Annotated in this window: 51 protein-coding genes (1 of these 51 cut by a window edge); 32 read left to right on the top strand and 19 right to left on the bottom strand. The window is 71.1% G+C overall.

Going from position 1 to position 56,482, the window contains the following annotated elements:
• The 6 genes from ACFQ7C_RS18750 to ACFQ7C_RS18725 form a co-directional block, all read left to right on the top strand.
• Positions 1–1,778 carry the 3' portion of a hypothetical protein gene (locus ACFQ7C_RS18750; protein WP_378904892.1) on the top strand. It extends 520 nt beyond the left edge of the window, so only the last 1,778 of its 2,298 coding nucleotides appear in the window; its start codon lies off the left edge, out of view; it ends in the stop codon at positions 1,776–1,778.
• 142 nt (positions 1,779–1,920) lie between these two features.
• A complete protein-coding gene (locus ACFQ7C_RS18745) occupies positions 1,921–2,649 on the top strand; it encodes a hypothetical protein (RefSeq protein ID WP_378904889.1) in 729 nt (242 codons plus the stop codon).
• A 99-nt stretch (positions 2,650–2,748) separates the two neighbouring features.
• Positions 2,749–3,045 carry a hypothetical protein gene (locus tag ACFQ7C_RS18740; protein WP_378904886.1) on the top strand — a complete coding sequence of 99 codons (297 nt, stop codon included), beginning with the start codon at positions 2,749–2,751 and terminating at the stop codon, positions 3,043–3,045.
• A 37-nt stretch (positions 3,046–3,082) separates the two neighbouring features.
• Positions 3,083–3,661, top strand: coding sequence for an orotate phosphoribosyltransferase (gene pyrE / locus ACFQ7C_RS18735; RefSeq protein WP_378904884.1), 579 nt, complete (start codon positions 3,083–3,085; stop codon positions 3,659–3,661).
• 75 nt (positions 3,662–3,736) lie between these two features.
• Positions 3,737–4,327 carry a carboxymuconolactone decarboxylase family protein gene (locus ACFQ7C_RS18730; protein ID WP_378904881.1) on the top strand — a complete coding sequence of 197 codons (591 nt, stop codon included), beginning with the start codon at positions 3,737–3,739 and terminating at the stop codon, positions 4,325–4,327.
• 10 nt (positions 4,328–4,337) lie between these two features.
• A complete protein-coding gene (locus tag ACFQ7C_RS18725) occupies positions 4,338–5,225 on the top strand; it encodes an RNA polymerase sigma-70 factor (RefSeq protein ID WP_378904878.1) in 888 nt (295 codons plus the stop codon).
• A gap of 116 nt (positions 5,226–5,341) precedes the next feature.
• On the opposite strand, the gene ACFQ7C_RS18720 is transcribed toward ACFQ7C_RS18725, so the two are convergent.
• Positions 5,342–5,914: a YdeI family protein gene (locus ACFQ7C_RS18720; RefSeq protein WP_378904875.1), complete on the bottom strand. Its 573-nt coding sequence runs from the start codon at positions 5,912–5,914 to the stop codon at positions 5,342–5,344.
• Positions 5,915–5,923: 9 nt separating this feature from the next.
• Positions 5,924–7,363 (bottom strand): PLP-dependent aminotransferase family protein, encoded by a 1,440-nt coding sequence (locus tag ACFQ7C_RS18715; protein ID WP_378904872.1) that lies wholly within the window; start codon positions 7,361–7,363, stop codon positions 5,924–5,926.
• 69 nt (positions 7,364–7,432) lie between these two features.
• Here ACFQ7C_RS18715 and ACFQ7C_RS18710 point away from each other — a divergent pair, with 69 nt between their 5' ends.
• Positions 7,433–8,446, top strand: a complete 1,014-nt coding sequence (locus ACFQ7C_RS18710) for an aldo/keto reductase (protein WP_378904869.1) — start codon at positions 7,433–7,435, stop codon at positions 8,444–8,446.
• 635 nt (positions 8,447–9,081) lie between these two features.
• On the opposite strand, the gene ACFQ7C_RS18705 is transcribed toward ACFQ7C_RS18710, so the two are convergent.
• The gene (locus ACFQ7C_RS18705; protein WP_378904866.1) at positions 9,082–9,891 is read right to left on the bottom strand and encodes an HAD-IIA family hydrolase; all 810 of its coding nucleotides are present in this window, start codon (positions 9,889–9,891) and stop codon (positions 9,082–9,084) included.
• A gap of 40 nt (positions 9,892–9,931) precedes the next feature.
• Here ACFQ7C_RS18705 and ACFQ7C_RS18700 point away from each other — a divergent pair, with 40 nt between their 5' ends.
• Together ACFQ7C_RS18700 and ACFQ7C_RS18695 are read left to right on the top strand one after the other, a co-directional pair.
• Positions 9,932–10,885 carry an SDR family NAD(P)-dependent oxidoreductase gene (locus ACFQ7C_RS18700; RefSeq protein WP_378904863.1) on the top strand — a complete coding sequence of 318 codons (954 nt, stop codon included), beginning with the start codon at positions 9,932–9,934 and terminating at the stop codon, positions 10,883–10,885.
• Positions 10,886–11,133: 248 nt separating this feature from the next.
• A complete protein-coding gene (locus tag ACFQ7C_RS18695; RefSeq protein ID WP_378904860.1) occupies positions 11,134–11,826 on the top strand; it encodes a VIT1/CCC1 transporter family protein in 693 nt (230 codons plus the stop codon).
• Positions 11,827–11,975: 149 nt separating this feature from the next.
• Here the strand turns inward: ACFQ7C_RS18695 and ACFQ7C_RS18690 are convergent, their stop codons facing one another.
• The 6 genes from ACFQ7C_RS18690 to ACFQ7C_RS18665 form a co-directional block, all read right to left on the bottom strand.
• Positions 11,976–12,611 carry a metal-dependent transcriptional regulator gene (locus tag ACFQ7C_RS18690; RefSeq protein ID WP_378904857.1) on the bottom strand — a complete coding sequence of 212 codons (636 nt, stop codon included), beginning with the start codon at positions 12,609–12,611 and terminating at the stop codon, positions 11,976–11,978.
• Between the two features lie 23 nt (positions 12,612–12,634).
• Positions 12,635–13,948 (bottom strand): Nramp family divalent metal transporter, encoded by a 1,314-nt coding sequence (locus ACFQ7C_RS18685; protein ID WP_378904920.1) that lies wholly within the window; start codon positions 13,946–13,948, stop codon positions 12,635–12,637.
• Positions 13,949–14,090: 142 nt separating this feature from the next.
• Entirely contained in the window at positions 14,091–14,504 is a 414-nt protein-coding gene (locus ACFQ7C_RS18680) for an ATP-binding protein (RefSeq protein WP_378904854.1), read from the bottom strand.
• The gene (locus tag ACFQ7C_RS18675) at positions 14,494–14,826 is read right to left on the bottom strand and encodes an STAS domain-containing protein (RefSeq protein WP_378904851.1); all 333 of its coding nucleotides are present in this window, start codon (positions 14,824–14,826) and stop codon (positions 14,494–14,496) included. The genes ACFQ7C_RS18680 and ACFQ7C_RS18675 overlap by 11 nt, the downstream gene beginning before the upstream one ends.
• Positions 14,823–16,781, bottom strand: coding sequence for a glycosyltransferase family 2 protein (locus ACFQ7C_RS18670; RefSeq protein WP_378904848.1), 1,959 nt, complete (start codon positions 16,779–16,781; stop codon positions 14,823–14,825). The genes ACFQ7C_RS18675 and ACFQ7C_RS18670 overlap by 4 nt, the downstream gene beginning before the upstream one ends.
• Positions 16,778–18,160 carry a PP2C family protein-serine/threonine phosphatase gene (locus ACFQ7C_RS18665; RefSeq protein ID WP_378904845.1) on the bottom strand — a complete coding sequence of 461 codons (1,383 nt, stop codon included), beginning with the start codon at positions 18,158–18,160 and terminating at the stop codon, positions 16,778–16,780. The genes ACFQ7C_RS18670 and ACFQ7C_RS18665 overlap by 4 nt, the downstream gene beginning before the upstream one ends.
• Between ACFQ7C_RS18665 and ACFQ7C_RS18660 the strand changes: the two genes are divergently transcribed.
• Both ACFQ7C_RS18660 and ACFQ7C_RS18655 read left to right on the top strand, forming a co-directional pair.
• Positions 18,131–18,274 (top strand): hypothetical protein, encoded by a 144-nt coding sequence (locus tag ACFQ7C_RS18660; RefSeq protein ID WP_378904842.1) that lies wholly within the window; start codon positions 18,131–18,133, stop codon positions 18,272–18,274. The two genes, ACFQ7C_RS18665 and ACFQ7C_RS18660, sit on opposite strands and share 30 nt — an antisense overlap.
• A gap of 43 nt (positions 18,275–18,317) precedes the next feature.
• A complete protein-coding gene (locus ACFQ7C_RS18655; RefSeq protein WP_378904839.1) occupies positions 18,318–18,974 on the top strand; it encodes a TrmH family RNA methyltransferase in 657 nt (218 codons plus the stop codon).
• Positions 18,975–18,980: 6 nt separating this feature from the next.
• Here ACFQ7C_RS18655 and ACFQ7C_RS18650 read toward each other — a convergent pair whose 3' ends face one another.
• Positions 18,981–20,300 carry an MATE family efflux transporter gene (locus tag ACFQ7C_RS18650; RefSeq protein WP_378904836.1) on the bottom strand — a complete coding sequence of 440 codons (1,320 nt, stop codon included), beginning with the start codon at positions 20,298–20,300 and terminating at the stop codon, positions 18,981–18,983.
• Between the two features lie 126 nt (positions 20,301–20,426).
• Here ACFQ7C_RS18650 and ACFQ7C_RS18645 point away from each other — a divergent pair, with 126 nt between their 5' ends.
• The 3 genes from ACFQ7C_RS18645 (at position 20,427) to ACFQ7C_RS18635 (ending at position 24,639) form a co-directional block, all read left to right on the top strand.
• Positions 20,427–22,391, top strand: a complete 1,965-nt coding sequence (locus ACFQ7C_RS18645) for a M13 family metallopeptidase (RefSeq protein ID WP_378904833.1) — start codon at positions 20,427–20,429, stop codon at positions 22,389–22,391.
• 64 nt (positions 22,392–22,455) lie between these two features.
• Positions 22,456–23,367: a serine hydrolase gene (locus ACFQ7C_RS18640; RefSeq protein WP_378904830.1), complete on the top strand. Its 912-nt coding sequence runs from the start codon at positions 22,456–22,458 to the stop codon at positions 23,365–23,367.
• A gap of 159 nt (positions 23,368–23,526) precedes the next feature.
• Complete coding sequence (locus ACFQ7C_RS18635) at positions 23,527–24,639, top strand: 5-methyltetrahydropteroyltriglutamate--homocysteine S-methyltransferase (RefSeq protein ID WP_378904827.1); 1,113 nt, start codon at positions 23,527–23,529, stop codon at positions 24,637–24,639.
• 202 nt (positions 24,640–24,841) lie between these two features.
• Here the strand turns inward: ACFQ7C_RS18635 and ACFQ7C_RS18630 are convergent, their stop codons facing one another.
• From ACFQ7C_RS18630 to ACFQ7C_RS18615, 4 genes are all read right to left on the bottom strand, one after another.
• Entirely contained in the window at positions 24,842–25,810 is a 969-nt protein-coding gene (locus ACFQ7C_RS18630) for a VOC family protein (RefSeq protein WP_378904824.1), read from the bottom strand.
• Between the two features lie 71 nt (positions 25,811–25,881).
• Complete coding sequence (locus ACFQ7C_RS18625; RefSeq protein ID WP_378904821.1) at positions 25,882–26,982, bottom strand: 4-oxalomesaconate tautomerase; 1,101 nt, start codon at positions 26,980–26,982, stop codon at positions 25,882–25,884.
• A complete protein-coding gene (locus tag ACFQ7C_RS18620; protein ID WP_378904818.1) occupies positions 26,969–27,685 on the bottom strand; it encodes a 4-carboxy-4-hydroxy-2-oxoadipate aldolase/oxaloacetate decarboxylase in 717 nt (238 codons plus the stop codon). The genes ACFQ7C_RS18625 and ACFQ7C_RS18620 overlap by 14 nt, the downstream gene beginning before the upstream one ends.
• Before the next feature lie 13 nt (positions 27,686–27,698).
• Positions 27,699–28,457: a PIG-L deacetylase family protein gene (locus ACFQ7C_RS18615; RefSeq protein ID WP_378904815.1), complete on the bottom strand. Its 759-nt coding sequence runs from the start codon at positions 28,455–28,457 to the stop codon at positions 27,699–27,701.
• A 150-nt stretch (positions 28,458–28,607) separates the two neighbouring features.
• Here ACFQ7C_RS18615 and ACFQ7C_RS18610 point away from each other — a divergent pair, with 150 nt between their 5' ends.
• The gene (locus tag ACFQ7C_RS18610; RefSeq protein WP_378904812.1) at positions 28,608–30,017 is read left to right on the top strand and encodes an aminomethyl transferase family protein; all 1,410 of its coding nucleotides are present in this window, start codon (positions 28,608–28,610) and stop codon (positions 30,015–30,017) included.
• Positions 30,018–30,177: 160 nt separating this feature from the next.
• Here the strand turns inward: ACFQ7C_RS18610 and ACFQ7C_RS18605 are convergent, their stop codons facing one another.
• The 3 genes from ACFQ7C_RS18605 to ACFQ7C_RS18595 form a co-directional block, all read right to left on the bottom strand.
• The gene (locus tag ACFQ7C_RS18605; RefSeq protein ID WP_378904809.1) at positions 30,178–30,957 is read right to left on the bottom strand and encodes a DUF1932 domain-containing protein; all 780 of its coding nucleotides are present in this window, start codon (positions 30,955–30,957) and stop codon (positions 30,178–30,180) included.
• Positions 30,958–30,966: 9 nt separating this feature from the next.
• Positions 30,967–31,863: an IclR family transcriptional regulator gene (locus tag ACFQ7C_RS18600; RefSeq protein WP_378904806.1), complete on the bottom strand. Its 897-nt coding sequence runs from the start codon at positions 31,861–31,863 to the stop codon at positions 30,967–30,969.
• Positions 31,864–31,933: 70 nt separating this feature from the next.
• Complete coding sequence (locus ACFQ7C_RS18595) at positions 31,934–33,322, bottom strand: aminomethyl transferase family protein (RefSeq protein WP_378904803.1); 1,389 nt, start codon at positions 33,320–33,322, stop codon at positions 31,934–31,936.
• 260 nt (positions 33,323–33,582) lie between these two features.
• On the opposite strand from ACFQ7C_RS18595, the gene ACFQ7C_RS18590 reads away from it, so the two are divergent.
• From ACFQ7C_RS18590 to ACFQ7C_RS18570, 5 genes are read left to right on the top strand one after another with little or no spacing between them, the layout of a single operon-like run.
• Positions 33,583–34,362 (top strand): ABC transporter ATP-binding protein, encoded by a 780-nt coding sequence (locus ACFQ7C_RS18590; protein ID WP_378904800.1) that lies wholly within the window; start codon positions 33,583–33,585, stop codon positions 34,360–34,362.
• Positions 34,349–35,059, top strand: coding sequence for an ABC transporter ATP-binding protein (locus ACFQ7C_RS18585; RefSeq protein WP_378904797.1), 711 nt, complete (start codon positions 34,349–34,351; stop codon positions 35,057–35,059). Before ACFQ7C_RS18590 ends, ACFQ7C_RS18585 begins: the two co-directional genes overlap by 14 nt.
• A 1-nt stretch (position 35,060) precedes the next feature.
• Positions 35,061–35,948, top strand: a complete 888-nt coding sequence (locus tag ACFQ7C_RS18580; RefSeq protein WP_378904794.1) for a branched-chain amino acid ABC transporter permease — start codon at positions 35,061–35,063, stop codon at positions 35,946–35,948.
• Positions 35,948–37,045: a branched-chain amino acid ABC transporter permease gene (locus ACFQ7C_RS18575; RefSeq protein ID WP_378904791.1), complete on the top strand. Its 1,098-nt coding sequence runs from the start codon at positions 35,948–35,950 to the stop codon at positions 37,043–37,045. The genes ACFQ7C_RS18580 and ACFQ7C_RS18575 overlap by 1 nt, the downstream gene beginning before the upstream one ends.
• A gap of 22 nt (positions 37,046–37,067) precedes the next feature.
• A complete protein-coding gene (locus ACFQ7C_RS18570) occupies positions 37,068–38,336 on the top strand; it encodes an ABC transporter substrate-binding protein (RefSeq protein ID WP_378904788.1) in 1,269 nt (422 codons plus the stop codon).
• A 97-nt stretch (positions 38,337–38,433) separates the two neighbouring features.
• Here the strand turns inward: ACFQ7C_RS18570 and ACFQ7C_RS18565 are convergent, their stop codons facing one another.
• The gene (locus tag ACFQ7C_RS18565; protein ID WP_378904785.1) at positions 38,434–39,093 is read right to left on the bottom strand and encodes a GntR family transcriptional regulator; all 660 of its coding nucleotides are present in this window, start codon (positions 39,091–39,093) and stop codon (positions 38,434–38,436) included.
• 220 nt (positions 39,094–39,313) lie between these two features.
• Here ACFQ7C_RS18565 and ACFQ7C_RS18560 point away from each other — a divergent pair, with 220 nt between their 5' ends.
• The 10 genes from ACFQ7C_RS18560 (at position 39,314) to ACFQ7C_RS18515 (ending at position 52,345) form a co-directional block, all read left to right on the top strand.
• Positions 39,314–40,795, top strand: a complete 1,482-nt coding sequence (locus ACFQ7C_RS18560) for an aldehyde dehydrogenase family protein (protein WP_378904782.1) — start codon at positions 39,314–39,316, stop codon at positions 40,793–40,795.
• A 237-nt stretch (positions 40,796–41,032) separates the two neighbouring features.
• Entirely contained in the window at positions 41,033–43,636 is a 2,604-nt protein-coding gene (locus ACFQ7C_RS18555; protein WP_378904779.1) for an alpha/beta fold hydrolase, read from the top strand.
• A gap of 211 nt (positions 43,637–43,847) precedes the next feature.
• Positions 43,848–44,744, top strand: coding sequence for a transporter substrate-binding domain-containing protein (locus tag ACFQ7C_RS18550; RefSeq protein ID WP_378904775.1), 897 nt, complete (start codon positions 43,848–43,850; stop codon positions 44,742–44,744).
• A gap of 10 nt (positions 44,745–44,754) precedes the next feature.
• A complete protein-coding gene (locus tag ACFQ7C_RS18545) occupies positions 44,755–45,678 on the top strand; it encodes an amino acid ABC transporter permease (RefSeq protein ID WP_378904772.1) in 924 nt (307 codons plus the stop codon).
• Entirely contained in the window at positions 45,675–46,484 is an 810-nt protein-coding gene (locus tag ACFQ7C_RS18540; RefSeq protein ID WP_378904769.1) for an amino acid ABC transporter ATP-binding protein, read from the top strand. Before ACFQ7C_RS18545 ends, ACFQ7C_RS18540 begins: the two co-directional genes overlap by 4 nt.
• A gap of 14 nt (positions 46,485–46,498) precedes the next feature.
• Positions 46,499–47,605 (top strand): CapA family protein, encoded by a 1,107-nt coding sequence (locus ACFQ7C_RS18535; RefSeq protein ID WP_378904766.1) that lies wholly within the window; start codon positions 46,499–46,501, stop codon positions 47,603–47,605.
• A gap of 1 nt (position 47,606) precedes the next feature.
• A complete protein-coding gene (locus tag ACFQ7C_RS18530; RefSeq protein ID WP_378904763.1) occupies positions 47,607–48,851 on the top strand; it encodes a CaiB/BaiF CoA transferase family protein in 1,245 nt (414 codons plus the stop codon).
• The gene (locus ACFQ7C_RS18525; protein ID WP_378904760.1) at positions 48,848–49,888 is read left to right on the top strand and encodes a 2-hydroxyacyl-CoA dehydratase; all 1,041 of its coding nucleotides are present in this window, start codon (positions 48,848–48,850) and stop codon (positions 49,886–49,888) included. Before ACFQ7C_RS18530 ends, ACFQ7C_RS18525 begins: the two co-directional genes overlap by 4 nt.
• Positions 49,885–51,144, top strand: a complete 1,260-nt coding sequence (locus ACFQ7C_RS18520) for a 2-hydroxyacyl-CoA dehydratase (RefSeq protein WP_378904757.1) — start codon at positions 49,885–49,887, stop codon at positions 51,142–51,144. The genes ACFQ7C_RS18525 and ACFQ7C_RS18520 overlap by 4 nt, the downstream gene beginning before the upstream one ends.
• A gap of 4 nt (positions 51,145–51,148) precedes the next feature.
• Positions 51,149–52,345, top strand: coding sequence for an MFS transporter (locus ACFQ7C_RS18515; RefSeq protein ID WP_378904754.1), 1,197 nt, complete (start codon positions 51,149–51,151; stop codon positions 52,343–52,345).
• On the opposite strand, the gene ACFQ7C_RS18510 is transcribed toward ACFQ7C_RS18515, so the two are convergent.
• Positions 52,342–52,878: a MarR family winged helix-turn-helix transcriptional regulator gene (locus tag ACFQ7C_RS18510; protein ID WP_378904751.1), complete on the bottom strand. Its 537-nt coding sequence runs from the start codon at positions 52,876–52,878 to the stop codon at positions 52,342–52,344. The genes ACFQ7C_RS18515 and ACFQ7C_RS18510 overlap by 4 nt on opposite strands.
• 57 nt (positions 52,879–52,935) lie before the next feature.
• On the opposite strand from ACFQ7C_RS18510, the gene ACFQ7C_RS18505 reads away from it, so the two are divergent.
• Positions 52,936–53,820 carry a PaaX family transcriptional regulator C-terminal domain-containing protein gene (locus ACFQ7C_RS18505; RefSeq protein WP_378904748.1) on the top strand — a complete coding sequence of 295 codons (885 nt, stop codon included), beginning with the start codon at positions 52,936–52,938 and terminating at the stop codon, positions 53,818–53,820.
• A 94-nt stretch (positions 53,821–53,914) separates the two neighbouring features.
• The gene (locus ACFQ7C_RS18500; protein ID WP_378904745.1) at positions 53,915–56,287 is read left to right on the top strand and encodes a DUF6351 family protein; all 2,373 of its coding nucleotides are present in this window, start codon (positions 53,915–53,917) and stop codon (positions 56,285–56,287) included.
• Positions 56,288–56,482 lie beyond the last annotated feature (195 nt).

Below are 56,482 nucleotides of genomic sequence, written 5' to 3'. Positions count from 1 at the left end.
GCGGCACTCTCACGGTGCAGATCGTGCGGCACCTGTGGAACCGCACGACGCAGGAGTTCGTCTCGACCGACACCGGAACGCTCACGCTCCGCTGCCGGCGGCCGCTCGTCGTGACGACGACCTCCACCGTCCTGGGCCCGTCGCAGACCATGACGGGCACGCTCTCGATCGGCGGCACGGTCACCAACGTCACCGCGAAGAAGACGTCGCCGATGTACAGAGGATGCCGCATCGAGGTCGATGCCATGGTGAACCGCGTCTTCCCGGCATCCGCCACGATCGGCTCCGGGGCGGCCGCCACGGTGCGCTCCGTCTACGCCACGGCCGGATGGGACGTCACCGTCGTCACCGACCAGATCAACGTGCCCGAGGACGCGGACCTCACCAACGCCGAGCTGGCGACGCTCATGTCGGGCCACCGCCAGGCGGTCAGCGGCGAGCAGTGGCGGCTGTGGCTGTTCGTGGGATCGTCGCAGGGCGGTCTGTTCGGGATCATGTTCGACGACGACACCGTGCCGCGCGAGGGGGCCGCCGGATTCGCCGACGCCACTTTGGGCGGTGGCTCGACGATCGCCGCCGCGGCGCGCAACCGGCCGCTGGACGAGGTTCCTGCGGCGTTCCTGCGCACGCTGGTGCACGAGGCCGGGCACGCGTTCAACCTGTGGCACCCGAAGCACGACGTCCACAACCCGGGCATCGGCACCGAGATCATGAACCAGACAGGCGATGTCATCGGCTTCGCCACGGCAGCGAACCCGTACCCCGGGAACGCGTCGTTCGTGTTCTCGCAGCACGACCGCACGTCGCTCATCCACTCGCCGGACCCGCAGGTGCGTCCCGGCTGGAAGAACTTCGGGTGGGGTCACGGCAACCTCTCGGCGGGCCTGCCGGCACCGGTCGACGTGGCGGGCCTCGGGGGCGACACGGGAGATGAGGCGCTGTCGCTGACGGTCACGATGCCCGCGCAGGCGTTCGTCGGCGAGTACGTCACCGCCGAGGTGGTGCTCACCAACGTGTCGGACCAGCCGCGCACGGTCACCACGCTGATCAACCTGTCGGAGGGGGACCTCGTCTTCCTGCACACGTCGCCCGATCGCTCCCTCGAGCATCTGGTGGACGTCGCGATCGGCTGCGGCCCGCGTCCGACGACCGTGCTGCAGCCGGGGGAGTCGATCCGCAACCACGTCCAGGTGTTCTTCACGAACCAGGGTGTGACCTTCACCGAGCCCGGACGCCACACGGTCGTCGCACAGCTCGAGGTCGACCCGGTGACGACCGTGCAGTCCGCGCCGGTGACGATCGACGTGCGGGGGCCCGCCTCCGACGCCGAGGTCGACATCAGCGCGAAGACGCTCACACCGGGTGTCGGGCGCGCGATCGCCCTGGGCGACTTCGCGACGGATGCTGCCGCCCGGGCGGTCCTGACGGACCTGGCCGAGCAGCACAGCGACACCGACACCGGTGCGGCGGGGGCGCTCGTGCTCGCGAACGCGCTCGCGCGGTCGTTCACGGACGTCCGCGCCCGCGGCCTGCGGGACGCGGCGCCGGACGAGGCCGCGCACTTCCTCGAGCTGGCGCTGGCCGGCCGGTCGGCCGAACGGGCGGCGGCTCTCGCGGTCACCGTCGCGAGCCCGACCGAGAAGAACGCGCCGGTCGTCGCCGACACCGTCGCCGCGATCAAGGCGCGCGCGAAGGGCGGAGCACGGTCGGCCGCGGGGAAGGACGTCGCTGCCGCCGAGCAGATCGCGGCGGACTTCGTCGCACCGCAGGGTCGCTGACCGGGTGGTGCGCGACCGCCGAGGCCGGTCAGCTGCGCACCGCTGAGAAACCCGCAAGCGGTCGAGACACCATCAGACGCGTGGTGTCTCGACCGCTGTGAGGCTTCTCGACAATGCAGCCCCGCAGGGGAAGGATTGTGCCGTGACATCCGATGCGCACGATGACGCCGGGCTGGAGCTGCGGCTGCGTCTGCCGGCGGGATCGGTGCCGCTCGATCGCATCGCGTTCGCCGAGGTGGAACTCGTGGCGACGGGCTCCGCGGCGACCGTCAGCGCGCGGCTCAACCTCATCGAGGGCGATCTCGAGCTGCAGGTGACGGGACCCGATCGGCGCGTCGCCCGTGCCCTGTGGCCCTGGCCGGCCGACTCGGCGCCTCGGTCCGTCGACCTCGCCGCGGGACAGCGGCTGGTCGCCGCGGTGCCCCTCATCTCCGAGGGCAGCACCCCGCTGTTCCCCGCGCCGGGCCGCTACGAGGTGGTCGCCGGGTTCAGCGTGAGACCGGGCGAGACGCTCACCTCGAACACTGAGGTCCTCGTGCGCACCGCCGGCGACGACGCGGCGCTCGCCGCCGACCTGCGCGATCGCGACGTGGTGCAGAGCCTGCTCGGGGCGGGCGTCATCGGCGCCGCCGAGCCGGCGCTCGAGCGCCTCGCGGACTCGTCCGACGCCGGCACAGCCGCTGCCGCCCGCCTGGCGCTCTCCCGCACCGACGCCCTCGCCGACGGCGACGCCGACCCCGACGTGTCGCGGGCCGTCGCGGCGCTGCTGCCGCCGGGTGCCACCGGGCAGGACGAGCGCCGCGAGGCCGTCGCCTCCCGCGCGACACCGCGCGACGTCGCGATGCTGAGCGGGCGCCCGATCGACGAGTGACCCCTCCCTCGCGCCGGGAACGGCATGGCAGCGGAGCCACGGACGGAGAGCCGGCGCGGCTGTGCAAGACTGGGCGCCACCAGCTGGAGAAGGGGCACCATGACCGTCAAGAACCGCTTGCTCGCCGGCATCCTCGCTGTCTGCGTCGCCTCGGGCGCGGGCATCGCCGCCGCCGCGCCTGCCCAGGCCGCGACGATGGCGTACAAGTCGTTCACCGTGGTGAAGTGGGGCTACACGACCAGCACGGCGTGCCTGGCGGCGCAGCGTTCGACCGCGTGGTCGATCACGAACTCCGGCGGGATCATCTACGCGGGCGAATCCTGCGGCTACCGGGGCTCGGCGCAGAAGTGGGGCTTCTCGACGACATACAAGAAGCTGGTCCCCATCGGCTCCTGAGCGGGCGCCGGGGCGCAGCATCCGTAAAATCGAGGGCATGACCGCCGCCTCCACGCCGCAGCTCGAAGCCGACCGCCAGTACCTGATCGCGCTGATCCAGGACGAGGCGGTGTTCCACGGGGACTTCACGCTCTCGAGCGGCAAGAAGGCGACGTACTACGTCGACATGCGCAAGCTGACGCTCGATCACCGCGCGGCCCCCTCGATCGGGCGCATCATGCTCGATCTCATCCGCGATGTGGACGGCATCGTGGCCGTCGGCGGACTCACCCTCGGCGCCGACCCGATCGCCAACGCCGTGATGCACGAGTCCGCGCGCACCCACAAGCCGCTCGACGCGTTCGTCGTGCGCAAGGAGCCGAAGGACCACGGCCGCGGGCGCCAGGTGGAGGGGGCGGATGTCGCGGGCAAGCGCGTCGTCGTCGTCGAAGACACCTCGACCACGGGCCAGTCGGCTCTCAAGGCCGTCGAGGCGCTGCGCCGCGAGGGCGCCGAGCCCGTTGCGGTGGCGGTCATCGTCGACCGCAAGACCGGCGCGCAGGCGGCCGTCGAGGCCGAGGGTCTGCAGTGGCTCGCCGCCATCGACCTCGATGATCTGGGGCTCGACCCGCAGTAATTCTCTGCGGGCTGTCACACACCGCCGGCGGCCGGTGTCTCCATGTCGAAGGACCCATTCGACACGGAGGTAGACATGACCAGCGACACCCGCATCCCCGCGGCCGAGATCACCGGCGCGCAGGGCGCGCTCATCAGGTTCGCCGCGCGCAGGATGGTCGGCCGCGTACCCGACTCCCTGGGAGTGCTGTGGCACCACCGCGGCGTCATGAAGGACTCGATGGGCATCGGGCGGAAGATCGAGGGCTGGCACGAGCTCGACGCGAGCCTCGCGACCTTCGCCGCGATGGCGGCGGCGGCGACCATCGGCTGCAGCTTCTGCCTCGACTTCAACTACTTCATGTCGCGGGACCGCGATGTGGAGGCAGCGAAGGTGCGCGACGTGCCGCGGTGGCGCGAGTCGACGCTGTTCACACCGCTCGAGCGCCGGGTGATGGAGTACGCCGAGGCGGCGAGCCAGACCCCGCCCGCCGTGACGGACCAGCTCTCCGCTGCGCTGCTCGAGGATCTCGGGCCGGCGGGGCTCGTGGAGCTGGCCGCCCGGGTGGCGTTCATGAACATGTCGGCGCGGATGAACATCGCACTCGGCATCCGTTCCGAGCACTTCGCCGATGCCTGCGGGCTGCCGCCGCTCGCCGCGCGACCTGCCGTCGGCGCCTCCGCGTAGGCTCCCGCTCATGAGCACAGCCGCCGTCGACGACCCGTTCGTCACGCATCGGGGCCTGCTGTTCACGGTCGCGTACGAGATGCTCGGCTCTGCCGCCGACGCCGAGGACGTGCTGCAGGAGTCGTGGCTGCGGTGGGCGGCGATCGACCGTGACGCCGTGCAGGAGCCGCGCGCCTACCTCGTGCGCGTCGTGACGCGGCAGGCGCTCAACCACCTGCGCACGGTGTCGCGGCGGCGCGAGGAGTACGTCGGCGAGTGGCTCCCCGAGCCGCTGCTCACGAGTCCGGACGTGGCCGACGACGTCGAGCTCGCCGAGAACCTCTCGATCGCGATGCTCACGGTGCTCGAGACGCTCGGCCCTGCCGAGCGGGCGGTGTTCGTGCTGCGCGAGGTCTTCGACGTGCCGTACGACGAGATCGCGGATGCCGTGGGCAAGACCCCTGCGGCCGTCCGGCAGATCGCGCACCGCGCGAAGGACCACGTCGCCGCGCGCCGGCCCCGCGTCACGGTCGGGGCCACCGAGCACGAGGCGGTCGTGGAGCGCCTCGTCGCGGCGCTCAACAGCGGCGACCTGCAGGGACTCATGGACGTGCTCGCGCCCGACGTCGTGTCGGTCGCCGACGGCGGCGGCAAGGTCCGCGGCGCGTCCCGCCGGCCGATCGTCGGCGCGGAGAAGCTGGCGCGGTACCTGGTGGGCGGCCTCGCGAAGGTCCAGGGCACGTTCGTGGCCTCGTCGACGTGGGTCAACGGGCAGCCGGGCGTGCGCATGGAGCTCGACGGCGTGCTCGTGGGCGTCGTGAGTCTGACCGTCGTCGACGGGCGCATCACGCAGGTGTACTCGATCGCCAACCCCGAGAAGCTCGGGCACGTCGACGCGGAGGCGGTCGTCGCCCGCTGATCCCGGTCAGTCGCCCTTGCCGCGGCGGCGCCACCACTGCCAGATGATGACGGTGAGTGTGCCCAGGGTGATGAGCGCAGCCGTCAGGAGGAGGAGCGTCTGCTCGGTCTCGGAGATCACGGCCGCTTCCCTTCGGCGGCATCCGCCACGATCTTCGCGACGCGTGCGGCCCTGGTGTCGGGACGCCGCGCCATGTCGACGTTCGCGATGCCGAGCTTGCGGCTCGACGGCGGGAACCCGTCCCACGCGGCGCGCGCGTCGGGCACGGCGTCGAGTGCCGCGGCGAGGTCGTCGGGCTCGCGCATGGCCTCGGCGTTGTCGAGCACGGTCCACGCGCCGTTCGCCTTGGCGACCTCGACCGCGCGATAGCCGGCCTCGGTGATCAGCCCGGCCTCTTCGAGCTGGATGAGGCGTGCCTTGTTCGTCGCCGCCCAGCCGCTCGTTGCGCGCCGCGGCGCGAACCAGAGGCCGCCCCGCTCGTCGTCGAACGAGCGCACGGGACCGTCGATCCATCCGAAGCAGAGGGCCTGCAGGATCGCGTCCTCGTAGCCGATGACCTCGAGCCCCGAGCCCGGTCGCGCCCGCACGAGCCACGCCCCCTTGGAGGTGCGGTGGTTCGCGTCGAGCCACGCGCGCCAGGCCGCGGCATCCGTCACTTCCACCATCTCGCCGTCGTCGAGCGCACCCATGCCGCGACCCTACCGGGAGCCGCCGACCTCGCGCGCGGCGACCCCGCGCACGATGTCGGCGAGCAGCCGCACCGCCTCGTCGACGAGCGGATCGGCGAGGTCTCCGTAGCCGAGCACGAGGCGCTCGGCTGCCGGCGCGTCGGGTGAGACGCGGTACCGGCGGATGTCGGTGAGGCCGAGGTCGCGGGGCTGGGCGGCGCGCACCACGTCGGCGGCGTGCACGCCGGTGGGCAGGTCGAGCACGACGTGCAGCCCCGCCGCGATGCCCGACACGCGGCACTCGGGCAGCGTACGAGCGAGTGCGGCGAGCAGCGCCTCGCGCCGGCGGCGGTAGCGGGTGCGGGCGCCGCGCAGGTGCCGGTCGAGTCCACCGGAGGTGAGGAAGCGGGCGAGCGCGAGCTGGTCGAGCGTCGACGGCGCCGCCGATCCCGCGGCACGCACCGCGTCGCGCAGCCACGGCGGCAGCACGAGCCAACCGAGGCCGAGCGCCGGCGTCGCCGTCTTGCTGAGGCTTCCCGCGAGCACGACGCGATCGGGCGCCAGCGCCTGCAGCGCGCCGATCGGGCGCCGGTCGTAGCGGAACTCGGCGTCGTAGTCGTCCTCGATCACCACGCCGTCGCACCCGCGGGCCCAGGCGACGAGCCGGTCACGCCGCTCGGCCGACAGCGGCACGCCCGTGGGGAACTGATGCGCGGGGGTGACGAGGGCGGCGCGCGCGCCGGTGCGGACGGATGCCTCGACCAGCGCCGCGACGTCGATCCCGTCGTCGTCGACCGGAACCGGCACCGAGGTCAGGCCCTCCGCCGCGGCGACCTGGCGCATGCGCTGCCAGGAGGGGTCCTCGACGAGGAGCGCGGTGTGCCCCAGGGTGCGCAGCGCCCGGGCGACGCGGCGCATGCCGTCCGCCGCGCCGTGCGTGACGAGGACGGAGCCCGCGTCGGCCCGCGCGAAGCGCGACCGCGACAGGTAGGCCGACAGGGCGACGCGGGCGGCCGGCACGTCTCCGTCGAGGCGGAAGAGCTCGGCGTCGGGGGTCTCGGCCAGCGCCTCGGTCATCGCGCGCAGCCACAGCGCGCGCGGCGCGTGGCGGAGGTCCGGCACACCGGGCGCGAGGTCGTAGCTGGGCCGCCGGAGCGGTTCGACGGGCTCCGGATCGGCCGGCGGCGCGCTGGCGCGGACGGATGCTGCGACCCGCGTCGCCGATCCGGTCCGGGCCTCGAGGATGCCCTCGGCCGTGAGGCGCGCGTACACCTCGGTGACCACCCACCGCGAGACGCCCAGCGACGTCGCGAGCAGCCTGCTCGGGGGGAGTGCGGCGCCGGACGGCAGGCGGCCGGTGGCGACAGCATCCCTCACCGCCTGCTCCAGCCGCACGTGGCGCGCGCCGTCGTACGCGGCGAGGTCGAGCAGGGTCTCCCACGCGACCGGATTGGTCTGGGTTTCTGCCATGGAATCGGATCGTACTCCCGGACCGCTCTCGATCAACGATGGGATCACGAACCACGGAAAGGGCACATCATGCAGTACCGCACCATCTCCAGCGGCACGACATCGTTCGAGGTCTCGACGCTCTGCCTCGGCACGATGTTCTTCGGCACGCGCACCGACACCAGGACGTCGCTCGAGATCCTCGACCGCTTCGCCGAGGCCGGCGGCACCTTCGTCGACACCGCCAACAACTACAACGCGTGGGTCGGCGGGCACGGGCGCGACAGCGAGGACGTGCTGGGCGCCTGGATCCGCCGCCGCGGCGGCCTCGGCGACGTGCGCCTGGCCACCAAGCTCGGCGCCGCGAAGAAGGACCCCGCGCTGCCCCTGCAGAACGTCGAGCCGACGAACTTCCAGGGGCTCTCGGCCGACGTCGTCGCCCGCGAGGCGCGACTGAGCCTCCAGCACCTCGGCGTCGACCGCATCGACGTGCTCTACGGGCATGTCGACGACCGCGAGACGCCGATCGCCGAGACCGTCGCCGCCTTCGGGCAGCTTCAGCGCGAGGGGCTCGTCGGCATCTCGGGCATCTCGAACGTCGCGCTGTGGCGCCTCATCGAGGCGCGCGACGAGGCGCTGCGCCAGGGCGTCGACCCCTATGGCGTCGTGCAGCAGGGGTACAGCTACGTCTACCCGAGCCCGGGGTCCGGGCGCACGAACGACGTGTCGGTCGAGCTCCTCGATTACGTCGCGGCGGCGGGGGTCGACGGCCGCCCGCCGCTCACCGTCACGGCGTACTCTCCGCTGCACCAGGGGGCGTTCGCCCGCGACGACAAGCCGATGTGGGCGCCGATGCGTCACGCCTCCAACCGCGAGCGCATGCGCGCGCTGCACGATGTCGCCGCCGAGATCGGCGCGACGCCCAACCAGGTCGCGCTGTCGTGGCTGCTCGGCGCGGCGGTGCCGGTGATCCCGGTGGTCGGCATCTCGAGCGTCGCGCAGCTCGAAGAGGCGCTCGCCGCGTCCGAGCTCGTGCTCGACGCGGACGTGCGGGCCCGCCTCGACGCCGCCGACCTCGACGTCCGCGCGACGGTCGGCGCCTGACCCCGGCGTCCACGCGGCCGGTCGGGGCCGTGACCCTCGGCGTTGGCGTCGCCGACCGACCTGACTCTGGGCGTCCGCCGCCGTCGCGGTGTGACCGGGCGTGCGGCGGGCGCTGCGGAAGCCCGCCGCACCTCACCTCTCGCTGGCCCCAGGCCCGCAGCATCCGTCCCTCGCCGCATGTTCGACAGGTCAACCGGGGCTCCACAGGACGTTGATGCCCTGAACTCTCCTGCGGAAGCGTGGTTGACCTGTCGCAGCGCGACGGATGCTGCGGCTATGAGCGCACGGAGGTCGTGTGTGGGATCGGTGCCGGGCCCGAGGCATCCGTGTCCGCTTCCTTCGACAGGTCAACCGGGGCTCCACAGGAGGTTCATGCCCTGAACTCTCCTGCGGAAGCGTGGTTGACCTGTCGCAGCGCGACGGATGCTGCGGCTATGAGCGCACGGAGGTCGTGTGTGGGATCGGTGCCGGGCCCGAGGCATCCGTGTCCGCTTCCTTCGACAGGTCAACCGGGGCTCCACAGGAGGACTGCGCCGCGTTTCTCCGGTGGAACGCCGGTTGACCTGTCGAAGTGGGAGGCGAGGGTGCGGCAAGGGGACGGATGCTGCGGGCGTGGCGCCTCCGGGAGCGCGCGCCTACAGCAGCTCGGGGTCTTCGGACTCGACGGGCTCGTGGTCGAGGAGGTCGGCGACCGAGTCCAGCACCTCGTCGGGGCGGAACGGGTAGCGCTGGATCTCGACGGCGTCGCTGATGCCGGTGAGCACGAGCACGGTGTGCAGGCCCGCCTCGATGCCGGCGACGACGTCGGTGTCCATGCGGTCGCCGATCATGCCCGTGTTCTCGGAGTGCGCGCCGATGCGGTTGAGGGCCGAGCGGAACATCATCGGGTTCGGCTTGCCGACGACGTAGGGCTCCATGCCCGTCGCCTTCGTGATGAGCGCCGAGATCGCGCCGGTGGCCGGCAGCACGCCCTCGGTCGACGGGCCGGTGGCGTCGGGGTTGGTCGCGATGAAGCGGGCGCCGCCGTTGATGAACCGGATCGCCTTCGTGATCGCCTCGAACGAGTAGTTGCGGGTCTCGCCGACGACGACGTAGTCGGGATCGGTCTCGGTCATGATGAAGCCGGCCTCGTGCAGCGCCGTCGTGAGGCCGGCCTCGCCGATGACGAAGGCGGAGCCGCCGGGCATCTGCGACTTGAGGAAGTCGGCCGTCGCGAGGGCCGAGGTCCAGATGGACTCCTCCGGCACGATGAGGCCGGAGGCCCGCAGGCGGGCCGACAGATCGCGCGGCGTGAAGATCGAGTTGTTGGTGAGCACCAGGAACGGCACGCCCTGGTCGCGCCACTGCTGCAGCAGCGCGGATGCCCCGGGAACGGGGGTGTTCTCGTGGACCACCACGCCGTCCATGTCGGTGAGCCAGCATTCGATGTCCGCGCGGGTCCGCATGCGTCCAGACTAGGTGCCGGTCGGGCGTAGGGTCGTTCCCGTGACGTGGGACCCCCGGACCCTTCCCGAACTCTCCGGACGCGTGTACCTCGTGACCGGATCCAACGCCGGCCTCGGCTACTTCGCCTCCGAGCAGCTCGTGCGCGCCGGCGCGCGCGTGCTCATGTCGGCGCGCCATCCGAACCGGCTCTCGGCGGCCCGCGCCGCGATCCGGCGGCGGGTGCCCGACGCCGCGCCGGACGCGACCGAGCCGCTCATCCTCGACACCTCGAACCTCGCGTCGGTGCGCTCCGCCGCCGCGAGCGTCCGCGGCAAGGGCCCCCTCGACGGCGTGCTCCTCAACGCCGGGATCGTCCACCCGCCCAAGTCGCGCGAGACGACGATCGACGGGCACGAGGTCGTGTTCGCCACCAACGCGCTCGGCCATTACGCGCTCGCCGGCGAGCTCCTGCCCGCGCTCGCCGAGGCGTCGGGTCGCATGGTGTGGGTGGGGAGCATGTCGACGTCGCTCACGCCCTACGACCCGGTCGACCCGCAGCTCGTCGACGGATACTCGGCCTGGCGCGCCTACGTGCAGTCGAAGGTCGCGACGACGGCGCTCGGCTTCGAGGCCGACCGGCGCCTGCGCGCGGCGGGCATCCCGGTCGCGAGCGTCGTCGCCCACCCCGGCTACTCGACCGGCGGTCGCACGCCCGGCATCGCCGGGGTCAACGAGCCCTCGCGGGCCAAGCGGTTCGCCGACAACCTGCAGGCCGCGATCGCGCAGTCGAAGGAGCAGGGCGCGTGGCCGCTCGTGCGGGCACTGACCGATCCCGACGTCGAGGGCGGCGAGTTCTGGGGCCCGCGCACCGGCTCGCGCGGCGAGCCCCGCCGGCAGACCGCCTCGAAGATCACCCGTGACCCGGTCGTGGCCGCGCGCCTGTGGGACGTCGCCGAGGCCGCCACGGGGCTGCGGTGGCCGTTCGAAGCGGCCGCGCGAGTGTCCGCCCGCTGAACCGAAGCGCACAGGATCGGAGGTTCTGCGGGACATGCCGGCGCGCAGCATCCGTTCCCCGGAGTGTCGCCGCGAATCGCCGATTCCGTGTCGGCCGGTGGCGGTGAACGCGGCGCACAGGATCGGAGGTTCTGCGCGACACGCGGGCGCGCAGCATCCGTTCCCCCGCGTGCCGTCGCGAGTCTCCGATTCTGTGTCGGGACACGGATGCCGCCACCCCGGCTGTCAGACTGACCGCGGGAGGTCGCATGACCGAGGTCGCCCCGTCGATGTGGGCCCGCTTCGTCGCGCGGGTGCGCGAGACCTCGTGGGCGATCGACGCGAACGACGGGATCATCGCGACCGCCGGTCTGCTGCAGGGCTTCGCGGGCGCCGGCGCCGGAGACCGCCTGCTGCTGTTCACGGCGATCGCGGCGATGATCGCGGGTGGTCTGAGCGCCGGAGGCGCGAAGTGGGCCGAGGTCGCGGCGGAGCGCGAGTCCGAGCTCGAGATCGCGGCCAGGGAGCAGGATGAGCTCGAACGCGACCCGGCGGGGGAGCTCGCGACGCTCGCGGCGCACTGGGAGTCGCGCGGGCTGTCGCCCGAGCTCGCGCTGGAGGTCGCCCAGCAGCTCAAGGCGCGCGATGCGCTCGGAGCCCAGCTCGACGCCGAGCACGGCCTCGAGGAGATCACCCACCGGTCGGCGCCGTGGTGGGCCGGGCTCGAGACCGCGATCGCGTTCATGATCGGCGCGGCGATCCCGGTCCTCATCACGTACTACGCCCCCGTCGCGATCGAGACGTGGGCGATCATCGTGGCGGTGGTGGTCTCACTCGCGCTCACCTCGCTCGTGGCGGCGGGCGTCGGCCGGCTGTCGGCCCTGCGCATGCTCATCCGCAGCCTCGCGGTCGGCCTCGGCACGATGGGCGTCAGCTACCTCGCCGGCACGATCTTCTTCTGACCCGCCGCACCCGCCAGCCCGCTCCAGCACGCCCACGCCCGCGCCTGCGCCTGCCCTCGAGTCGCCACGACTCGCCGTGTGACGCGTCGCCTGGCCGGCGTGCTGTGGCGACTCGGCCGAAGAGAGAGAGGGGGAAGGCGGTCAGGGGGTCAGGCGCTCAGCCAGACGGCGTCGGCGGCGGCGTCGGGCAGCGACACCGCGGATCCGTCGATGCGCAGGGCCGCAGCATCCGTCACCGTCACCGTCGTGCCGACCGCCACACCGGCCGACTCGACCGCCCGGAGCAGCTCGGGATCGCGGTCGCTCACGCGCAGCACGCGGCCGGTGTGCCCCGCGGGCGCCTCGCCGAGCAGCACGAAGGGCTCGCGGCGGACGCGGCCCTCGGCATCCGGGATCGCGTCGCCGTGGGGGTCGAAGCGGGGCCGGCCGAGCCGCTCGTCGATGCCCTCGAGCAGGCGGTCGCTGATCGCGTGCTCGAGCACCTCGGCCTCGTCGTGCACCTCGTCCCATGCGTACCCGAACTCGCGCACGAGCCACGTCTCGATGAGGCGGTGCCTGCGGATGATCGCCGCCGCGCGGCGCTCACCCTCGTCCGACAGGGCGATCGGCCCGTACGGGCGATGGGTGACGAGGCCCTGGGCGGCGAGCTTCTGCACCATCTCCGTGACGCTTGACGGCGCGAGGCCGAGCTCGGCGGCCAGCTGCGACGGCGTGATGCGGGCGTCCTGCCACTCGGTGTGGTGGTAGATCGTCTTCAGGTAGTCGTCGACGGCAGGGGAGGCCACGGATTCAGGGTACCGGGCGGGCTTCACGCCCCCGTCAGCACCAGATACAGGAGCACCCCGTTGAGGGCGATGAGGAACACGGATGCTGCGATCCCGGCGATCGTCGTCCACACGCGGTTGCGGTAGCCGCCGAGCACGGCGCGGTTCGCCGTGAGCGCGACCAGCGGGATGAGCGCGAACGGGATGCCGAACGACAGCACCACCTGGCTCAGCACGAGTGCGACCGTCGGGTCGAAGCCGACCGCGAGGATCGCGAGTGCGGGGATGAGCGTCACCAGGCGGCGGGTCAGCAGCGGCACGCGGATGTGGAGCAGGCCGTGCATGATCTCGGCGCCGGCGTACGCGCCGACCGAGGTGCTGGCGAGGCCGCTCGCCAGCAGGCCGACCGCGAAGAGCGTCGCGACGAGCGGGCCGAGTCCCGCGTAGAGGGCGGCGTAGGCGCCCTCGAGCGAATCCGTGCCCGGGACGCCCGCCAGGTTCGCCGCCGCGAGCAGCAGGATGCACAGGTTCACGGTGCCGGCGATGAGCATCGCGATCGTGACGTCCCATTTCGTCGCGCGCAGCAGACGGCGGGTGGGGATGCCGCGCAGCTCGGCCAGCGTCGGGTCCGCCGGTGCCGCGATCGGGGCGTCGGCAGCGCGGGAGCCGCGCGGCATCAGTCGGTCGCCGCCGAGCGCGACGCGTGTCGTCGTCGGCGCCGGGGCGAAGCGGTCGCGCGCCAGGGCGCTGTGCGCGTAGATGGCGTGCGGCATGATCGTGGCGCCCAGGATCGAGGCCGCCAGCAGCACGGAGTCGGTGCCATCGAAGCGCGGCACCAGGCCGGCCACCACGCTCGCACCGTCGGGCGGGGCCACGAACACGCCGAACGAGAACCCGATCGCGATGATCGCGAGCAGGCCGATGACGACGAACTCGAACGTGCGCGGACCGCGCCGCGACTGGATGAGCAGGAGCGCGATCGACACGGTGCCGGTGATCACGCCGCCCCACAGCAGCGGGATGCCGAACAGCAGGTTGAGCGCGACCGCCCCGCCGATCACCTCGGCGATGTCGGTCGCCATCGCGACGAGCTCGGCCTGCAGCCAGTACGCGCGGCGCCCCCAGCGGTTGCCGATCCGGTCTCCGAGCGTCTCGGGCAGGCTCCGGCCGGTGACGATGCCGAGCTTGGCCGACAGGTACTGGATGAGCCAGGCCATGACGTTGCCGATCACCACGACCCACACGAGCAGGTAGCCGTAGCGCGCGCCGGCCGTCATGTTGCTCGCGACGTTGCCCGGATCGAGATAGGCGACGCCCGCCACGAGCGCCGGACCGATCAGCCACGCGAGGCGCGGCATCGACAGCCGCCGGCTCTGGAGCGGTGTCGGCGTCCTGACATCCTCGGCAGTTTTCGGCATACCGAAAATCTATCCTGTTTTCGGCGCACCGAAAAGAGCGCGAAGGCATGCGGATGCTGCCCCGCCGCGTGGCGGACGCCGATCAGTGGTCGTGGCGCAGTCGGCGCAGCCGCCAGACGTTGCCGCGCTCGGTCTCGTGGACGAGCTCGTCGAGCGTGGCGAGGGCGATGGCCAGCCCGCGACCGGACTCGGCATCGGAGCCCGGCATCGACACCGAGCCGAGGTCGATCAGGGCGGGCTCGGCCGTGTCGGTGAACACCGCCGAGAGCGCGTCCGCGTCGGCGTCGAGCTCGACGGTCACGCGGACCGGCTCGCGGGCGAGGGCGTGCTCCACGACGTTCGTGGCGACCTCGCTGACCGCGAGGCGGAACAGCATCGCGTCCTCCTCGCCGATGCCGGGCACCCGGCCCAGGAGGTCGTCGAGCGCATCGTGCACGCGGTCGACGAGTGCGTCGTCGGCCACGCCTTCGAGGTGGATGCCCGATTCAGTCGCCATCGAACGCCGACTCCGGCGTCGGGTGATCGCGCAGCACGCGGTCGAGGTTGGTGAGCTTCAGCACGCGGCGCACCGGCTCGGTCGCCGCCGCGATGCGCAGGTCCCCGCCGGCGAGGCGTGCCGACTTGAGGCCCCCGATCAGAGCACCGAGTCCGGACGAGTCGACGAAGTCGGTGCCCGACAGATCCACCACGATGCGCGTGGTGCCGTGGCCGACGAGCTCGTCGACCGCCTTCTTGAGCCGGGGGACGGACGTCGCGGTCAGCCGCCCCTCGGGTCGCACGACGGCGAACGCCTCGCCGGGTGTCACGATCAGATTCATGCTGCCTCCTCGGGCTCGCGGACGGGCCGGGCGGGCCCGCGGTACAGGGCGGCCTGGACGATGACGCTCAGCACCGCCAGGTCGTAGATCACCCACACGGTGTTCACGAGCGTGCCGGTGCCGTCGGCGGTGCCCACCGCCAGGCGCGAGAGGCCCAGCACGAGCGCGGTCGCGAGCACGACGATGGCGGTCAGCTGCGGCCAGATCTCGCGCCATGGTGGGCCGGACTCGTCGCGGCCGTCCTTCTTCGTGACCGCGAAGCCGAGCGGGCGCTTGAGGACCACGTTGGAGAACGCCGAGGTGCAGGCCTTGATCCACACCGGGAAGAGGGCGAGCGCGTACTGCTGGCCGCGCCACGTCTTGATCCCCTTCGCGACGACGAGGAACAGGATCTGGTTGATGACGAAGTACGGCAGGAACCGCGCGAAGAAGTCGACGCTCCAGGCGGTCACCGGCATCACGCCGAAGACGAGGTAGATGACCGGGGCGGCGAGATAGACGATCGCGGTGAAGCCCGACAGGTAGCTCCACATCGTCGCGAAGTACATGAGCCGCTGGCCTGCAGACAGGCCCTTCTTGACGAGCGGGTTGTCGCGCAGCATCACCTGGAGGGTGCCCTGTGCCCAGCGCAGCCGCTGCGTGAGCATCGTGCGCAGATCCTCGGGGGCGAGCCCGTGCGCCAGGATCTCGTGGTGATAGACGCTCTTCCAGCCGAGCGAATGCAGCTGCATGGCGGTCGCCATGTCCTCGGTGACCGAGATCGTCGCCATCGGCTGCATGGGCTGCGCCTCGTCGGGGCGGTCGACCCGCAGGGCCTCGAGCAGACCCGACACCGAGTCGATCGCCCCGAGCGGCGACAGCTCGCGCGCGGCCAGGGCGTCGAGCCCGGCGTCGTCGATGACGATCGCGTCGAGCTCGGTGTCGCGCTGCACCGGCAGTTCGCCGATCGAGGCGAGGTCGGCGCGCACGCGCGACAGGTCGCCGCGGACCAGCTCGCGCGAGGCCGTGTCGACCGCGGACTGGACGCGGTACGTCACATCGGCGATCGGCTCGCCTTCGTCGAGCCGCGCGCGGGCCTGTGCGACCTCGCTGCGGAGCACCCGCAGCTGCTGACGCACCGCCGGATCGGCGTCGCGGTCGCGCGCCGCATGCGCGAGCAGCGACTCGGAGGCCTTCAGGGTGCGCACCGTGGACTGCTCCAGGCTGCGGACGTACCCCACGATGCCGAGCTGCATGAGCGCGTCACGACGGAGCACCGCGTTCGAGCCGCAGAAGAACGCCGCGTTCCAGCCGTCCTTGCCCTGCTGGATGGGGCCGTAGAACAGCGGCGCCTGGCTGCCGAGCGGATCGGCGTCGTCCACGTTGACGAACCACTGCGGCGTCTGGACGAGGGCGACCTCGGGGTCGTCTGCGAAGTATCCGAGGGTGCGGTGGAGGATGAGCGGATCGGGCACCTGGTCGGCGTCGAGGATGAGGAGGAACTCGCCCTCGGTCTGGAAGAGCGCGTTGTTGAGGTTGCCGGCCTTCGCGTGCCTCGGCTTGCCCGCCCAGTCCGCCGAGCGCGTGATGTACCCGACGCCGAGCTGCCGGGCCGCTGCGGCCATGTCGGGTCGCGCGCCGTCGTCGAGGATCCACGTCTCGTGCGGGTACGCGATGCCCTTGGCCGCGCGCGCGGTCGCGATGACCATGTCGACGGGCTCGTTGTAGGTCGTGATGAGCACGTCGGCGGTGCCCTGGGGCGGTGAGGTCGGCGCCGGGCGCTCGCGGGCGCGCCACATCGTCGCCGAGAAGAGGAACGTGTCGATGAGGCTGTAGGTCTCGGCGATGACCAGCGGCACCGCGATCCACCACGCCGACCAGTTCACGGAGTCGAGCCAGCGCCACGCGATGTAGTTGACGCCCAGCAGCACCGACAGCAGTGCGAGGATGCGGATCCAGACGAACCGCGCGGTCACGCGTCCCTCCTCACGACGACCACCGTGACGTCGTCGGGAGCGCCGCGCCGCGCGGCGAGGCGCGTCGCCTCCTCCACCGCGCCCGCGGGCCCGAGGTTGCGCAGCGCATCGTGCACATGGCCGAACGGATCGTCGGCGTCGAGCACGTCGAGCAGGCCGTCGCTGCAGATCATGAAGACGTCACCCGGATCGAGCTGTGCACTCGACGCCGCGCGGGTCTCGTCGAATCCCATGCCCAGCGGCAGGCCCGTCGAGCGGAGCGCCTCCCACGTCCCTCCCGCACGCAGCACGAAGGCGAGGCTGTGGCCGGCGTCGACGAAGGCCATGGCGCCGGTCGCGACGTCGATGTCGGCCGCCACCGCGGTCACGAAGATGTTCGAGCCGCCGATGTCGTCCTCGAGCATGCGGTCGATCTCGCTCACGGCCTGCGCGAGGGGGCGTTCCGGCGCCGTGCGCAGCGAGGCGCGCACAGCGGAGGCGATGATGGCAGGCCCGGCTCCCTTGCCCATCACGTCCGCGAGGATGACCCGCAGCCGCCCGTCGACCACGTGCCAGTCGTACACGTCGCCGAGCAGGTGCCCGGCCGGAGCGGCCGCCGCCGCCAGCGTGTACCCCGGGACGTGCGGCGTGCGTGCGGGGAGCATCGCGCGCTGCACGACCGAGGCGTAGTCCAGCTCGTCCGCGTCCATGAGCTCGGCCTGCACCCACAGCGCGAGCTCGCGCAGCAGCGACCGGCCGCGTTCGTCCAGCGTGCGGGGCTCGGTGTCGACGATGCACAGGGTGCCGACCTGCTCGCCTCCGGGGGCCCGCAGCGGGTGGCCCGCGTAGAACCGCAGGTGCGGATCGCCCACCACGAACGGGTTCTCGGCGAAGACGTCGTCGGTGGCGGCATCCTCGACGACCAGCGTCCCCTCCTGGCGGATCGTGAGATCGCAGAAGGAGTCGGCGCGCGGTGCCTCATGCCCGCCGAGGCCGATCTGCGCCTTCCGGAACTGCCGGTCGCCGTCCATGAGCGTGACGCTCACCATCGGGACGCCGAACATCTCCTGAGCGAGCCGTGCGACGCGGTCCACGCGTTCATCCGGTGGGGTGTCCAGCACCCCGAGTGCTTCGATGGCGCGCTGACGCCTCTGATCGTCGAACAACTGGCCCCCCGGTCGTACGGTCCTCTCCAGTATTGCGGGCGGGCGCTTTCCCCGTCGACCCGAACCACGCAATCGGACGACATCGGCCGCGGCGCGCCCGATGGATGCCGTCGGACACGTCGGGGGAGGGCGTGTCAACCCCCAGTCATCTCGCCGCCCATCGGCGATATGCGTGACTCGACATCTCGAGAGCAGGCGGTGCACATGACGACGAAGCTGGTCGCGGCGGTCCATCACGTCATCGGAGGCCTGCGGGAGCGCAGGCACGCGCGGCCCGCCCGCCGGGCGTGGCGTGCGTCGCTCGCCGAGACGCGGCGCGGCCAGTGGCATCAGCTGCACAACCCCTGATCGCCCGATCGCGGGAGCACTCCGCGACGGATAGCCTGGGCCGGTGACCGCGCCCGACCCGACCGCCGCCGCGCACGGCGAGCCCGCGGAGCCGACACTGCCGGTCGGCGTGGGGCCGTGGCCCGGTGGTCCCGAGGCCTGGCCCGACGAACCGCGCTATGACCGCGAGCTGCTCGCGCACGGCGACGCGCGCAACGTGGTCGACGCCTACCGGTACTGGACGATGGACGCCATCGTCGCCGACCTCGACACGCGGCGCCACGCGTTCCACGTCGCGATCGAGAACTGGCAGCACGACATGAACATCGGCTCGATCGTGCGCAGCGCCAACGCGTTCCTCGCCGCCGAGGTGCACATCATCGGCAAGCGCCGCTGGAACCGCCGGGGCGCCATGGTGACCGACCGCTACCAGCATGTGCGCCACCACGAGACCGTCGAGGCGTTCACACGATGGGCGGATGCTGCGTCCCTCCCCGTCATCGCGATCGACAACGTGGAGGGCTCGCTGCCGCTGCCCGCCGCCGACCTGCCCGAGGCGTGCGTGCTGCTGTTCGGCCAGGAAGGGCCCGGCCTGTCGCCCGAGGCGCTGGCGGCAGCATCCGGAACCGTCCAGATCGAGCAGTACGGCTCGACCCGCTCGATCAACGCGAGCGCCGCCGCGGCTGTCGTGATGTACGAATGGTGCCGCCGCTGGGCGTGAGTCCGGTCACGCCCCGGCAGTGAGCCAGGCCGAGCCGCGGACGCGCCACCCGAGGGTGACGAGCCGGGCGAGCATGTACACGCCGAAGAACGCGACGGCGAGCCACGCGAGCCCGGCCGCACCGACCGGGTGCAGCCACGCGACGAGCACGAGTGCGGGGATGAACGGCACGAGGTTCAGCACGCCGACGATCGCCAGGTACTTCGCGTCGCCGGCCCCGATCAGCACGCCGTCGAGCACGAACACGACGCCGCACACGGGCTGCGCGATCGCGAGCACGATGAGCGCGGGCTGCACGAGCGTCGCGATGCCCGCGTCGCCGGTGAAAGCCAGCCCGATGACGCCCGACAGTGCGCCGATGATCGCACCCGTGATCACTCCGAACCACGCGCCCCACGCGACGGTGCGGCCGAGCACGCGGCGGACCAGCGGCGTGTCTTCGGCGCCGAGCCCCTTGCCGATCAGCGCCTGCGCGGCGATCGCGAGGGCGTCGAGCGCGAAGGCGGCCGTGGAGAAGATCGTGAAGGCGACCTGCCAGCCGGCGAGCTCGACGGTGCCGAGGCCGGTCGCGACCGCGACCGTCGCGAGCAGGGCGAACCGCAGCGACACCGTGCGCAGGAACAGCCAGCCGCCGGACCGCGCCGAGCCCCGCAAGCCCTCACGCTGGGGACGGACGGATGCCTCGTGCCGCCGCGCGAGCCGCCCGACGACGACCGCGTACGCGGCGACCATGCCCCACTGCGCGACGACGGTGCCGATGGCGGAGCCCGCGATGCCCCACCCGAACCCGTAGATGAAGAGCCAGTTGAGGAGGGCGTTGGCGGCGAAGCCGAGTCCCGCGATCCACAGCGGCGTCACGGTGTCCTGCATGCCGCGCAGGAGCCCGGTCGCCGCGAACACGACGAGCATCGCCGGCAGGCCCCACATCGAGATGCCGAGGTAGATCTCGGCCTGCTGCGCGACCTCCGGCGTCGCGCCGAACAGGCCCACGAGGAAAGGGGTCGCGACGTAGCCGACGAGCGCGAGCACCGCGCCGATGCCGAGCGCGAGCCACATGCCGTCGATGCCGACCGACACCGCGCGCGACGGGTCGCCCGCCCCGAACCGGCGCGCGACCGCGGGTGTCGTCGAGTACGCCAGGAACACCATGAGCCCGACGATCGTCTGCAGCACGGCCGAGGCGATGCCGAGCCCCGCGAGCGGCTCGACGCCGAGGTGTCCGACGAGGGCCGAGTCGACGATGAGGAAGAGCGGCTCCGCGATCAGGGCGCCGAGCGCCGGCACCGCGAGCCGCAGGATGTCGCGGTTCAGGGTGTCGGTGCTCACCCGACGAGCCTAGAAGGCGCCGCCGACGCGGGGGCGCAGCATCCGTGTTCATCACAATGTCGTCACGGCGGGCGATCCGTCCCCTCCCGAGAGTTGTCCAGGCTTCGGGCGACTACCCTGGAACGCATGACCGATGCCCCCCGCTCCGGTCTCGCGCTCGAAGAGCTCAGCGCCGAGATCCGCCCCCAGGACGACCTGTTCCGCCACGTCAACGGCAGCTGGCTCGAACGGACCGACATCCCGGAGGACAAGGCGCGGTGGGGCTCGTTCCACCTCATCGCGGAGCAGGCCGAGAAGGACGTGCACGCGATCGTCGAGGAGTCCCAGCAGGCGGCCGCCGGCACCGAGGCCCGCAAGATCGGCGACCTCTACACGAGCTTCATGGACACCGAGCGCATCGAGCAGCAGGGTGCCGCGCCGCTCGCCGACACGCTGGCGCGGGTCGAGGCGGTCGCCGACATCCCCGGGTTCCTCCGCACGATCGGCGAGTTCGAGCGCGAGGGCGTCGCGGCGCTCATCCACCTCTACTTCGAGCCCGACCCGGGCAACCCCGAGCGCTACGTGCCCTTCTTCATCCAGGGCGGCCTGTCGCTGCCCGACGAGAGCTACTACCGCCTCGACAACTTCCAGGAGACGCGCATCGCGTTCCGCGGCCACGTGCAGCGCATCCTCGAGCTCGCGGGCGTGGCTGAGGCCGAGGCATCCGCCGACCGCATCGTCGCGATCGAGACGGAGCTCGCCACGCACCACTGGGACAACGTCTCGAGCCGCGACGCGGTGAAGACGTACAACCTCAAGACGTGGGACGAGGTGCAGGAGCTCGTCGGCGTCGACCTGACGCCGTGGCGCGAGGGCGCCGCGCCCGACCACGCCGCCGCGTTCGCCGAGATCAACGTGTACCAGCCGAGCTTCTTCGAGGGCCTGGGCTCGCTGCTCGTCGAAGACCGCCTCGAGGACTGGAAGGCCTGGCTGCGGTTCGCCGTCGTGCACTCCGCGGCGCCGTTCCTGTCGGAGGAGTTCGTCGCCGAGAACTTCGGCTTCTACGGCACGCAGCTCACCGGCGTCCCCGTCAACCGCGAGCGGTGGAAGCGCGGCGTCAGCCTCGCCGAGGCGGCGATGGGCGAGGCCATCGGCCGCGTCTACGTCGAGCGCCACTTCCCGCCCGCGGCCAAGGAGGCGATGGACGAGCTGGTCGGCAACCTCGTCGAGGCCTACCGCCAGTCGATCGCCGAGCTCGAGTGGATGAGCCCCGAGACCCGCGAACGCGCCCTCGCGAAGCTCGACGCATTCACCCCGAAGATCGGGTACCCGGTGAAGTGGAAGGACTACTCGACCCTCGAGATCGACGCCGACGACCTCGTCGGCAACGTCCGCCGCGCGCACGTCTGGGAGCACGACCGCCAGCTCGCCAAGGTGGGCCAGCCGATCGACCGCGACGAGTGGTTCATGACGCCGCAGACGGTCAACGCGTACTACAACCCGCTCATGAACGAGATCGTGTTCCCGGCGGCGATCCTGCAGTATCCGTTCTTCGACGCCGAGCGCGACGCGGCCGCCAACTACGGCGGCATCGGCGCCGTCATCGGCCACGAGATCGGCCACGGCTTCGACGACCAGGGCAGCCGCTTCGACGGCGACGGGTCGCTGCGCGACTGGTGGACCGACGAGGACCGCGCGGCCTTCGAGGAGCGCACCAAGAGCCTCATCGCGCAGTACGACGCCCTCGTGCCGCAGGGGCTCGCCGACGACAACCACGTCAACGGCGCGCTGACCATCGGCGAGAACATCGGCGACCTCGGTGGTCTCGGCATCGCGATCAAGGCCTACGCCCTGTCGCTCGACGGCACCGGCGCGCCCGAGCTCGACGGCTTCACGGGCATCCAGCGGCTGCTGCTCAGCTGGGGACAGATCTGGCAGCAGAAGGGACGGGATGCTGAGACCATCCGCCTGCTCACGATCGACCCGCACTCGCCCAACGAGTTCCGGTGCAACCAGATCGTGCGCAACATCGACGCGTTCTACGAAGCCTTCGGTGTGACCGAGTCGGACGCGCTCTGGCTCGACGAGGACCAGCGCGTCACCATCTGGTGACGGCCGGGCCGCATGCGGCCCGATCACCCCGCAACAACGTCAAGGGGAGGGAAACTCCGTGGGCATGGAGCCCAGAAAGGATGCCGAGTCGCTGCGGGGGGCGCGACGGAGCACCGGTAGGCGGCTGCCGAAGAGGGCGGCCGCAGGTCGTCGTTCGTTCACGTCGACGCTGAAGGCGCTCGACGATCTCGCCGCATCGGGAGCCAAGATCTCGGTGCGCATCACCGATCTCGACCGCGGCACCTCGGTGCTCTCGGGTGACGACTTCGTGACGCTGCCGGTCGCCGGCCTCGGCGTCGTGCCGCTCCTCATCGAGGTGGCGGCCGCGTTCGAGTCGGGTCGCCTGGAGCCGCTCGAGATCATCGACCGCGCGCACATCGAGCCGGTCGGCGTCGGCGGAGTGTGGCAGCACCTCAAGGCGCCTGCGCTGCCCCTCGTCGACCTCGCGGTGCTCACCGCGTCGACCGGCGACGCGCTCGCCGCCAATGCGCTGCTGCGCCGCGTGGGCCTGCCCGCGGTGCGCGCCCGCATCGAGGACCTCGGCCTGGCGCGCTCGGCGCTGCTCGACCGCTTCCGCGACGAGCGCGGGCCCGATGACGCCCCGCACTTCGCCCTCGGCTCCGCCCGCGAGCTGGCCGAGGTGTTCGCGGCGCTCGTGAACTCGCAGGTCGTCTCGCCGAGCGTGAGCGCCCAGGTGGCGGAGTGGCTGAGCCTCAACCACGACCTGTCGCTCGTCGCCTCCGCGACGGGCCTCGACCCGTTCTCGCACGAGAACGACGAGCACGGCCTGCTCTTCATCAACAAGACCGGCCGGGATGCCGGCATCCGTGTCGAGGCGGGTGTTCTGGCAGGCCCGCGCGCGGGGGTGTCCTACGCCCTCATCGTGTGCTTCGACGACCTGTCGATCTCGCACCGCCTGCGCGCGCACGAGGCCTTCCGCATCCTCGGCACGGACCTCATGGAGTACGTGTTCTGACCGGCAGCCAGCCGCAAGAACCGCGAGACTTCAACGGGTCGCCGAGACTGCATGCGCAGCGTGCTGTCTCGGAGCTCCACTGAAGTCTCGCGGTGGCATGGTGACGGCGGGCGACGGGACGTTTCCCTATGGCCGGAGGCATCGGGTACGGTTGCGAGGGTGTCAACACCGCCGTTCCGCGCCGACATCGTCGGCAGCTTCCTCCGTCCTGCTGAACTCGCCGAGGCCCGCCGCCGGTTCGCCGCGGGAGACATCGACGCCGATGCGCTGCGCGTCGCGGAAGAGACGGCGATCGCCGAGCTCGTCGTGCGCGAGGCCGACGCCGGCCTGAAGCTCGCGACCGACGGCGAGTTCCGCCGGTCCTGGTGGCACTTCGACTTCTTCGGCCTGCTCGACGGCGTCGAGATCGTCGAGCTCGATCACGGCATCCAGTTCCAGGGGGTCCAGACGAAGCCCCGCGGCATCGACGTGACGGGGCGGATCGGCTTCAGCGACACCCACCCCTTCCTCGACCACTTCCGGTCGCTCAAGAGCCTCCTCGAGCGCACGACCGGTGCGGTGCCCAAGTTCAGCATTCCGGCGCCCACCGTCCTCGACTTCCGGATCGAACCCGGCCACCTCGCCGCCTCGGGCTACGCCGGGCACGACGACATGGTCGACGACCTCGTGCAGACCTACCGCGATGCCGTGGCCGCGTTCTACGACGCGGGCTGCCGGTACCTGCAGTTCGACGACACCGCGTGGGCCTATCTCTGCTCGGAGGTGGAGCTCGAGAAGGCGCGGGAGCGCGGCATCCGCACCGAGGGCATCGCCGAGCGGTACGCGACCATGCTCAACCGCATCCTCGACGGCAAGCCGGATGACCTCACCATCACGACGCACGTGTGCCGCGGCAACTTCCGCTCGACGTGGATCTCGTCGGGCGGCTACGAGCCGGTCGCCGAGCAGCTGCTCGGCAATACGGCCTACGACGGCTACTTCCTCGAGTACGACAGCGAGCGCGCCGGCGGCTTCGAGCCCCTGCGGTTCCTCCCGAAGGGCGACAAGACGGTCGTGCTGGGGCTCATCACGTCGAAGAGCGGTGAACTCGAGAACGTGGATGCTGTGAAGCACCGCATCGACGAGGCGGCGGCGTTCGCCCCGCTCGAGCAGCTGGCCCTGAGCCCCCAGTGCGGCTTCGCCTCGACCGAGGAGGGAAACGTCCTCACCGAGGACGAGCAGTGGGCCAAGGTGCGCGAGGTCGTCGACATCGCCGCCGACGTCTGGCGCTGACCCTTTCCCGGCCTGCGGGTCCGGGTTCTGGGGCGCCGTGCGCCTCAGAACCCGGGGTGACAGGTCAGTCCGGGTGAACGTGAGCCGGCCACTCGGGTTCGGGGCGTCCGGCGGACATTCGGGGCGGGCGCGGTGCGCCCCGAATGGGCGCGGTGCGCCCCGAACCCGGGAGGTCCGCTGCGCGCTGCGTCCGGCGCCGGGGTCAGTGGGCCGCAGGGGGGTCGACCACGGGGGTGCCGTGGGTGTGGAAGGTCTCGATCGTCTTCATGCCCCAGGCCTGCCCCTTCTTGCGCTCGGTCTCGGTCCACTCGACGACGGGCTGGTCGGGGTCGAGCAGCAGGCGGGCGCCGGCTTGCGCGAACTCGATGCGGTTGCCGCCGGGCTCCCAGACGTAGAGGAAGAACGTCTGGTTGATGGCGTGCTTGTGGGGGCCCGACTCGATGTGGATGCCGTTCTCGAGGAAGATGTCGGCGGCCTTGAGGATGTCCTCCCGCGTGTCGGGAGCGAAGGCGATGTGGTGCAGCCGGTTGCCGTGCTTGGTCCAGTCGTCGGAGTAGACGACGTCGTACGACTTCAGCGAGAAGTGGAACCACCACGCCGCGAACTTCCCGCTGTCGAGGCGGATCCGCTCGGACTCGCGCATCCCCAGCGCGTCGCGCAGGAACGCGCCGTTCGCCTCGACGTCCTTCGCGAGGTAGTTGATGTGGTCCAGGCGGCGCGCGTTCACGCCCCGGCCCGGGAACCGCGACGCCTGGTTCTTCAGCGCCGGCCGGTCGTCGTCGCCGGCCTCATACCGCTCCGCCTCGTAGAAGATCGACATCGCGTGGCCGTCCGGGTCGGTGAACTCGTACGTCGGCCCGCAGCCGAGGTCGCCGTCCACCCATCCGATGCCCGATCCGGTCGCCTCGATGGCGGCGACGCGACGCTCCAGCGCCTGCGGCGACGACGCCCGGAACGACGTGCGACCGACGCCGGCGGCATCCGATGCCGTCAGCTTGATCGTGTAGAGCTGGTACTCGTCCCACGTGCGCAGGTAGACCGAGTCGCCGTCTTCGCCGACGACGCGCATCGCGAGCAGCTCCTCGAAGAACCAGCGGCTCTCGGCGGGGGTCGGCGTGAGCAGCTCGACGTGGGCGAGGTGGGCGACGTCGAACGACGTGTCGGCGGTCATCGGGGTGTCCTCTCTGACGGGATTCTTCGGCGCAGCGGACGCTTGGACGGGCTCAGCGACCGGTCTCGGGCTCAGCGAGCGGTTGTCGGCGGTCGACGGGGCGGCCCGGGGAAGACCGTGCCGTCGAAGAGCTTGCGCGCGGTGCGCAGCGAGAAGGAGGTCGCGCGCCACGTGCCGTCCGGGTCACGCGTGACGCGCACGCGCGACGGGAAGGCGCCGCTCGGGTGCTCGATGGCGGTGTCCTCGTCGTCCAGCGCGCCGGCCATGTCGTGGCCCACGGCGCCGGGGATCCGGAGGGCGGCGGCGACGGATGCCGCCATCAGCACGCCGATCGCCGTGTGCACGCGCGCCGGGATGAAGGCGCGGGTCGAGATCGCGCCGCCCGCGCGCGGTGGCGAGAGAAGGATCATCTTCGGCACCGTCTGCGCCGACACATCGCCGAGACCCATGAGCGCGCCGGCCTCGAGCCGGAGCTGCTCGATGCGCGCGGCGACATCGGCGTCTGCCTCGAGCGCTTCGGGCGACTCCGAGCCGTCGACACCGAGGTCGGCCGCGCGCAGGAGCACGACCGGCATGCCGTTGTCGATCAGCGTCGCGGCGACGCCGTCGAGCTCGTCGGCGACGTTGCCGGTCGGGAGCAGCGCCTTGTCCGGGCCGCCGCCTACCTCGAGTTCGATGGCGGAAGCCGAACCGGGGACGCCGTCGATGGCGGTGTCGCCCTCGTAGTCGGGACGGCCGTCGGCCGTGGCGAAGACGGCGGTCGCGGTGTCCCCGGTGTTGAGGAGCCGGATGCGCACGGTCGTGCGCCCACCCGTCGCCGGCACGAGGCCCCGCTCCACCGCGAAGGGTCCGATGCCGGCGAGCAGGTTGCCGCAGGTCTGCGCGTCGGCCACCGTCGCCGTGTCGACGCCGACCTGAAGGAACAGGTAGTCGACGTCGATGTCCGCGGCGGCCGACGGTGAGACGATCGCGACCTTGCTCGTGAGCGGGTGCGCGCCGCCGATGCCGTCGATCTGGCGGGGATCGGGCGAGCCCATGATCCGCAGCAGCAGGTCGTCGCGCTCCGCCGGGTCCGCCGGCACGTCGGCCGCCAGGAAGTACGCGCCCTTCGATGTGCCGCCCCGCACGAGCATGCAGCGGATGCCGTCGCGCACGGGATCAGGCGCGGTCATGGTCGCGCGCCTCGTAGTCGGCCTGCGTGACGTACTCGATGCCCAGCTCCGCGAGAAGCGGCCGCAGTCCCTTGCGGTCAAGGCTCAGCTCGCCCCCGCGGTACGCGGAGCGGTCGGCTTCCTCCTTCGCGATGCGCGCGTCGGCGGCGGCGAGCGCATCGCGCGCCTCCCGCCGGGGGACGCACAGCACCCCGTCGTCGTCCGCGACGATCACGTCACCCGGGCGCACGGTCACACCCGCGACCACGACCGGCACGTTCACCGAGCCGGGCGTCGCCTTGACGGTGCCCTGCGCGAACACGGCCGCGGACCACACCGGGAACCCCATCTCCCGCAGCTCCGCGACATCCCTCACCCCGGTGGTGGTGACGAGCCCCCGCACGCCGCGCGCCTGCAGGGCCGTGGCGAACAGCTCGCCGAACGCGCCGTCGAGCGACGGCGATGTCGTCGTGACCACGAGCACGTCGCCCTCGCGGCACTGCTCGACGGCCGCGTGGATCATGAGGTTGTCGCCGGGATGGCTCAGCACCGTGACGGCGGTTCCGGCGGTGCGCACGTCGTCCTGGATGGGACGGATGCCGGGACCCACCAGTCCCGTTCGGCCCATCGCCTCGTGCACCGTCGCGACGCCGTGGACTCCGAGCGCGCGGGCGGTCGCAGCATCCGTCCGCGCGATGTCGGTGACGATGACGGGCTTGTTCACGCATGCACCCCGCTCACGAGAGCACCGCGGTGACCTGCGGGAAGTGCCGCATGTAGGCCTCGCCCATGGTCTCGTGGTGCAGGCCGAGGTTCGGGCCCGCGTTGCGCTTGAGCTGCACGCCGCGGCGGACCGCGAGGTCGGTGTAGTACGACCACATGTGCTTCTGGGCGGGGAGGCACTCCATCGCGGCGCGCTTGCGCCCGAACGCCTCGGTGACGTCGAGGAGCACGTCGGGGGTGAAGTCGCACTGCTCGGGCTGGTGCGGCTCGAAGAAGAACACCGGCGGGGCGCCGATGATGTCGTCCTTGCCGGGGTAGCTGCCGTCGGAGTTCGCGACGCCGATCGCCTGAGCGAGCACGCGGGCCTCGAGCGCCATGCGCGCGGCAGCGGGGTGGTCTCCGTTGTAGGGGTCGCGCAGGGTGTGGGTGAGCACGACGGTGGGCTGCACCCGCCGGTACAGGTCGACGAGGCGTGACACCGCTTCGCGCGACTCGACGAGCGGGTAGTCCCCGAGGTCGAGGAACTCGATCTCGGCACCGAGAGCGGATGCTGCAGCCTCTGCCTCATCGCGCCGGATGCGCTTGATCTCCTCCAGCGACCTGCCGTCGAGCCACTGGCTGGCAGACTCGCCGCGCTCGCCGTACGACAGGCACGCGACCACCGCGCGTTCGCCCCGGAGCGCGGCGGCGGCGATGGCGCCACCAGCCCGCCACACGAAGTCGCCGGCGTGGGCGCTGACGACGAGGAGCGTGTCGACGGCGGTGTCTGTCATGGGGCCAGCGAACCATACCCGTGGCGAAATGGTCAACAAATTGTCTACAATCGTGGCGACCAAATACCTCTGGACGTAGGTATAGCCGCCACGTAGCATCGCGGTCAGGTCACCCGGCAGCACCCACTGGACGAGGAAGTCGAGACAGGCATGGCGAGCAATCTGCAGGAACTCATGGACGAGCGGGGGAGCGTCGTCGAGATGCTCCGCAACTCGCAGCTGGGCACGTACATCTACCCGGTGGTGCCTGCGGAGTTCACGAACTGGCGGCGCGAGCAGAAGGCCTGGCGCGAGACGGCGGTGCTCTACGACCAGACGCACCACATGGTCAACTTCTTCATCACCGGGCCGGACGCACTGAAGCTGCTCTCGGACACCGGCATCAACTCGTTCGCGAACTTCCCGGTGAACACGGCGAAGCAGTTCGTGCCGATCTCGTCGACGGGCGGGGTCATCGGCGACGGCATCCTGTTCCATCTCTCGGCGGACGAGTACGTCTACGTCGGCCGCGCGCCCGGCGCGAACTGGCTGCAGTTCCACGCCGAGACGGGCGGCTACGACGTCGAGACCCGGTACGACGACCGCTCGCCCTCGCGCCCGTACGGCGAGGCGGTGACGCGCGAGTTCTACCGCTTCCAGATCCAGGGCCCGAACGCGTGGCCGATCATCGAGAAGCTCGCCGGCCACGAGGTCGAGCAGGTGCGGTTCTTCCACATGGGCGAGCTCGAGATCGCGGGGCAGCAGGTGCGCACGCTCCGCCACGGCATGGCCGGTGCGCCGGGCCTCGAGATCTGGGGCCCGTACTCCGAGCACGGCCGCATCCGCGATGCCGTGCTCGAGGCCGGCCGCGAGTTCGGGCTGGAGCCGTGCGGCTCGCGCGCGTACTCGTCGAACACCCTCGAGTCGGGCTGGATCCCCTCGCCGCTGCCGGCGGTCTACACCGGCGGCGACCTCGAGCGCCGCTACCGCGAGTGGCTGCCGGCGAACAGCTACGAGGCGATCAACGCGCTCGCGGGGTCGTTCGTGTCGGACGACATCGAGGACTACTACCTCAACCCGTGGGATCTCGGCTACGGCTCGTTCGTGAAGTTCGACCACGACTTCATCGGCCGCGAGGCCCTGGAGCAGGTCGACCCCGAGACGCAGCGCAAGAAGGTCACCCTCGCGTGGAACGACGAGGACCTCGCCAAGCTCCTGACGAGCGTGATCGACCGCGAGGGCCCCGGGTACCAGTTCTTCGACCTGCCGAACGCGAACTACGGCTCGTCGAACTACGACGCCGTGCTCGACGCCGACGGCGACACCGTGGGCCTCTCGCTGTTCACCGGCGTCACCGCGAACGAGAAGCGCGGCCTGTCGCTCGCGACCGTCGACCGCGACGTGCCGATCGGCGCAGAGGTGCGCGTGGTGTGGGGCGAGCCCGACGGCGGCTCGCGCAAGACCACCGTCGAGCCGCACGAGCAGCTGGCGGTGCGCGCGGTGGTGAGCCCTGTGCCGTACGCGGTCACGGCTCGCCAGGAGTATCACGGCGGCTGGCGCACCGCCGCGGCGGCGGTGTAGCCCGGGTCGCATTCGCCACGGAGGTGGCGCTCGTGGTCGTCTCGTCACGGCGATGACGGCGTGTCGCGCCACCTCCGCGAGGGGCCGTCAGGCGAAGGTGGCGATTCTCGTCGCGTCGGCGCTGCGGTGACGGCGTCGCATGCCACCTTCGCGAGCGGAGTCAGTCGTGGTCGCGCTCCGCGACGAGCCGCTCGAACCAGGCGAGCGTCGCGCGGGTCATGTCGGCGGGCTGGCCCGAGGCCTCGAGCGCGGCGAGCGCGGCGCGCACCTCGTGCTCGCGGCGCACCGCGTGCGTCGTCGAGCCGTCGACGAGGCGGGCGATCAGCGCGGCGCCCTCGGGGCCGAGCTCCTGCGCCATCTGCGCGCGGAGCCAGTCTTCGGCGCCCACGGCGCGCGACGCGCCGAGCCCCTCCAGCACGAGCGCGGCGAGGCCCTTCATGAACACGCTCCGCAGCAGCCGCAGGCGCGCAGCCTCGCCGGCGTCGCCGTCGACCACGTCGACCGGCACCTCGAACGGACCGACCCGTGCGGCGAACTCGCGGGCTCCTGGTCCGCTCGCGAGCAGCGGTGTGCGGTGCCCCGCGCGCACCACCGGCGCCAGCACCGCGACGTCGGCCATCGCGAGCCCGCGGTCGGCGGCGAGCCGCGCGATGCGCTGCTTGAGCTCGGGCGCGGCGGTGTTGAGGTCGGCGTACACGGCACCCTCGGCGACGTGCGGCAGGGCATCGCGGGCGACGGATGCTGCGGCATGGCCGGTCACGAGACTCAGCGCCACATCCGCCCCGGCGAGGGCGTCGGCGAGGGTCGCGAACTGCGGCACGTCGGGGTCGCCGAGATCGTGCGCGGGGTCGAACCCGCGCACGTCCGCGCCGGCCTGCGCGAGCCCGAGCGCGTAGCGGCGGCCGGCTTCGCCGAGCCCCAGGACCGCGATCGTCGTCATGGCGCCAATTTAGGGCACCGGCGCGGGGCCGAGGGCGGGAAGGGCACCCATGTCATGCGGGTCGGCGTCGAGGCTCTCGAGGTACTCGAGCGAGCGTCGTGACCCGCTCACGAGCGAGCGGATGCCGTGGGTGCGCTCGTCGACGTCGGGCCGGTACGCGACCGCGAGGTCGCGTGCGATGCCGGCGGCGGCCCGGCGCAGCAGCTCGGCGTAAGCATGTGTGGAGCCGCCGTCGTTGGGCACCACGACACCGATCGCGGCGTACACCGTTCCACCGGGCCCGGTCACGGGCACCGCGATCCCGCGCGACTCGGGGTGGATGTGGCCCTCCGTGACGGCGTAGCCCTCCTCCCGTACCCGGCGCAGCTCCGCGCGCAGCTCGGCTCCGGTGCGGATGGTCCGCTCCGTGTAGGTCCGAAGGCCCCCGGCGATCACGTCGGCGACCAGTGCCGCGTCGGCGTACGCCAGCAGCACCAGCCCGCTCGACGACGCATGCAGCGGGATGCGGCCCCCGATCAGCGTGGCGTTGACGACGGCGTCGCGCGTCGACATCCGATCGATGAAGAGCACGTCCCGCCCGCTCAGCACGCCCAACTGCGCGTGCTGCCGCACCCGCTCGTGCACCGCGCCCAGCCACGGCCGGGCGATCTCGCGCAGCCCGACCGCGCCGGGCGTGCGGCTCGCGAACTCCCACAGGCGCACTCCGAGACGGTACGTGCGGTCCGGCAGGCGCTCGAGCAGGCCCTCGTGCTCGAGTTCGGCGATGAGGCGGTGCGCGCTCGACGGCGGGATGCCCGACGCGTCGGCGATCTCCGTGAGGGTGAGGAACGGATGCCACGCATCGAAGCTCTCGAGCACGCGCAGGTGCCGGTGCAGCACCGACTCTCCAGCCGATCCTCGTGCCACGGCATCCTCCTCGACGACGCCGCCATGCTAACCCCGCTCCGGTACCCGGGTGCCGGAGGCTGAGAGCGGCTCACGCGTTCTGGCGATACACCGTCCGCGCGTAGTCGTGGTACGGAGCGGGGGCGACCGTCGCGCGGATGCGCACCTGGCGGTGGTCCGCGTCGACGCCGTCCTTGCGCGAGATCGGGTCCTCACCCCACACCACCTCGACCACTTCGCCGTCGCGGATGCCGGCGTCCAGGGTCGCGAGCGACATGTAGAGCTGGTCGTACGCCACGTAGCCGGCGTCCGTCGAGATCCCCACGCGCTCGCCGTCCTTCAGGATCTCGTCCATCTGGTACAGCCCGTACCGCGCTTTGGGGAAGTCGAGGTACTTCGCAGGAGTGCCCGGCTCGAGCTGCGAGCGCACGACCGCGGCGACGTCGTCGGCGTTCCAGATCAGCGTGACCTTGCGGCGGCGCTGGTTCTCGGCGTGCTTCTCGAGGGCCTCGCGCCCGTGGAAGTCGTGGTCGAAGCGCACCGAGCGGCCCAGTCCGATATCGAAGGGCGTCATGTAGAAGTCGTGGATGTCGGTCGAGTACAGCGATCCTCCGACCGAGCCGATGCGCGCCGCTGGGAGCCACTCGCGGTACTCGGCGAAGTCGTCGTCGAACACGGCGGGGAACGGCGTCGGCACCCAGCCCGACTCGAGCGGCGACGACGAGTACGCCTTCGCTCCGACGCGACGGATGCCGTGCTCCTCGCCCGCGTCCATGAGAGCCTGCAGCACGACCTCGCTGTCCTCCCACGGGCCGTAGAACTCGAAGCCGGGCTGCCCGGCCATGCCGTGGCGCAGCGCCTTCACGGGGCGGCCGGCGATGGTGACGTCGCCGATGTGGAAGAACTTGATCTCGGGCACCGGCCCGCCGAAGACCTTCTCCATCACGAGGTCGGCGTGCGGTCCCTGCAGCTCGTAGCGGTAGAACGTCGGCGGGCCCTGCCGCATGTGCGAGTTCGCCTCGAGGCGGTAGCGCACGTTCTTGCCGTCGGCCTCCGCCTTCTCGACGTTGTACCGCACCCAGTCGATGAGGATGTGGTGGCCGATGAGCACGACGCCCTCAGGCCCCTCGGAGTTGTAGAAGAGGATGCCGTCGCCGATGAGGTAGCCGTCCCTGTTCACCGAGATGAGCTGCTTCGCGACGCCGGGCCGGAAGGTCGCGAACGTGTTCGGCGAGATCGAGCTCAGCAGGGGGATGAGGTCGTCCCCGTCGAGGAACAGCTGCGTCATGTGGTGCGACTGGTCCATGAGCGCCACCGAGGTGTTCCAGGCGCGTTGCTCGTCGCGCCAGTTCGTGAACTCCGGCGCCACCGGGAACGTGAACGCCGGCCAGTTCTGGTTGCGCAGCAGCTCGACGGGGCTGCCGGCGCGTTCGATCGCCTCGGCGAGCGACTCGGGCTTGGTGTCCGTGATCGTGGTCATCGTCGACCCTCCTTCTTCGGATGCGGAAGCTGCGGTCAGCGTAAGAGCGCTCCAGCCGGTCCCGGCACGGGCATTCCGTTGAACGGAAACGGATGCTGCGCCCCCACGCGCCGCGCGCCAGCATCGTGTCGAAGGTCACGGTCGCGGAACTTCGCACCAAAATCGTTGACAATCTCGCCGCACATCCGTAGTTTCCCAAGCACGGGAGGACTCGACTCCCGGACCGACCACGACGACGCGACGACGCGAAAGGTGGGGCCATGGGCGCTCGGCTCGCAGTCCGCGACGTGAGCCTGCACTTCGGCGGTGTGAAGGTGCTCGAGGATGTGACCTTCACGGTCGAGCCCGGTCAGATCTTCGGTCTCGTCGGCCCCAACGGCGCCGGCAAGACGTCGCTCTTCAACTGCGTGAGCGGCCACTACCGCCCGAGCGCCGGCTCGATCACGATCGACGACGACGAGGTGCTCGGCTCGCCGCCGGCGACCCTCGCGCGGCATGGACTCGCGCGCACGTTCCAGCACCCTGCGCTGCAGCTGCGCGAGACCGTGCTCGAGAACGTGCTCCTCGGCGCGCACAGCCGCCTGCCCGGCGGACCGGCGGAGTGGTCGCTGCGGCTGCCCCGCACGACCCGCTCCGAGAAGGCGCTCCGGCAGGAGGCGCTCGACCTCCTCGAGGGCCACGGCCTCGGCTGGGCCGCCCGCACGAGGGCCGACGAGCTGTCGCACGGACTGCACAAGGGTGTCGAGCTCTGCCGCGCTCTGCTCATGAAGCCGCGGCTGCTGCTGCTCGACGAGCCGGCGGCGGGACTCCCGCACTCCGAGGTCGAGCAGCTGATCGAGACGGTGCGGCGCGTCCGCGACGACGACATCACCGTCGTCATCGTCGAGCACAACATGGGACTCATCTCCGCCCTCACCGATCGCGTCGTCGTGCTCGACCACGGCCGCAAGCTCATGGAGGGCTCGGCGGCCGAGGCACAGGCCGATTCTCGGGTCATCGAGGCGTACCTCGGAAAGGACGCGGTCGATGACGCTGCTTGAGCTCGCCGACGTCCGCGCCTTCTACGGGCGCGTGCAGGTGCTCGAGGGCGTCTCGCTCACGGTTCCGGATGGCGGCGCCGTCGGCATCCTCGGTGCGAACGGCGCGGGCAAGACGACCACGCTCCGCGCCGTCTCGGGCACGGTGCGCTCGACCGGCACGATCCGCTTCGACGGCAAGGACCTCAGGGGGCTGCGCCCCGACCAGGTCGCGGCGCTCGGCATCGCCCACGTTCCCGAGGGGCGAGGCACCCTCTCCGACCTGACGGTCCGCGAGAACCTGCGGGTCGGCGCGTATCGCCGCAAGGACGCCAAGGCCATCCGCGCCGACGTCGACTACTGCCTCGACCTCTTCCCGCAGCTGCAGGACCGCATCCGCTCCAACGGGTCGGCCCTCTCCGGCGGTGAGCAGCAGATGCTGGCCATCGCCCGCGCGATCATGGCCCGCCCGCGGCTGCTGCTCCTCGACGAGGCATCCCTCGGCCTCGCTCCCGGCACGGCGAAGACCGTGTACCAGGCGATCGGGCGGCTGCGCAGCGAGTCGGGGATCGCGATGGTAGTGGTCGAGCAGAACGCGAACCTCGCCTTCACCCTCGTCGACAGCGCGACCGTGCTCGAGACGGGGCGCAACGTCCTCACCGGCTCGACCGCGGAGCTCAAGGGCATGGACGAGATCCGCCGCGCATACCTGGGAGGCTGACGTGAACCCCGGCACCTTCATCCAGCTCGTGATCGACGGCCTCTCGACCGGATCGATCTACGCGGCCCTCGCGCTCGCGATCGTGCTCGTCAACCAGGCGACCGGCCTGATCAACTTCGCGCAGGGCGGCATGGCAGTGCTGTCGGCGTACATCGCGTGGGCCCTCAACGGGTTCGGCGTCCCCCTGGTGCTGGCGATCCTGGCCGCGATCGTGATCTCGTTCTTCATGGGCGCGCTCATCGAGCGCTACCTCATCCGCCGGTTCGAGCGCGGCGATCCCGATACCGCCGTGGTCGTGACCATCGGCCTGCTGACCTTCATCACCGGCCTCTGCGCCTGGATCTGGACGTACAACAACCGTCTGTTCCCGTCGCTGTTCCCGCTGGAGACGATCAGGATCGGGGGCGCGGTGATCAGCGTCCGCTCGCTCGGCACCATCATCGTGATCGTCGTCATCATGCTGCTCCTGCAGGCGCTGTTCCTCGGCACGAAGCTGGGCCTCGCCCTGCGGGCGGTCGCGATCAACCCGGGCTCGGCCGCGTTCTCGGGCATCAACGTCGGCCGCAACCTCATGGTGGGCTGGGGGCTCGCGGCGGTGCTGGGCGCCGTCGCCGGCGTCCTGGTCGCGCCGCAACTGACCCTCACCCCAGGGATGATGGACGGCGCACTCGTCTATGCGCTCGCCGCCTGCATCCTCGGCGGCCTCTCGAGCCCGATCGGCGTGGTCGTCGCGGCGTGGCTCATCGGGGTGCTCGAGAACCTCGCTGCCGTCTACGTCCCCTTCATCGGGCACGACCTCAAGATCGCCGTGCCGTTCATCCTCATCTTCGTCGTGCTCATCGTGCGGCCACAGGGCCTGTTCGGCCGGAAAGCGGTGGTGCGCGTCTGATGCCTTCGACCGCGGAGTTCTGGACGCGCCCCTGGGTGAAGTGGGCAGGGGTCGGCCTCGTCGTCGTGCTGCTCATCGTGGGGCCGCTCATCCTGCCGGAGTTCGCCAACCAGACGATCGCCCGCATCGGCGTCTTCGCGGTCGCCGTGCTCGGTCTCAACGTCGTGATGGGCTACACCGGCCAGGTCTCGCTGGGGCAGATCTTCTTCGTCGGCGTCGGCGCGTACGTCACGGCGTACGGCGTCAACCAGGACTGGAACATCGTCCTCGTGTTCGTGCTCGCGTGCATCGTGCCGGCCGTGTTCGGGCTTCTCGTCGCGCTCGCCGCGGCGCGCCTGGGCGGCCTCGCGATCGCGATGGTGACGATCGCCCTCCCGCTCGTGGGCCTGCCGCTCGCCAAGCGGCTGTCGGACTTCACCGGCGGGTCGCAGGGCACGTCGGCGCGCTTCTCGAGCGCCCCGGAGTGGACGGGCCTCTACGACGACCAGTGGCAGCTGTACATCGTGATCCTCATCGGCGGCATCACGTTCCTCCTCACCCGCAACCTCGTCCGCGGCAAGTACGGCCGGGCGTTCGCGATCGTGAAGAGCAACGAGGCGGTCGCCGCGTCGATGGGCGTCTCGCCTTACCGCTACAAAGTGCTGGCGTTCACGATCGCCTCCCTGATCGGCGGCGTGAGCGGCTTCCTCTACATGGTCGTGATCCAGTACACGTCGCCCGAGACCCTGCACTTCGGCCACTCCATCGAGCTGCTCGCCTCGATGGTCATCGGCGGAGCCGGCAGCATCATCGGCTCGCTCCTCGGCGGCGCCTGGTACGTGCTGCTGCCGCAGATCACCAACCTCATCGACCCCAACATCACGGCGATGCTCCAGGGCGCGATCCTCCTCGTCGTGCTGTTCATCCTCCCCGGGGGCCTGGTGTCGCTGCCGCGGCTGTGGCGCCGCCGCCGCCGCGATGCCGGCACGGGGCGCGGACCGGCCGGCGGAGCGATGCAGTCGGATGCCGCTGCGACCGTCACCGGATCCTCGACCGTCGGCGACGCGCTGGGATCCCCTTCGACGCCATCTCCCCCACCCCCTACGACGCAGTCGTAAACCACACAGAGAGGCAGGACCCATGAGCACGAATCGCAGAAGGATGCGCGTCGCCTCGGTCGTCGCGGGAATCGGCATCGTCGCCGTGCTCGCTGCCGGCTGCGCGCGCGGCGGCGGCTCGCCGGACAGCACGGAGGACGGCGGCGCCGCGGCGAGTCCCGGCATCACCGACGACTCCATCACCCTCGGCATCACCACTCCGCTGTCGGGACCCACGGCCGGCCCCGGCACCTGCACGGTCGCCGGCATCACGGCCTACTTCGGTGCCAAGAATGCCGACGGCGGCGTCGAGTTCGGCGACGGGCAGACCCGCACCGTCGAGATCGAGGCGCTCGACGACGAGTACGACCCGCAGAAGGCCAAGGCCAACTACGACCAGCTCAAGAGCAGCGTGTTCGCGATGACCGCCGGCCTCGGCACGCCCACCAACCGGGCGTGGCTCGACGCGGCGATCGCCGACGAGGTGCCGCAGGTGCTGATCATGACGGGAGACCCCATCTTCAGCAACCAGGAGGAGAGCCCGTGGCAGCTCGGCTTCGTGCCGATCTACCAGAACGAGGGCGAGGCCTTCGGCGAGCTGCTGGCGGGATCGAGCGAGAACCACAAGGTCGCGATCCTGTCGCAGAACGACGACTACGGCGAGGGCTACGTCGAAGGCTTCAAGACGGCCATCGAGGGTGCCGACAACATCGAGGTCGTCAAGGAGCTCACCTACGAGGCCACCGACACGTCGGTCGACGCGCAGCTCACCGAGCTCGCCGGCTCGGGCGCGGACGTGTTCTTCAACGCCATGTCGATCACGCCGCTCGTGATCTCGTCGCTGCAGAAGACGCAGGAGCTGGGCTGGCTGCCCTCGTGGTTCCTGCCGTCGAACACGTCGAGCCCGAGTGCGATCCTCGAGCCCGGTGGCGCAGCCGCGTTCCCCGGCGTGTACACGGTCGCGTTCGCCCAGTCGGCGGCCGCGCCGACGTTCGCCGAGAGCGAGGAGGGTGCCGCCTTCCTCGAGCAGCTCAAGGAGTACGCGAACTACCCCGACGTGCCCGCGTTCCCGCACTGCGTCTGGTCGTACCAGATCGGCGCGACGCTGGAAGAGGTGTTCGGCAACATGACCGAGCCCACGCGCGAGAACTTCATGGAGGCGCTGCGCGACGTGTCGGGCTTCACTGCTCCGCTGATGCTCGAGGGCTCCACCGTCGACACCACCGTCGATGGCCAGCCCGCGGTCTCGACCGTGCAGGTGCAGAAGTACAACGGCAAGGGCTACGCCCCGGCCACCAGCTGGGGCGAATGACCTGAGCGCTGCGAGGGGGTGGGCGGAAGCATCCGTCCGCCCCTTGCGGTCTGCCGGATCTCCTGATCCGGGAGACGGATGCCTCGTCCCGGGTCTCCTACTCCATGCCGTGGAGCACCTCGACGATGCCCGAGAGGTGGGCGCGCGTCGTGGCTTCGGCGGCGTCGGGGTCCTTGGCGAGGATCGCGTCGATGATCGCGATGTGCTCGGGCGCCGACGTCGCGGCGCGACCGGGGTGGAAGGCGAGCCGGAACTGGTGGCGGGCGGACTGTGCGCGCAGGCGCTCCAGCAGCTGCGTCGCGGTGCCGTGGCGGCTCAGGTCGCGGATGCGGCGGTCGAGCTCCTGGTTGAGGCGCGAGTACGCCATGAGGTCGCCCGAGCCGATCGCGCTCTCGATGTCGGCGCGGAGCGCCCGGAGCTCGTCGGCGTCGGCCGGCGTGAGGTTCTCGGCGGCCTTGCGGGCACACAGCGTCTCGAGGCCGATGCGCACCTCGACGATCTCGATCGCCTCGTCGACGGTGATCGCCCGCACACGCGCGCCGCGGTTGGGGAGGCGCTCGACGAGCCCTTCGCCGGCGAGGTTCAGCAGCGCCGTGCGCACGGAGGCCCGCGAAGCGCCGTAGCGCTCGCTGAGATCGGCCTCGATGAGGCGCTGGTGCGGCGCGAACTGCGCGTCGAGGATCGCCTCGCGGATCACCTGCGTCAGGTCGGGACGCTCTGCGGTCTCGTCGTCGCTCAGCACTGCAGCATCCGTCATATCGGCCAACCCCCTTCGGCGCCTTCGTCCGTGCACTGACACTATCTCGCGAGCGGCCGATCGTCGCAAGAATCTCATACGAAATCCGCGCGAAAATCGTCGACAATCTTGATTCACCCGCATGGGAGAGGCACGCTGGGAGAGGTGTCGATCCGCGCCGACCCGAGGCGGATCACGTTGGACAACACGGAGAGGTGGGCGTTCCATGGGCGAGACGGCGATGGGGACTTCGGTCCGGACGGGCCTGTTCATCGGAGGTGAGGAGCGGTTCACCGATGATGTGCTGACGATCGTCGATCCCGGCAAGCCGGGCGCGATCGTGGGCGAGGCGGCGGCCGCGACGGAATCGGATGTGAAGGATGCCGTCGCCGCGGCGAAGAAGGCCTTCCCGGCGTGGGCGGCGCTCACGCCGCAGGAACGCGCGGCTGCGATGGCCGACGCGATCGCCGGGATCGCCGACGACCGCGACGAGGACGCCGCCGTCCTGTCGCAGGAGAACGGCAAGATCCGGATGGAGGCCTGGATCGACGCGCTCGTGTTCGAGATCCGCTGGAACCTCGCGCTCATGCTGGCGGACGAGGTGGACGCGTCCAAGACGCTGCCGCCCATCCCCGGCGCGATCCCGGTGTCGACCGACGTGACGTACCAGCCGCTGGGCGTCGTGACCGTGATCGTTCCCTTCAACTGGCCGATCGCGATCCTCGGAGCGGCGCTGCCCCACGCCCTGCTGGCCGGCAACACCGCGATCGTGAAGCCGCCGCCCTCGGCGCCGCTCGCGACGACACGCGTGGTGCAGCGTGTGGCTGAGAAGCTGCCGCCCGGCGTGCTCAACGTCGTGACCGGTCGCGACCAGGACATGGCCGGACTCATCCAGAGCCCTGACATCGCGAAGGTCTGCTTCACCGGCAGCGTCAACGGCGGCAAGCGGATCATGGAGATGGCGTCGAAGACCCTCACCCGTGTCACCTTGGAGCTGGGCGGGAACGACGCGGCGGTGTTCCTCGAGGACGCGATCCTCGACGACGCGCACCTCGACCGCCTCTACGCCGCGATCTACGACACGACCGGCCAGATCTGCATGAACGCCAAGCGCGTCTTCGTGCACCGCTCGCGCCTGGACGAGCTGGTCGCCGGGCTCACGTCACGCCTCGAGGCGGCGCGGCTCGGCTACGGCCTCGACGAGGGCACCACGATGGGACCGCTGCACCAGCCGGCGCAGAAGGCGTTCGTCGACGAGATCATCCAGGAGGCGAAGGATGCCGGCGCCGACGTCCGCGAGTTCGGTTCGCTGCCCGAGGGCGATCTGGCGGGCGGAAACTTCGTGCGCCCGGCCATCGTCGTCGACCCCGCGCTCGAGCTGCGCGTCGTGACGCAGGAGCAGTTCGGCCCGGTGATCCCGGTGATCCCGTTCGACGACGAGGCCGAAGCCGTGCGCCTCGCCAACGACACCTGGGGCGGCCTGTGCGGCTCCGTGTGGACGGGCTCGCCCGAGGCAGCGCAGCGGGTCGGCTCGCAGCTCGAGTGCGGCTATGTGTGGGTCAACGACCACGGCGCGACCCGACTCGACCTGCGCGCCCCATTCGGCGGCATGAAGCAGTCGGGCTTCGGCCGGGAGCAGGGGATCGAGGGCGTGCGTGCCTTCCAGGACACCCGCTCCATCGCGACGCTCGACCCGGAGGTGCTCGCCTCGATGGCCCACTGACGACAGCACCAGCGAAGGGGCAGCTCTGCGCACGGCGCGCGGAGATCTGCCCTTTCGCCATTCCTGGATGCTTCCGACGGAATCGTTGACGTCGCCGCGCTGATCCCAGTAGCTTCTCAGAATATCAACCAAATTGATATTCCGCTCGTAATAGTGCGAGCGCCCCCGTGCGAAGACGCAACCGAAGGGAAGAAGCTCATGATCAGAGGCGCTGCCTCCTCACGCAGGCTGACGGCGGTGATCGCTGCCACCGCGGTCGTCGCATCCGGAGTGCTGCTCAGTGCTCCGTCGGCGACCGCGGACGACACGCGGGTGATCGCGGGTCAGCTGGACGACTCCACGGCGTACCGGTTCCTCGTGCCCAACGACTGGAACGGCACCGTCTTCGTCGATCTCGACTTCGCGTCGCGGGCGACGGTCGGTGCGCATGTGCAGCGCCTGCTCGAGGACGGCGCTGCCTACGGCGGCACGACCAGGACCGTGACCGGCTGGGACATCGCCTCGGCGATCGACAACCAGGTGGAGGCGCTCGACCGGTTCGCTGACGAAGCCGGCGAACCGGGCCGGGCCATCGCGATGGGAAGCTCGATGGGAGGCTTCGTCGCCGCAGGCGTGGCGCAACGGCACCCGTCCGCCGTCGACGGAGTGGTGTCGATGTGCGGCGGGCTGTCTGGATCGGTGTCGCAGTGGAACCAGAAGCTCGACACCGTGTTCGTCCTGTCGCACCTGCTCGATCCGACGAAGACCCTGCCCGTGGTGGGCATCCCGGCCGACGTGAGCGGCGCGGTCGCGGGATGGCAGGCTCTCCTGGCGCGAGCCCAGGAGACACCCGAAGGCCGGGCGCGGATCGCGCTCGCCGCGGCGATCGGTCAGCTGCCCGCATATGCGCAGTCGGCGCCGCGGCCCGCGGCCCATCAGACCGCGGCCTACCAGGCCGGGTGGTACGGCGCGCTCTCCGGTGACGCGCTCCCCTACATCGGTCAGGCCATGAGCAGCCGCCGCAGCATCGAGGCGGTCGTCGCCGGGAACCCCTCGTGGAACACCGGGGTCGACTACGCGGAGCAGCTGCGCACGGCGAGCCCGGAGGCGCGCCGCGTCGTCGAGCGGCTCTATCGCGAGGCCGGGCTCTCGCTCGCAGCCGATCTGTCGACGGTGAACACCGCCGACCGGATCGCGGCCGACCCGGGCGCGGTGGAGCGGTTCGCCGCGGGCACCGAGTTCGACGGCAGTCTGAGCGTGCCGGTCGTCGCGATGAGCAACATCGGCGATCAGATCTCCACGGTCGCCCAGCAGAACGAGTACGACACAGAGGTTCGCAGGGCCGGAACTCAGGATCTGCTGCGTCAGGTGTACGTCGAGTCGGCCGGCCACTGCGCCTTCACCGCCGCCGAGCAGTTGGCGGCGGTCGAGCTCCTCTTCCAGAGGCTGGACACGGCCGACTGGTCGAACGGTGAGAAGCCGAAGCGGATGAACGCATCGGCCGAGGCTCTGGGGCTGGGCGACAGCCGGTTCATCGCCTTCGAGCCCGATCGGTTCAATCGTCCGTATACGCTCGTCGAGCCCGCCCAGCCCGAGAAGGAGGATGCGATGTGGACCGGCGCGCTCGCCAATGGCACGCCCTACAACATCCACCTGCCCGGCGACTGGAACGGCGTGCTGGTTCTCGACCCCGACCTCCGGCGGCCCACGGATGCCCGCGTCCGATGGCTGGTAGAGCAGGGATACGCTGCCGCGACCCGCGCGCGTGACATCACGGACTGGGACGTCGCGGCGGGCTCCGCCGACCTGATGGAGCTGAAGGGCATCTTCGTCGAGAAGGCCGGCGCCGATCCGGAGATCACGATCGTCGCGGGAGGCTCGCTCGGCGGGCTGGTCACGCGCGACACGGTCGACGAGTACGGAACCCTCATCGACGGGGCCGTTCCGATGTGCGGCGGCGGTGCCGGCCTCGTCGGCATGTGGAACCACCGGCTCGACGCGACCTTCGTCCTCGACGTGCTCGTCGGTGCGACGCCGATCGAGCTCACCCGCATCACCGATCAGGCCGCCGCCGACGCAGCCCTCGCAGCGCTCGTCGAAGAGGCGTCGTCGACGCCTGAGGGGCGGGCGCGGCTGGCGCTGGCCGGTGCGATCGGCGGGGTCTCGGGGTGGCCGGCCGGGGAGCCGGAACCGGCGCCGGGGGACGCGGAGACCCGGGTGGCGACCATGGGCAGCAGCATCGCGCTGATGCTGCTGCGCCGCTCCGTACTGGAGGCCATCGCGGGAGGCAGCATCTCGTGGAACGTCGGCGTCGACTACCGCGCCCAGTTCGAGGACTCGGGCCAGCACGACCTGGTGCGCAGGCTCTACGCCCAGGCCGGCGTCGACCTCGACGCCGACCTGGCGGCGCTGGCCGAGGCGCCCCGCGTCACGGCCGATGCTGCGGCCGTCGAGTGGGCGCGGTCCGGCGGCGTCTATGACGGCGTGCTGGACGTGCCCGTCCTCGATCTCTACACCGCCACCGATCCTCGGGCGGCGCTGAGCGAGATGCGCGCATACGAGTCGGCCGTCGCGGCGGCCGGCAGTGCCGGCATGCTGCGGCAGGCCGTCGTCGATCGGTCCGGTCACTGCTCCTTCATCACTGCCGAGTACGCCGCGGCGATCGATGTCGTGGTGGAGCGGGTCCGGACCGGGGAGTGGAGCAAGACCACGCCCGCGGCGCTGAACTCTCGCGCACAGCGGTTGCAGGAGGCGTCGGAGGTCGACCTCGGCCGGGCGGAGTTCACCGCGGTGCATCGCGTCCCCGCGTTCCCGCGCGAGTTCACGGCGGGCACGACGGCCCCGGCGGGCGCCGTGGGGTAGTCGTCGGCGATGAGGAGGGGCGGCGCAGCGATCCTGCGCCGCCCCTTCGGCGTGTTGCGTCCCGGTGCGGCCTTGACCCCAGCGGGCGGCGTCCGGTGCCCGCTCAGGATTGTGGTGGAAATTGATAGTTGAGAAATTCAACCATCAACTTTTATGATGTTATTGCGGCCTCACGAGACGCCGCTCTCCTGCACAACGATGTGGAGTCCCCATGCGTACCAGCACTGCCGTAGCCATTCCCCTCGTCGCGATCGCACTCCTCGCCGGCTGCTCGGCGTCCCCGGCGCCCGCGTCCGATCAGGAGGAGGCGGCCGCGGCCGAAGCTCCCCTGTACGACCAGCTTCCCGAAGCGATCAAGGACGCCGGCGTCATCAAGATCGCCGGCGACACCCACCCGCCCTACCGGACGATCGAAGAGGGCGGCGAGATCACCGGCATCGACCCCGAGCTCCAGGCCGCCCTGTCGGAGCAGCTCGGCGTGCCGTTCGAGATCCTCACGTCGTCGGGCCTGGACGCGATGCTCACCGGCATGCTCTCGGGTCGTTACGACGCCTTCAACGGCCCGGTGCGCACCACGCCTGAGCGCGAGGCCGACTTCGACGCCGTTGTCTGGATGACCACGCGCACCTCCTACGTCTACCTCGACGAGCGCGCCGACGAGCTGGATGACCCCGAGGCCGTGTGCGGCGCCCGGGTCGCCGGGGTGACCGGCTCGGTGACCGAGAGTCAGCTCGTGCGGTACAACGAGTGGTGCGAGGCGGAAGGCCTCGACCCGGCCGAGTTCATCGGCCTCGAGGACAGCAACGCCACGTTCCTCGCGGTGAACTCCGACCGCGCGGACTATGCCGGCACGACGCAGTCGGCGGCCATCGACCTGCAGGCGTCGGACCCCGACCGCTACGGCTACCTCATCCAGTCCGACGAGCAGGGCGCAGGCGTCGATCAGCTCGCCCTGTTCATGCCGAAGGGCAACGGCCTCGCCGAGCCGATGCTCGCGGCCTTCGAGGGGATCTTCGAGAACGGCGAATACGCGCGGATCATGTCCGAGTGGGGCATCGAGGATGCCGCCGTCGAGGCTCCCGTGCTCAACCCGATGACGAGCGAGTGAGGCGGCGGCCATGACCGATCTCCGGACACAGCCCGTGCGCAACCCGTTCGCGGACCGCACGGTCGACGTCGCGAACGCGCGACGCCGGATCCATCCCTGGCGCGTGGTGGTCGGCGCTCTGCTGGTCCTGGTGAGCGCGCAGATCGTGATGTTCTTGGTCACGAACGAGCGCTTCGAGTGGCCGGTCGTGGCGGAGTACCTGTTCAACCCCACCGTTCTGCTGGGCCTCGGCATGTCGCTCATGCTCACGGCTGTCGGCATGGTGCTCGGATCGATCCTCGGCACGGCGCTCGCCGCGGGGCAGCTCAGCGAGTTCGCCCCGCTGCGGTGGGCGTGCATCGTCTTCGTCGGTGTTTTCCGCGGTGTCCCGCCACTGGTGCAGCTGATCTTCTGGTACAACCTCGCCTACCTGCTGCCACGGCTGGCGGTCGGCGTGCCGTTCGGGCCCGAGCTCTTCAGCTGGCCCACGAACGACCTCATCACGCCTCTCACCGCGGCGATCATCGGACTGTCGCTCCACGAGGCGGCGTATATGGCCGAGATCATCCGCGCCGGGATCCTGTCGGTGGACTCGGGGCAGCGCGATGCGGCGGCGGCCATGGGCTTCAGCCGCTGGCACTCGTTCACACGGGTGGTGCTGCCCCAAGCGATGCGCGTCATCATTCCGCCCACCGGTTCGCAGGTGATCGCACTCATGAAGGGCACGTCGCTCGTGAGCGTCATCGCGATGGGCGATCTCCTGCACTCCGTCCAGGTGATCTACAACCGCACCTACGAAGTCGTGCCCATGCTCATCGTCGCCGTCATCTGGTACCTCGTCGTGGTGACCGCGCTCACCCTGGTGCAGCGCCGCGTGGAGCGGCACTTCAGCCGAGGGATGTCGCGGGCAACGGTCGCGCGACGGACCGTCGAACGAGCGGAGGCGACAGCATGAACGCCCAGGTGAACAACTCGCTGACGCCGGTGCTGCAGGTCGTGGGCCTGCGGAAGTCCTATGGCGATCACCTCGCACTCGACGGCGTCGACTTCGAGGTCCACGCCCGCGAGGTCGTCGCCGTGCTCGGTCCCTCCGGCTCGGGCAAGTCCACGCTCGTCCGATGCATCGACCAGCTGGAGTCGATCCAGGGCGGTGCGATGTATCTCGACGGCGAGCTCCTCGGCTACGAGCGCCACCGTGACGGCATCCGTCCGCTGACCGATGCCGATGTGCAGCGCCAGCGCCGGCGGATGGGAATGGTGTTCCAGCAGTTCAACCTCTTCCCGCACTGGACTGTGCTGCGCAACATCACCGAGGCGCCCGTCAAGGTGCACGGGGTGCCGCCAGCTGAGGCGAAGGAGCGGGCCATGGAGCTGCTGGCCCGCGTCGGGCTGGCCGACAAGGCGAACGCCCACCCGCGCCAGCTCTCGGGCGGTCAGCAGCAGCGCGTTGCGATCGCCCGCGCCGTCGCGACGCGGCCGCGGATCCTCCTGTTCGACGAGCCCACCAGCTCTCTCGACCCGGAGCTCGTCGACGAGGTCCTGCAGGTGATGAAGGATCTCGCCGAGACCGGGATGACGATGATCGTCGTCACCCACGAGCTGGAGTTCGCCCGGCATGTCGCCGACCGCTGCGTGTTCATGGCCGACGGTCAGGTCATCGAGGACCGCCCCTCCGCGGACTTCTTCGACCGCCCCGAGTCCACGAGGCTGCGCACGTTCCTGACGCGCACCTCGGCGGCTCCGGCGGGCGGGCTCGCGTGATTACGATTCACGCCGTGGGCGACCTCGTCCTCGAGCGCGACGACGCGCGGCCGCTCCTCGAACCCGCTGCCGACGTGCTGCGCGCGGCCGACCTGGTGATCGGCCACCTCGAGATCCCGCACGTCGAGTCGGGCGTGGTTCAGACCACGGACGTCCCCGCGCTGCCCGGGCCGCCGTCAGCCCTGGACGCGCTGTCGGACGCGGGGTTCGGCATCCTGACCCTCGCGGGCAACCACGTCTACGACTTCGGCGCCGAGGGCATGCGCGAGACGGCGCGCCATTGCGAGGAGCGCGGCATCCGGACGACGGGCACCGGCGAGACGATCGACGAGGCGTTCGCGCCCGCGATCGCCGACATCGACGGCACCCGGATCGCCGTGCTCAGCGTCAACTGCGTCGGGCCGCGCGAGAGCCGGGCGACGACGCTCAAGCCCGGCGCGGCGTACGTGGACGTCATCACGCACTACGAGCCCCGCAACGCGAACCCCGGCGGACCCCCGCGCGTGGACACGTTCGCGGAGCCGTCGAGCCTTCGCCGCTTCGCGAGGGCGGTGACGGATGCTGCGACCGCCGCCGACGTCGTCATCGTGGCCCTGCACAAGGGTCTGGTGCATGTGCCCGTCGAGATCGCCGCGTACGAGACGGAGATCGCGCACGCCGCTGTGGATGCCGGGGCGGCGGCCGTCCTCGGCCACCACGCCCACATCTTCAAGGGCGTCGAGATCTACCGAGGGCGACCGATCTTCCACGGGCTGGGGAACTTCGCCACCGTGACCGCGGCGCTGTCCGCGGCTCCGGGCGACGCACCCGAAAGAGAGGCGTGGGCGCGCCAGCGGCAGCGGCTGTTCGGCTTCTCGCCGGACCCCACAATGCCCGACTACCCGTTCCACCCTGAGAGTCGACACACGGCGATCGCCGTGCTGACACTGGGCGCCGCCGGCATCGAGGCGGGACTCATCCCGTGCTGGATCGACGACGACGCGCGACCGGTGCCCGCCGGCCGGACACCGCGCGGCGAACAGGTTGCGGCCTATCTGCAGCGCATCACCGGCGAAGCCGGATTCGACACGGAACTCCACTGGGCCGGCGATCGCCTCGTCGCCCGGACGAAGGAAGATTGACATGAGCACGACCGATGGACCCCTTGCCGGCAAGACCGTGATCGACCTGACCACCGCGCTCGCCGGCCCATACGCGACGCTGCTGCTGGCGAGCCTCGGCGCACGGGTGATCAAGGTCGAGAACCCGGCCCGCGGCGGCGACTCCTCGCGCAACAACTCCCCGTACGTCACCGCGGACGGCCTGCAGATGCGGCGGACCGGGCCCGACGACATGTCGGTGTCGATGATGGCGCGCGGCCGCGGAAAGGAGAGCGTCACCCTCAACCTCAAGCACCCCGAGAGCCGTAGCGTCTTCTTCGACCTCGTCCGCCACGCCGATATCGTCGTCGAGAATTACAGCGCCGGGGTCACACGGCGGCTCGGCATCGACTACGCGGCCGTCCAGCAGGTCAACCCGAGGATCGTGTACACCTCCATCAGCGGGTTCGGAGCGCAGGGCGTATCCGGTGAGGGCAAGGCGATGGACACCATCATCCAGGCGCTGAGCGGGGTGATGATGACCGCGGGAGAGCCAGGAGACGCACCCATCCGGTTCGGGCTGCCGATCGGCGACCTGGTTGCACCGCTCTTCGCCGTGATCGGCACGCTGGCCGCCGTGATGGACGCGGAGGCGACCGGCGAGGGACAGCACGTCGACGTCTCGATGCTCGGCAGTCTCACGTCGCTCGTCGCCTGCGAGCCCTTCGACGCGCTGGAGTCGGTCGGCTTCCCCCTGCGCACCGGCGCGGTGGTGCCGCGTCTCGCGCCGTTCGGGACCTTCCAGTCCGCGGACGGCTGGTTCGCCATCTGCGCGCCGACGGATCAGTTCGCCGAGGGCACGCTCGCGGCGATGGACAACGGCCACCTCGCCGACGACCCGCGCTTCTCGTCGCGCGACGCGCGCGTCTCGCACGCCGATGCGCTGCACGGCATGATCGCGGAGTGGGCCGCTACGCGGTCCTCCGCCGAAGTGCTGTCGGCGCTCGAACGCAACGGTGTGCCGGCAGCGCCCGTGCGCGACACGGCGACCGCGGTCCGCGACGACATCGTGACCAGCCGGCGCGAGGTGGTGCCGCTCGTGCACCCTCGGTTCGGGCACTTCGAGGGGCTCTACGGCAGCGGCCTGCCGGTCGTCTTCTCCCGGAGTTCCGCCGACCTCTCGCGGCCGGCCCCGGGCCTCGGCGAGCACACCCGCGACGTACTCGCGGAGCTGCTGGGATACGACGAGGAGCGGGTCGAGGCGCTGCGCCGGGACGGCGTGCTGTGAGCAGCGTGCCGGTGGTGGCGATCGTCGGGAACGACGTGCCCCGTCAGCTCGTTCTCGGTGCCGGCGCCATAGCGTATCGCCTCACCGGCTCGTGGCGGGGGCCGATCGATCCGGCTGCCGCCCAGCTGCTGGGCGCTGTCGATGCCCCGGCCGCGCGGATCCTCACGGAGCTGACGGCCGGACGCGTCGAGTGCGACGCTCTCATCGTGTCCGCCGACAGCCAGGCGCACGTCCGCCTCTTCTACGTGCTGCGCGCGATCGCGCCGCACCTGGCAATGCACCTCCTCGATCTGCCGCATGCGGAATCCAGCGCCGCACGCCGGTTCGCGCACGTCCAGCTCGAGAGCCTCACGACCTTCCTCACGGGGGTGAGCGGTCGGCCCGCCGACATCGCGTCGCTGACCGCGGCGGCGCAGGCGGAGCGCGAACTGGGGCGCTCGATCGCGCGCCTGCGCGACCGCCGCCGCGCCGTTCCGCCGCGCTGCAGCGGCACAGTGGCGCTCGAGGCGATGATCGCGGCCAGCCGGCTGACGCTGTCCGACGCGGTCGCCCGCGTGGATGGGGCGCGGTCGGACGTGGCGGCCTCTGCCACGCGCATCCACGTCACGGGATCGGATCACCCGGATGCCGATCTCTACCGCGAGCTCGAAGAGCAGGCGTGCGTCGTGGTGAGCGAAGACCACGACACCGGGGACGCTGCGTGGCTGGGCGCGGCCGCCGATGGCGCCGATGTCGACGAGGTCCTGGAGAATCTGCTCGATCAGCACTTCGCCCGGGTCGGGGGATCGGCCACCGCCTCGAGCGCGGCCCGCGCGCGGCTCACCCGCGACGCCGTGGTGCAGAGCCGTGCCGAGCGGGTCGTCGGAATCATCCGCGATCTCGACGAGGCCCCGGCCTGGGACGTCGCCGACCAGGCCGCACTCCTCGCGGGGATCGAGGTGCCGTTCCGCGTGCGGACGCGCGTGGCGCCCGGCGGCGAGGGCGACGCCGTCGGTGGGCTGGTCCATGCGCCGGCGGGAGAGGCGGTTTCGGCATGAGCGCGCCGACCGCCGCCCCCGAGCGACTCCCGAGCGCCGCAGCGGCCACCGCCCATCAGCGCGAGTGGTTCGGCGGTCTGGTCGAGAGGGTCCGCGGCGGCGAGGCGCTCGCTCTGGCGAACGCGGACGCGCCGCACGAGGTTCTGCGCGCGCTGGATGTCCCGTACGTCGTGAACCAGTGGTGGTCGTCGATCATCTCGGCGAAGCGTGCCGGTCCGGCGAGCCTTCGCGCCGTCGCGGCGGCCGGTCTGCCGGACTATAGCCGTCAGTACGACGTGCTGCCGCTTGGGGCCCAGGGCCTGCTCGCAGAGGACGCTCCCTGGGGCGGGCTGCCTGCGCCGCGCTTCGCCATCGCGGAGCGCGGCGGCGACGTCACGCACAAGATCTTCGAGCAGTGGGGCCGCCGTCCTGGCACCGAGACGTTCCTGCTCTCGCGCACGGCCGCCGACCCGGCGCCGGAGGGCTGGTGGGACCTCGTGACGCACCGCTGGGAGGAGGTGTTCGGCTCGCCCCGGATCGACCTGCTCCAGGGCGAGATCGAGGACCTCATCACCTGGCTCGAGGCGCGGCTGGACCGCCGGCTTGACCGCGACCGGCTGGCCGACGTCATGGCCCTGGCGAACGAGCAGGCGGAGTGGAACAGGCGCACCCGCGACCTGCTCGCGTCGGCGCGCCCGCTGCCGGTGCCGGTGACCGACATCATCCCGAGCGTCATGGTGCCGCAGTGGCACCGGGGGACGCGATGGGCGGTGGAGGCGGCGGAGCGCCTCCACGACGATGTCGCCCGCCGCATCGACGCCCGAGCCGCGGTGGCGCCGCGCGAGCGGCGACGGCTGATGTGGATCGGGCGCGGGCTGTGGTCGGACCTCGACATGTATCGCTCGTTCCAGGAGGAGTTCGACGCGGTGTTCGTGTGGTCGATGTATCTGGCGATCGCCGCCGACGGGTATGCGCGCTACGGCGAAGACCCCGTCCGCGCGCTGGCGGCGCGCTTCGTCGGCCTGACCGACCTGCTCTACGTGCCGCCGATGTCGTCGTCCTGGTACGTCAAAGAAGCCCTCGCCCACGGTGTGGACGGCGTCGTGCACCTCGTCGCTGACGACACGCCCGGCGGGGCCCTGATCTCGGCGGCGCTCGAGGATCGCGGCATCCCGGTCCTCGAGATCCGCGGCAGCAATGCCGACGCCCGGGCGACGGCGTCGGTGCGCGATCGCATCGCTGCGTTCCTGCGCGACCGCGTGCCCGCGAGCGCGTGACCCGGTGACCGCGGGGGGAGTGTTCCAGCCGTTCGCGAATGGCAGGTTCTCGCTCTACTTCACCGGTCAGGTCGTGTCGAACACCGGCACGTGGTTCCAGAACCTCGCGCTCTCACTCGTCGTGCTCGATGCGACGGGGAGTGCGCGCGCCCTCAGTGGCGTGACCGTCGCCCAGTTCCTGCCGCTGCTGCTGCTGAGCATCCCGGCGGGCCGGGTGGCCGACCGCGTGCGCCCGCGCACGATCTTGTTGATCACCTCGCTGCTGTCGGCGGTCATCGTCGGGACGCTGGCGGCGGTGACGCTGCTACCGGGAGTACCGGTCGGCGCGCTGTACGCCCTGGTGGCGGCGCTCGGCACCGTGCACACCTTCGACCGCGTCGCGGCCCAGAGCATCATCTTCGAGCTCGTCGGTCCTGGCGAGCTCAGTCGCGCGGTGTCGCTGAGCACCATCGCGCTCGCCTCTGCGAGGTCGATCGGCCCAGGCTTGGCCGGCGTCGCGTTCCAGGGACTCGGCGCGACCGCGTGCATGCTCATCAATGCGCTCTCGTTCCTTCTTGTCTTCGTGTCGATCGCGCTCATCCGCCCGTCCGCGCTGCACCCGCGCGAGGTCCGCAGCCGCGCCGGTGCGGACGACGACTACCGCGTGCGCCAGGACAGCCCCCTGGTCACGCTGCTCGTCGTGAACGCGGTCGTGGCGCTGCTCGCGCTCAACCTGATGCTGGTGCTGACCTCCACCGTGGCGCTGACATTCGACGGGGACGCGACGGCCGTCGGCCTCGCGCACACCCTCAACGCAGTCGGCGCGATCCTCGGTGGAATCCTCGCCGCATCGCGCGCGCACGTCGCGGTGCGCTCGCTCACCGCCGCCTGTGCCGGACTGGGACTCGCGCTGCTGGCCAACGCGGCCGCGCCGACACTGCCCGTCTTCCTCGCCCTCGGACCCCTGCTCGGACTAGGCGTGGGGTACTACCAGGGCATCCTCAACGCCGCCGCGCAGGTCAGCGTGCCGCCGCGGCACATCGGGCGGACGATGTCGCTCGTCACACTCGGCAACTACGGCATGGTGCCGTTCGGGGCACTCCTGATGGGCTGGGTGATCGATGAATCCGGAGGGCGGACCGCCCTCGCAATCGGCGGGACCGCGGCGCTCGCCTGCTCGGTGTTCGTGCTGCTACGGCTCGGCCGCGCGTGGTCGGCCTAGGCAGGCGTCATGCCGGAGCCGTTGCTCGGGCGGCGTCGGCGTGCGACGGCGTCGGCTTCGGCGTCCTTGTCTCCGAAGTAGCCCCCGGCGAGCACCTCGGCAGCGTGTTCGAGGATCTCCGCCAGCGAGTCGCCCAGCTCGGGCCCGATCGCCTCCGCGAGGCGCTCCTCGCGCTGGCGGATCTCGCGTTCGCACTCCGCCAGTCGCGTCCAGCCGACCTCGCTCAGCCGGACGAGCCTCACCCGCCGATTGGTCGGATGCTCCACCCGCTCGATCAGCTCGGACGCGAGCAGCTCACCCGACACCACGTGCGCGGCCTGCGAGCTGACGAACGTCCGGCGGGCGATCTGGGCGTTGGAGAGCGGCACACCCTCGCCGAGCACCTGCAGGATCAGCAGCTGCGGGAGGGTCACGCCGTACGCGAGGGCGCTGTTCTCCGCGGCCCGGTTCAGGGCGCGGGCCAGGCGGTACGCGGTGTAGTTGAGCCGGTCGGTCGCGGGAGTACCTCGGGGGTCTCGACTGATGTCCGGCACGTCTTCAGCTTAGGTGTCGATCCTCGCCCCATCGGCGCCGGTGGGATGATGTCACGCATGACTCTCGCCGAGGACGGTGCCGGCCCGCCGGAGATCCGCCGGGTATCCCCCGTCCGCCAGGTGCTCACCGTCTTCGGCGACTACTGGTGGCGCGTCGAGGAGCCGCTTCCGACGGGTGCGCTCGTCACCGCCCTGACCGACCTCGGACTCAAGGAGGCGGCCGCGCGGGCGACGTTGGCGCGGATGGTGCGGGGCGGCTTGCTGGCCGCCGAGCGCACGGGCCGGCGGACGACCCACAGTCTCACGCCGCGGGCTTCCGATATCGTCGAAGAGGAGGGCGCTTGGCTCGAGTCGTTCGGTCTCATCGAGCCCTCGTGGGACGGGCTGTGGACGGTCCTGGCGTTCTCCATCCCGGAATCCGAGCGGTCGTCCCGGCATCTCGCGCGGTCCCGGCTCCGTTGGCTGGGGTTCGCGCCACTGTACGACGGCGTGTGGGTGTCCCCGCGCGATCGCGCCGACGCGGCGATGTCCGAGCTTCGCGACCTGGGTGTCGGCGACGTCACCGCCATGCGCGCCACCCTCCAGACGACGATCGTCGGGGGCGCGCAGTCGGCGTGGAACCTCGATGACATCGCCGCGGAGTATCGACGGTTCGCCGCCGCGATGGCGTCGGAGCAGCCGGACGCGCCCGTGGCGGCGTTCACGGAGCGCATGCGGCTCATGCTGGGCTGGCAGGGGTTCCGCCTGCTGGACACCGGGATGCCGGCCGAACTGGTGCCGGGCGACTGGCCTCGTGCGGCCACCCGTCGTGCGTGGGCGTTGCGCTACAACCAGCTCGGGGACGCCGCAGAGAGTCGCATCCGTGCGGTCGTCGGCGAGATCGACGCGGATCTCGCGCAACGGGTGACGCGACGTCGGATGACGGAGGACCCCAACACTTAATCTTTCGTTGACGAGCGTCACCACGAGTTCTACTCTGTCGCGTAGGCGGCAGCGACGATGCTGCGCCATGACGACGACGTCCACGGAGGGTGCAATGAAGAGATCCAGAACCGGGCCGCTCGCGATGGGAGTGGTCGCCTCGGCGGGCCTGATCCTCGCCGGCCTGACCTTGCCGACCGCGGTCAGCGCCGCGCAGCCGGTCACGATCGAGGTCGAGTCGGGGCGCGCCGACAGCGTCTCCGGCGGCGACGCACTGGTCTCGGTCGCCGGCGCCCGTGAAGATTTCCGCATCGCGTCAGCGGGTGTCGACGTGACCGATGCGTTCCGCCCGGTCGAAGGGCGCCTGATCGGTCTGGTCGAGGGCCTTCCGGTCGGCGTCAGCGAGATCCAGGTCACGAAGAAGAACGGTCAGGTCCAGGCCGCGCTCGAGGTCGAGAACCACCCCATCACCGGACCGGTGTTCTCCGGACCGCAGCATCCGATGTACTGCACGGCCGCCGGCCCGGCCTGGAACCTCGGCCCCGTCGACGCGGACTGCCACGTCGCTGCTCCCGCGGTCAGCTACCGCTACCGCACGACGGCCGGGCAGTTCGCGAACTACCCGACCGACGGGTCGACCCCGGCGAATCTCGCGACGACGACCGTCGCCGGCGCCACCGTCCCGTACATCGTGCGCGTCGAGCGCGGCACCATCAACCGCGCCGTGTACGAGACCGCCGTCCTCCACGTGCCGGGCAGCGCCGAGCCGACGCCGTGGGCGGACACCCCGGGCTGGAACGGCAAGCTCGTCTACACCTTCGGCGGCGCGTGCGGCGTCGGGTACTGGCAGGGCACCAGCACCGGCGGCGTGCAGAACGACCTGTTCCTCAGCCGCGGGTACGCCGTCGCCTCCGCGACGTTCAACGTCTACGCGCAGAACTGCAACGACGTCACGAGCGCCGAGACCGCGATGATGGTCAAGGAGCACGTCGTCGAGCAGCTCGGACCCATCGATTACACGATCGGCTCGGGCGGATCCGCGGGCACCATGCAGCAGCTGCTGCTGGCCAACAACTACCCCGGCATCCTCGACGGCCTGCTGGGCGAGATCGGGTACCCGGACGAGCGGTCGACCACGATCGGCGGCCACGACTGCCGGGCGCTCCTCAACTACTGGAACTCGCCCACCGGCGCCGGCTGGACGAACTCCCAGAAGGTCGCGGTCACCGGCCACGCGGTTCCCGGCACGTGCAACGGCTTCACGTTCTTCGACGGCGTGGACGACCCCACCCGCGGCTGCAACGCCGCGATCCCCGTCGCAGACCGCTGGTCGCCCAGCAACCCGGGAGGGCTCCGCTGCACGATCGCGGACATGGTCAAGAACGTCTACGGGACGGATGCCGAGGGCCGTGGCCTGCGCGTGGAACCCGACAACGTCGGCGTGCAGTACGGCTGGAACGCCCTGCAGAGCGGGGCGATCACCGTCGAGCAGTTCGTGTCGCTCAACGAGCAGGTCGGTGGCATGGGTGTCGACGGCAACCGCACCGCTGCGCGTTCCGAAGCGAGCGTCGACGCGATCCAGCGGGCATACGCCACCGGGCGCATCAACATGATGACGGGCGGTCTGGCGTGGACACCCGTGATCGAGATCCGCAACTACACCGATCTGACGGGCGACTTCCACGAGCGCTACCGCTCGGCGATCATCCGCGAGCGCATGCTCGCGGCGTACGGGGATGCCGGCACTCACGTCAACTGGACGGGCGCCAACATCGGAGCCAACACGAATCAGATGCGGGTGGCCGCGCTCGACAAGCTCGAGGACTGGCTCGACGCGATCGAGGCGGCGGGCGGGCCCGGCGACCGCGCGCGCACCGTCGCCGCACGTCCGGCGGACCTCGTCGACGGCTGCTACGACGCGCAGATGGTGTTCATCGCCGAGCCGCTCGACTACGACGACCCGTCGACGGCGTGCAACACGCTGTACCCCTACCACTCGCAGCCGCGGGCGGAGGCGGGCATGCCGCTCATCGCGGACGGTCTGAAGTGCGCGCTGACGGAGCCGGCCCGGGCGAGCTATCCGGCGATGACCGATGCGCAGTGGGCGCGACTGCTCGCGACGTTCCCGTCGGGCGTCTGCGACTGGGACGAGCGTCCGCAGGGCTACACGGCGCTCGAGGGCACGTGGCTCGACTTCGGGAGCACGGAGGCCATGGCCGCCGCACCACCCGCGGTCGCGGGCACGCCGCGTGTCGGCGAGGTCCTGACCGCCCAGGTCGAGGCGCCCGGAGCGGCGGGAGTCGCCTACCAGTGGATCGCGGACGGCGCGCCGATCTCCGGTGCGACCGAGGCGTCGTTCAGCCCCACAGCCGACCTCGTCGGAGCGCAGCTCCGGGTGAGGGTGACGGTGTCGGGCGATGATCGCGTCTCGCAGACGCTGCTCTCCGCCGAGACGCAGAAGGTGAAGAAGGCGCCGGGCAAGCCCTGACCCTCGCCCCGCGTCCCCCGGACTGACCCCATCGGTCCGGGGGACGCGGCATTCACGCCGGGACGCCGGAGGCCGGAGCCGCTCCGCCCGCTCCGCCCCCTCCGCCCGCCCCGCCCGCCCCTCACCGCGGGTCCAGACCGCGAGAGTGCACCGGGTGGACGAGAGTGTGGGTGCTTCCCACCCTCTCGTCCACCC

The sequence above is a fragment of the Microbacterium sp. NPDC056569 genome (genome assembly GCF_042793475.1).
Lineage (GTDB): Bacteria > Actinomycetota > Actinomycetes > Actinomycetales > Microbacteriaceae > Microbacterium.
Note: the sequence above shows the minus strand (reverse complement) of the source record. Positions and strands in the feature narration are given on the sequence as shown.

What these genes read in the sequence shown, in the direction of transcription:
- ACFQ7C_RS18530 (WP_378904763.1), top strand. Translation starts at nt 47,607, where the DNA reads ATGAGCACGACCGATGGACCCCTTGCCGGCAAGACCGTGATCGACCTG.
- ACFQ7C_RS18590 (WP_378904800.1), top strand. Translation starts at nt 33,583, where the DNA reads ATGGGCGCTCGGCTCGCAGTCCGCGACGTGAGCCTGCACTTCGGCGGT.
- ACFQ7C_RS18695 (WP_378904860.1), top strand. Translation starts at nt 11,134, where the DNA reads ATGACCGAGGTCGCCCCGTCGATGTGGGCCCGCTTCGTCGCGCGGGTG.
- ACFQ7C_RS18705 (WP_378904866.1), bottom strand. Translation starts at nt 9,891, where the DNA reads ATGCGGACCCGCGCGGACATCGAATGCTGGCTCACCGACATGGACGGC.
- ACFQ7C_RS18710 (WP_378904869.1), top strand. Translation starts at nt 7,433, where the DNA reads ATGCAGTACCGCACCATCTCCAGCGGCACGACATCGTTCGAGGTCTCG.
- ACFQ7C_RS18540 (WP_378904769.1), top strand. Translation starts at nt 45,675, where the DNA reads ATGAACGCCCAGGTGAACAACTCGCTGACGCCGGTGCTGCAGGTCGTG.
- ACFQ7C_RS18625 (WP_378904821.1), bottom strand. Translation starts at nt 26,982, where the DNA reads ATGACCGCGCCTGATCCCGTGCGCGACGGCATCCGCTGCATGCTCGTG.
- ACFQ7C_RS18605 (WP_378904809.1), bottom strand. Translation starts at nt 30,957, where the DNA reads ATGACGACGATCGCGGTCCTGGGGCTCGGCGAAGCCGGCCGCCGCTAC.
- ACFQ7C_RS18585 (WP_378904797.1), top strand. Translation starts at nt 34,349, where the DNA reads ATGACGCTGCTTGAGCTCGCCGACGTCCGCGCCTTCTACGGGCGCGTG.
- ACFQ7C_RS18645 (WP_378904833.1), top strand. Translation starts at nt 20,427, where the DNA reads ATGACCGATGCCCCCCGCTCCGGTCTCGCGCTCGAAGAGCTCAGCGCC.
- ACFQ7C_RS18505 (WP_378904748.1), top strand. Translation starts at nt 52,936, where the DNA reads ATGACTCTCGCCGAGGACGGTGCCGGCCCGCCGGAGATCCGCCGGGTA.
- ACFQ7C_RS18660 (WP_378904842.1), top strand. Translation starts at nt 18,131, where the DNA reads ATGACGACGAAGCTGGTCGCGGCGGTCCATCACGTCATCGGAGGCCTG.
- ACFQ7C_RS18500 (WP_378904745.1), top strand. Translation starts at nt 53,915, where the DNA reads ATGAAGAGATCCAGAACCGGGCCGCTCGCGATGGGAGTGGTCGCCTCG.
- ACFQ7C_RS18570 (WP_378904788.1), top strand. Translation starts at nt 37,068, where the DNA reads ATGAGCACGAATCGCAGAAGGATGCGCGTCGCCTCGGTCGTCGCGGGA.
- ACFQ7C_RS18680 (WP_378904854.1), bottom strand. Translation starts at nt 14,504, where the DNA reads ATGGCGACTGAATCGGGCATCCACCTCGAAGGCGTGGCCGACGACGCA.
- ACFQ7C_RS18520 (WP_378904757.1), top strand. Translation starts at nt 49,885, where the DNA reads ATGAGCGCGCCGACCGCCGCCCCCGAGCGACTCCCGAGCGCCGCAGCG.
- ACFQ7C_RS18545 (WP_378904772.1), top strand. Translation starts at nt 44,755, where the DNA reads ATGACCGATCTCCGGACACAGCCCGTGCGCAACCCGTTCGCGGACCGC.
- ACFQ7C_RS18595 (WP_378904803.1), bottom strand. Translation starts at nt 33,322, where the DNA reads ATGACCACGATCACGGACACCAAGCCCGAGTCGCTCGCCGAGGCGATC.
- ACFQ7C_RS18565 (WP_378904785.1), bottom strand. Translation starts at nt 39,093, where the DNA reads ATGACGGATGCTGCAGTGCTGAGCGACGACGAGACCGCAGAGCGTCCC.
- ACFQ7C_RS18615 (WP_378904815.1), bottom strand. Translation starts at nt 28,457, where the DNA reads ATGACAGACACCGCCGTCGACACGCTCCTCGTCGTCAGCGCCCACGCC.
- ACFQ7C_RS18665 (WP_378904845.1), bottom strand. Translation starts at nt 18,160, where the DNA reads ATGGACCGCCGCGACCAGCTTCGTCGTCATGTGCACCGCCTGCTCTCG.
- ACFQ7C_RS18640 (WP_378904830.1), top strand. Translation starts at nt 22,456, where the DNA reads ATGGAGCCCAGAAAGGATGCCGAGTCGCTGCGGGGGGCGCGACGGAGC.
- ACFQ7C_RS18715 (WP_378904872.1), bottom strand. Translation starts at nt 7,363, where the DNA reads ATGGCAGAAACCCAGACCAATCCGGTCGCGTGGGAGACCCTGCTCGAC.
- pyrE (WP_378904884.1), top strand. Translation starts at nt 3,083, where the DNA reads ATGACCGCCGCCTCCACGCCGCAGCTCGAAGCCGACCGCCAGTACCTG.
- ACFQ7C_RS18610 (WP_378904812.1), top strand. Translation starts at nt 28,608, where the DNA reads ATGGCGAGCAATCTGCAGGAACTCATGGACGAGCGGGGGAGCGTCGTC.
- ACFQ7C_RS18725 (WP_378904878.1), top strand. Translation starts at nt 4,338, where the DNA reads ATGAGCACAGCCGCCGTCGACGACCCGTTCGTCACGCATCGGGGCCTG.
- ACFQ7C_RS18730 (WP_378904881.1), top strand. Translation starts at nt 3,737, where the DNA reads ATGACCAGCGACACCCGCATCCCCGCGGCCGAGATCACCGGCGCGCAG.
- ACFQ7C_RS18550 (WP_378904775.1), top strand. Translation starts at nt 43,848, where the DNA reads ATGCGTACCAGCACTGCCGTAGCCATTCCCCTCGTCGCGATCGCACTC.
- ACFQ7C_RS18630 (WP_378904824.1), bottom strand. Translation starts at nt 25,810, where the DNA reads ATGACCGCCGACACGTCGTTCGACGTCGCCCACCTCGCCCACGTCGAG.
- ACFQ7C_RS18575 (WP_378904791.1), top strand. Translation starts at nt 35,948, where the DNA reads ATGCCTTCGACCGCGGAGTTCTGGACGCGCCCCTGGGTGAAGTGGGCA.
- ACFQ7C_RS18720 (WP_378904875.1), bottom strand. Translation starts at nt 5,914, where the DNA reads ATGGGTGCGCTCGACGACGGCGAGATGGTGGAAGTGACGGATGCCGCG.
- ACFQ7C_RS18685 (WP_378904920.1), bottom strand. Translation starts at nt 13,948, where the DNA reads ATGCCGCGCCTCGCGTGGCTGATCGGTCCGGCGCTCGTGGCGGGCGTC.
- ACFQ7C_RS18675 (WP_378904851.1), bottom strand. Translation starts at nt 14,826, where the DNA reads ATGAATCTGATCGTGACACCCGGCGAGGCGTTCGCCGTCGTGCGACCC.
- ACFQ7C_RS18740 (WP_378904886.1), top strand. Translation starts at nt 2,749, where the DNA reads ATGACCGTCAAGAACCGCTTGCTCGCCGGCATCCTCGCTGTCTGCGTC.
- ACFQ7C_RS18560 (WP_378904782.1), top strand. Translation starts at nt 39,314, where the DNA reads ATGGGGACTTCGGTCCGGACGGGCCTGTTCATCGGAGGTGAGGAGCGG.